51 protein-coding genes (1 of these 51 cut by a window edge) are annotated in these 56,623 nt (G+C 60.3%); 25 read left to right on the forward strand and 26 right to left on the reverse strand.

Annotated features, from left to right (window positions below):
* Positions 1 to 151: 151 nt before the first annotated feature.
* Positions 152 to 1,015, reverse strand: a complete 864-nt coding sequence (locus ABAC402_RS27605; RefSeq protein ID WP_023448949.1) for an NlpC/P60 family protein — start codon at positions 1,013 to 1,015, stop codon at positions 152 to 154.
* Between the two features lie 111 nt (positions 1,016 to 1,126).
* The gene (locus ABAC402_RS27610) at positions 1,127 to 2,551 is read right to left on the reverse strand and encodes a M17 family metallopeptidase (protein WP_031235392.1); all 1,425 of its coding nucleotides are present in this window, start codon (positions 2,549 to 2,551) and stop codon (positions 1,127 to 1,129) included.
* 116 nt (positions 2,552 to 2,667) lie between these two features.
* Between ABAC402_RS27610 and ABAC402_RS27615 the strand changes: the two genes are divergently transcribed.
* On the forward strand, positions 2,668 to 3,525 hold the full coding sequence (locus ABAC402_RS27615) for a tetratricopeptide repeat protein (RefSeq protein ID WP_023448951.1): 858 nt from the start codon (positions 2,668 to 2,670) through the stop codon (positions 3,523 to 3,525).
* On the opposite strand, the gene ABAC402_RS27620 is transcribed toward ABAC402_RS27615, so the two are convergent.
* From ABAC402_RS27620 to ABAC402_RS27630, 3 genes are all read right to left on the reverse strand, one after another.
* On the reverse strand, positions 3,522 to 5,060 hold the full coding sequence (locus ABAC402_RS27620) for a tryptophan halogenase family protein (protein WP_023448952.1): 1,539 nt from the start codon (positions 5,058 to 5,060) through the stop codon (positions 3,522 to 3,524). The genes ABAC402_RS27615 and ABAC402_RS27620 overlap by 4 nt on opposite strands.
* A gap of 208 nt (positions 5,061 to 5,268) precedes the next feature.
* Positions 5,269 to 6,426, reverse strand: coding sequence for an ABC transporter ATP-binding protein (locus tag ABAC402_RS27625; protein WP_023448953.1), 1,158 nt, complete (start codon positions 6,424 to 6,426; stop codon positions 5,269 to 5,271).
* An 81-nt stretch (positions 6,427 to 6,507) separates the two neighbouring features.
* Complete coding sequence (locus tag ABAC402_RS27630) at positions 6,508 to 7,917, reverse strand: short-chain fatty acyl-CoA regulator family protein (RefSeq protein WP_023448954.1); 1,410 nt, start codon at positions 7,915 to 7,917, stop codon at positions 6,508 to 6,510.
* Positions 7,918 to 8,242: 325 nt separating this feature from the next.
* On the opposite strand from ABAC402_RS27630, the gene aceA reads away from it, so the two are divergent.
* The gene (gene aceA / locus ABAC402_RS27635) at positions 8,243 to 9,523 is read left to right on the forward strand and encodes an isocitrate lyase (protein ID WP_023448956.1); all 1,281 of its coding nucleotides are present in this window, start codon (positions 8,243 to 8,245) and stop codon (positions 9,521 to 9,523) included.
* Positions 9,524 to 9,544: 21 nt separating this feature from the next.
* Positions 9,545 to 9,754 carry a hypothetical protein gene (locus ABAC402_RS27640; RefSeq protein ID WP_023448957.1) on the forward strand — a complete coding sequence of 70 codons (210 nt, stop codon included), beginning with the start codon at positions 9,545 to 9,547 and terminating at the stop codon, positions 9,752 to 9,754.
* 122 nt (positions 9,755 to 9,876) lie between these two features.
* Here the strand turns inward: ABAC402_RS27640 and ABAC402_RS27645 are convergent, their stop codons facing one another.
* From ABAC402_RS27645 to ccmA, 5 genes are all read right to left on the reverse strand, one after another.
* Positions 9,877 to 10,404, reverse strand: a complete 528-nt coding sequence (locus tag ABAC402_RS27645; protein ID WP_023448958.1) for a DsbE family thiol:disulfide interchange protein — start codon at positions 10,402 to 10,404, stop codon at positions 9,877 to 9,879.
* Positions 10,401 to 10,577 carry a heme exporter protein CcmD gene (ccmD, locus tag ABAC402_RS27650; protein ID WP_023448959.1) on the reverse strand — a complete coding sequence of 59 codons (177 nt, stop codon included), beginning with the start codon at positions 10,575 to 10,577 and terminating at the stop codon, positions 10,401 to 10,403. Before ccmD ends, ABAC402_RS27645 begins: the two co-directional genes overlap by 4 nt.
* A 13-nt stretch (positions 10,578 to 10,590) precedes the next feature.
* On the reverse strand, positions 10,591 to 11,310 hold the full coding sequence (locus ABAC402_RS27655; RefSeq protein WP_023448960.1) for a heme ABC transporter permease: 720 nt from the start codon (positions 11,308 to 11,310) through the stop codon (positions 10,591 to 10,593).
* 40 nt (positions 11,311 to 11,350) lie between these two features.
* The gene (gene ccmB, locus ABAC402_RS27660; RefSeq protein WP_023448961.1) at positions 11,351 to 12,034 is read right to left on the reverse strand and encodes a heme exporter protein CcmB; all 684 of its coding nucleotides are present in this window, start codon (positions 12,032 to 12,034) and stop codon (positions 11,351 to 11,353) included.
* Between the two features lie 186 nt (positions 12,035 to 12,220).
* A complete protein-coding gene (ccmA, locus tag ABAC402_RS27665; RefSeq protein WP_023448962.1) occupies positions 12,221 to 12,847 on the reverse strand; it encodes a heme ABC exporter ATP-binding protein CcmA in 627 nt (208 codons plus the stop codon).
* 194 nt (positions 12,848 to 13,041) lie between these two features.
* Between ccmA and acnA the strand changes: the two genes are divergently transcribed.
* From acnA to ABAC402_RS27680, 3 genes are all read left to right on the forward strand, one after another.
* A complete protein-coding gene (gene acnA, locus ABAC402_RS27670; protein WP_023448963.1) occupies positions 13,042 to 15,762 on the forward strand; it encodes an aconitate hydratase AcnA in 2,721 nt (906 codons plus the stop codon).
* A gap of 175 nt (positions 15,763 to 15,937) precedes the next feature.
* Positions 15,938 to 16,198, forward strand: a complete 261-nt coding sequence (locus ABAC402_RS27675) for a hypothetical protein (RefSeq protein WP_023448964.1) — start codon at positions 15,938 to 15,940, stop codon at positions 16,196 to 16,198.
* Positions 16,199 to 16,522: 324 nt separating this feature from the next.
* Positions 16,523 to 16,864 (forward strand): DUF2794 domain-containing protein, encoded by a 342-nt coding sequence (locus ABAC402_RS27680; RefSeq protein WP_023448965.1) that lies wholly within the window; start codon positions 16,523 to 16,525, stop codon positions 16,862 to 16,864.
* 171 nt (positions 16,865 to 17,035) lie between these two features.
* Here ABAC402_RS27680 and ABAC402_RS27685 read toward each other — a convergent pair whose 3' ends face one another.
* Positions 17,036 to 17,788 carry a Bax inhibitor-1/YccA family protein gene (locus ABAC402_RS27685; protein ID WP_023448966.1) on the reverse strand — a complete coding sequence of 251 codons (753 nt, stop codon included), beginning with the start codon at positions 17,786 to 17,788 and terminating at the stop codon, positions 17,036 to 17,038.
* A gap of 131 nt (positions 17,789 to 17,919) precedes the next feature.
* Here ABAC402_RS27685 and ABAC402_RS27690 point away from each other — a divergent pair, with 131 nt between their 5' ends.
* From ABAC402_RS27690 to pelA, 3 genes are all read left to right on the forward strand, one after another.
* A complete protein-coding gene (locus tag ABAC402_RS27690; protein WP_023448967.1) occupies positions 17,920 to 18,954 on the forward strand; it encodes an aldo/keto reductase in 1,035 nt (344 codons plus the stop codon).
* A gap of 183 nt (positions 18,955 to 19,137) precedes the next feature.
* Positions 19,138 to 19,932: a CoA ester lyase gene (locus ABAC402_RS27695; RefSeq protein ID WP_023448968.1), complete on the forward strand. Its 795-nt coding sequence runs from the start codon at positions 19,138 to 19,140 to the stop codon at positions 19,930 to 19,932.
* Positions 19,929 to 21,014 carry a pectate lyase gene (pelA, locus tag ABAC402_RS27700; protein WP_023448969.1) on the forward strand — a complete coding sequence of 362 codons (1,086 nt, stop codon included), beginning with the start codon at positions 19,929 to 19,931 and terminating at the stop codon, positions 21,012 to 21,014. The genes ABAC402_RS27695 and pelA overlap by 4 nt, the downstream gene beginning before the upstream one ends.
* On the opposite strand, the gene zapE is transcribed toward pelA, so the two are convergent.
* Together zapE and ABAC402_RS27710 are read right to left on the reverse strand one after the other, a co-directional pair.
* On the reverse strand, positions 20,981 to 22,102 hold the full coding sequence (gene zapE, locus ABAC402_RS27705) for a cell division protein ZapE (RefSeq protein WP_031235396.1): 1,122 nt from the start codon (positions 22,100 to 22,102) through the stop codon (positions 20,981 to 20,983). The genes pelA and zapE overlap by 34 nt on opposite strands.
* A gap of 304 nt (positions 22,103 to 22,406) precedes the next feature.
* Positions 22,407 to 23,258, reverse strand: coding sequence for an NAD(P)/FAD-dependent oxidoreductase (locus tag ABAC402_RS27710; protein ID WP_023448972.1), 852 nt, complete (start codon positions 23,256 to 23,258; stop codon positions 22,407 to 22,409).
* Between the two features lie 240 nt (positions 23,259 to 23,498).
* Here ABAC402_RS27710 and ABAC402_RS27715 point away from each other — a divergent pair, with 240 nt between their 5' ends.
* The 4 genes from ABAC402_RS27715 to ABAC402_RS40150 all read left to right on the forward strand — a co-directional run bounded on the left by ABAC402_RS27715 (position 23,499) and on the right by ABAC402_RS40150 (position 26,366).
* Positions 23,499 to 23,912 carry a response regulator gene (locus ABAC402_RS27715; protein ID WP_040409872.1) on the forward strand — a complete coding sequence of 138 codons (414 nt, stop codon included), beginning with the start codon at positions 23,499 to 23,501 and terminating at the stop codon, positions 23,910 to 23,912.
* A 183-nt stretch (positions 23,913 to 24,095) separates the two neighbouring features.
* Entirely contained in the window at positions 24,096 to 25,124 is a 1,029-nt protein-coding gene (locus ABAC402_RS27720; protein ID WP_023448974.1) for an aspartate-semialdehyde dehydrogenase, read from the forward strand.
* A 72-nt stretch (positions 25,125 to 25,196) separates the two neighbouring features.
* Positions 25,197 to 26,099 carry an EamA family transporter RarD gene (gene rarD / locus ABAC402_RS27725; protein WP_031235398.1) on the forward strand — a complete coding sequence of 301 codons (903 nt, stop codon included), beginning with the start codon at positions 25,197 to 25,199 and terminating at the stop codon, positions 26,097 to 26,099.
* Between the two features lie 12 nt (positions 26,100 to 26,111).
* Positions 26,112 to 26,366, forward strand: a complete 255-nt coding sequence (locus ABAC402_RS40150) for a hypothetical protein (protein WP_155847346.1) — start codon at positions 26,112 to 26,114, stop codon at positions 26,364 to 26,366.
* Here the strand turns inward: ABAC402_RS40150 and ABAC402_RS27730 are convergent.
* Both ABAC402_RS27730 and ABAC402_RS27735 read right to left on the reverse strand, forming a co-directional pair.
* Entirely contained in the window at positions 26,333 to 26,881 is a 549-nt protein-coding gene (locus tag ABAC402_RS27730) for an ActR/PrrA/RegA family redox response regulator transcription factor (RefSeq protein WP_369751394.1), read from the reverse strand. The genes ABAC402_RS40150 and ABAC402_RS27730 overlap by 34 nt on opposite strands.
* Before the next feature lie 32 nt (positions 26,882 to 26,913).
* A complete protein-coding gene (locus tag ABAC402_RS27735) occupies positions 26,914 to 28,440 on the reverse strand; it encodes an ActS/PrrB/RegB family redox-sensitive histidine kinase (protein ID WP_369751378.1) in 1,527 nt (508 codons plus the stop codon).
* Here ABAC402_RS27735 and ABAC402_RS27740 point away from each other — a divergent pair.
* A complete protein-coding gene (locus tag ABAC402_RS27740; RefSeq protein WP_023448978.1) occupies positions 28,415 to 29,029 on the forward strand; it encodes an SCO family protein in 615 nt (204 codons plus the stop codon). The genes ABAC402_RS27735 and ABAC402_RS27740 overlap by 26 nt on opposite strands.
* A 244-nt stretch (positions 29,030 to 29,273) precedes the next feature.
* Here ABAC402_RS27740 and ABAC402_RS27745 read toward each other — a convergent pair whose 3' ends face one another.
* Positions 29,274 to 30,587 (reverse strand): OmpA family protein, encoded by a 1,314-nt coding sequence (locus ABAC402_RS27745; RefSeq protein WP_023448979.1) that lies wholly within the window; start codon positions 30,585 to 30,587, stop codon positions 29,274 to 29,276.
* Between the two features lie 849 nt (positions 30,588 to 31,436).
* On the opposite strand from ABAC402_RS27745, the gene ABAC402_RS39180 reads away from it, so the two are divergent.
* Both ABAC402_RS39180 and ABAC402_RS40430 read left to right on the forward strand, forming a co-directional pair.
* On the forward strand, positions 31,437 to 31,955 hold the full coding sequence (locus ABAC402_RS39180) for a PadR family transcriptional regulator (RefSeq protein WP_023448980.1): 519 nt from the start codon (positions 31,437 to 31,439) through the stop codon (positions 31,953 to 31,955).
* Between the two features lie 35 nt (positions 31,956 to 31,990).
* Positions 31,991 to 32,146 (forward strand): hypothetical protein, encoded by a 156-nt coding sequence (locus ABAC402_RS40430; RefSeq protein WP_023448981.1) that lies wholly within the window; start codon positions 31,991 to 31,993, stop codon positions 32,144 to 32,146.
* Positions 32,147 to 32,228: 82 nt separating this feature from the next.
* On the opposite strand, the gene ABAC402_RS27755 is transcribed toward ABAC402_RS40430, so the two are convergent.
* Positions 32,229 to 33,092, reverse strand: coding sequence for a LysR family transcriptional regulator (locus tag ABAC402_RS27755; RefSeq protein WP_023448982.1), 864 nt, complete (start codon positions 33,090 to 33,092; stop codon positions 32,229 to 32,231).
* Positions 33,093 to 33,285: 193 nt separating this feature from the next.
* On the opposite strand from ABAC402_RS27755, the gene ABAC402_RS27760 reads away from it, so the two are divergent.
* Genes ABAC402_RS27760 through ABAC402_RS27780 form a run of 5 tightly spaced genes read left to right on the forward strand, consistent with a single transcriptional unit; the run spans position 33,286 to position 39,500 of the window.
* Positions 33,286 to 34,893, forward strand: coding sequence for a carboxyl transferase domain-containing protein (locus ABAC402_RS27760; RefSeq protein ID WP_023448983.1), 1,608 nt, complete (start codon positions 33,286 to 33,288; stop codon positions 34,891 to 34,893).
* A gap of 9 nt (positions 34,894 to 34,902) precedes the next feature.
* Positions 34,903 to 35,670, forward strand: coding sequence for an enoyl-CoA hydratase-related protein (locus ABAC402_RS27765; RefSeq protein WP_023448984.1), 768 nt, complete (start codon positions 34,903 to 34,905; stop codon positions 35,668 to 35,670).
* Between the two features lie 16 nt (positions 35,671 to 35,686).
* Positions 35,687 to 37,405, forward strand: a complete 1,719-nt coding sequence (locus tag ABAC402_RS27770) for an acetyl/propionyl/methylcrotonyl-CoA carboxylase subunit alpha (protein ID WP_023448985.1) — start codon at positions 35,687 to 35,689, stop codon at positions 37,403 to 37,405.
* A gap of 8 nt (positions 37,406 to 37,413) precedes the next feature.
* On the forward strand, positions 37,414 to 38,580 hold the full coding sequence (locus tag ABAC402_RS27775; RefSeq protein ID WP_023448986.1) for an isovaleryl-CoA dehydrogenase: 1,167 nt from the start codon (positions 37,414 to 37,416) through the stop codon (positions 38,578 to 38,580).
* On the forward strand, positions 38,580 to 39,500 hold the full coding sequence (locus ABAC402_RS27780; RefSeq protein WP_023448987.1) for a hydroxymethylglutaryl-CoA lyase: 921 nt from the start codon (positions 38,580 to 38,582) through the stop codon (positions 39,498 to 39,500). The genes ABAC402_RS27775 and ABAC402_RS27780 overlap by 1 nt, the downstream gene beginning before the upstream one ends.
* Here ABAC402_RS27780 and ABAC402_RS27785 read toward each other — a convergent pair.
* From ABAC402_RS27785 to ABAC402_RS27795, 3 genes are read right to left on the reverse strand one after another with little or no spacing between them, the layout of a single operon-like run.
* Positions 39,469 to 39,888, reverse strand: coding sequence for a DUF2177 family protein (locus tag ABAC402_RS27785; RefSeq protein WP_023448988.1), 420 nt, complete (start codon positions 39,886 to 39,888; stop codon positions 39,469 to 39,471). The two genes, ABAC402_RS27780 and ABAC402_RS27785, sit on opposite strands and share 32 nt — an antisense overlap.
* A gap of 3 nt (positions 39,889 to 39,891) precedes the next feature.
* The gene (locus ABAC402_RS27790) at positions 39,892 to 40,551 is read right to left on the reverse strand and encodes a ChrR family anti-sigma-E factor (RefSeq protein WP_023448989.1); all 660 of its coding nucleotides are present in this window, start codon (positions 40,549 to 40,551) and stop codon (positions 39,892 to 39,894) included.
* Positions 40,548 to 41,171 (reverse strand): sigma-70 family RNA polymerase sigma factor, encoded by a 624-nt coding sequence (locus ABAC402_RS27795; protein WP_023448990.1) that lies wholly within the window; start codon positions 41,169 to 41,171, stop codon positions 40,548 to 40,550. The genes ABAC402_RS27790 and ABAC402_RS27795 overlap by 4 nt, the downstream gene beginning before the upstream one ends.
* Positions 41,172 to 41,349: 178 nt before the next feature.
* On the opposite strand from ABAC402_RS27795, the gene ABAC402_RS27800 reads away from it, so the two are divergent.
* The 3 genes from ABAC402_RS27800 to ABAC402_RS27810 are packed head-to-tail and all read left to right on the forward strand — an operon-like array spanning position 41,350 to position 44,341.
* Positions 41,350 to 42,732, forward strand: coding sequence for an NAD(P)/FAD-dependent oxidoreductase (locus ABAC402_RS27800; protein ID WP_023448991.1), 1,383 nt, complete (start codon positions 41,350 to 41,352; stop codon positions 42,730 to 42,732).
* Entirely contained in the window at positions 42,729 to 43,493 is a 765-nt protein-coding gene (locus ABAC402_RS27805; protein WP_023448992.1) for a DUF1365 domain-containing protein, read from the forward strand. The genes ABAC402_RS27800 and ABAC402_RS27805 overlap by 4 nt, the downstream gene beginning before the upstream one ends.
* Positions 43,490 to 44,341: an alpha/beta hydrolase gene (locus ABAC402_RS27810; RefSeq protein ID WP_023448993.1), complete on the forward strand. Its 852-nt coding sequence runs from the start codon at positions 43,490 to 43,492 to the stop codon at positions 44,339 to 44,341. Before ABAC402_RS27805 ends, ABAC402_RS27810 begins: the two co-directional genes overlap by 4 nt.
* A 335-nt stretch (positions 44,342 to 44,676) precedes the next feature.
* Here the strand turns inward: ABAC402_RS27810 and ABAC402_RS27815 are convergent, their stop codons facing one another.
* The 4 genes from ABAC402_RS27815 to ABAC402_RS27830 all read right to left on the reverse strand — a co-directional run bounded on the left by ABAC402_RS27815 (position 44,677) and on the right by ABAC402_RS27830 (position 51,664).
* The gene (locus ABAC402_RS27815; RefSeq protein ID WP_023448994.1) at positions 44,677 to 46,182 is read right to left on the reverse strand and encodes a tryptophan halogenase family protein; all 1,506 of its coding nucleotides are present in this window, start codon (positions 46,180 to 46,182) and stop codon (positions 44,677 to 44,679) included.
* 83 nt (positions 46,183 to 46,265) lie between these two features.
* Positions 46,266 to 49,055 carry a TonB-dependent receptor gene (locus ABAC402_RS27820; RefSeq protein ID WP_023448995.1) on the reverse strand — a complete coding sequence of 930 codons (2,790 nt, stop codon included), beginning with the start codon at positions 49,053 to 49,055 and terminating at the stop codon, positions 46,266 to 46,268.
* A gap of 602 nt (positions 49,056 to 49,657) precedes the next feature.
* On the reverse strand, positions 49,658 to 50,677 hold the full coding sequence (locus ABAC402_RS27825) for a LacI family DNA-binding transcriptional regulator (RefSeq protein WP_023448996.1): 1,020 nt from the start codon (positions 50,675 to 50,677) through the stop codon (positions 49,658 to 49,660).
* Between the two features lie 81 nt (positions 50,678 to 50,758).
* Positions 50,759 to 51,664 carry an alpha/beta hydrolase gene (locus ABAC402_RS27830; RefSeq protein ID WP_162148512.1) on the reverse strand — a complete coding sequence of 302 codons (906 nt, stop codon included), beginning with the start codon at positions 51,662 to 51,664 and terminating at the stop codon, positions 50,759 to 50,761.
* A gap of 697 nt (positions 51,665 to 52,361) precedes the next feature.
* Between ABAC402_RS27830 and ABAC402_RS27835 the strand changes: the two genes are divergently transcribed.
* Entirely contained in the window at positions 52,362 to 54,821 is a 2,460-nt protein-coding gene (locus ABAC402_RS27835) for a glucan 1,4-alpha-glucosidase (protein ID WP_031235402.1), read from the forward strand.
* Positions 54,822 to 55,079: 258 nt separating this feature from the next.
* Here the strand turns inward: ABAC402_RS27835 and ABAC402_RS27840 are convergent, their stop codons facing one another.
* Positions 55,080 to 55,679, reverse strand: coding sequence for a response regulator transcription factor (locus tag ABAC402_RS27840; protein WP_023448999.1), 600 nt, complete (start codon positions 55,677 to 55,679; stop codon positions 55,080 to 55,082).
* Positions 55,676 to 56,623, reverse strand: partial view of a sensor histidine kinase gene (locus ABAC402_RS39185; RefSeq protein ID WP_023449000.1) — the 3' portion only. 135 nt of this gene lie beyond the right edge of the window; the window shows 948 of its 1,083 coding nt (coding positions 136-1,083); the start codon falls outside the window, past its right edge; the stop codon is at positions 55,676 to 55,678. Before ABAC402_RS39185 ends, ABAC402_RS27840 begins: the two co-directional genes overlap by 4 nt.

Raw genomic sequence — 56,623 nt, forward strand, 5'->3', positions numbered from 1 at the left:
CGGCGGCTCCGGCAACCGCGGAAGCGACTGCGCCGGCACCGGCACCGGCCCCTGCTGCGGCGCCCGCCGCCGGCCGCTAAAATCGACACACTACAACAAAAAGCCCCGCCGGTTTTGCCGGCGGGGCTTTTTGTTTGGGATTTCAGCGACTTTACAGCCGGCGGAATGCCGTCGGCCTGCCGGAACCGCATGAGTCGATGCGGGTGACCGCCGCATTGAGGGGTTCGACAGCCACCTTCATATGATGGGCGTTGGCGTGGATCATGTGCTCGGCATCGACCATGATGGCGACATGGCCCTTCCAGAACACCAGATCACCGCGGACCAGGCCTTTCAGATCGGAACCGACCTCCAGCGCAATGCCAAGGCGGGCCTGCATGTCGGAATCGCGCGGACAACCATAGCCCGCAGCATAAAGCGCCTGTTGCAACAGGCCGGAACAGTCGAGCCCGATGCTTTCACGTCCACCCCATTGGTAGGGCGCATTGATATAGCTTTCGGCCACGGCGACGAAATCATCGGCAAAGCGTTCGAAATCCGACAAGTGGTTGGAGAACACCCATCCCATTTCATTGATGTAGGCAAAGCCGTTCTCGAACTTGGTGACATTGACCAGCGAATTCAGGCTGAGCGCGCACAGAATCGACGACTTCAGGTTCGGACCAGCAAAGACATAGGTGCGCAAGGTCGCAACATAGTGGGTCGGCAGGTACCAGTCGCTGCGGAAAGCCGCCACGGGCACATAACCAACATAGCCGTCGCGCAGGGCCTGGCCCCAGTAAAAGTCGTGCTTGCGCTCGATGACTTTGAAACGTTCGCCCAGCAGAAGCTGGTCCCACTGTTCGGCGCCGTGCTCGGGCTGGGACAGGATAGGGGCGGTGGCATCGTAGCAGCTCAGGATCTCGCCCGCCACATAGGACCGCGCGCGGATCACGCCTTCAAAGGCCTGATCGGTCACGCCGTCCTTGAACGGCACGATGCGCTTGTCGAAGTTGTCGTCGCTATTTTGCGTCATGGGGCGGGAAGCCTTACAGGTGGATTTCTATCTCCTCATCACGCTACACCACGGACGTAAAGGTCACGTTACCCTGCACAGATAACAGGAGGTTAGCGGCAAGCTACAGCCTTAATACGCCCTTATCAGCTGATAAACTGCCCTTAACGCCTGGGCTTCGCCGCCGACGGGCGCACCTGCCTTTGATCGCGGGTTCCAGGCATAGATGTCGAGGTGAATCCATGCGCCGGTCTTGGGCGCAAAGCGCTTCAGGAACAGGGCTGCGGTGACCGAGCCGGCCTGGGCCCAGGCCGAAGGGTCGTTCTTGAGATCGGCGATGTCAGAGTCGAGTGCATCATTATAGCCGGCCCAAAGCGGCATACGCCACAGCGGATCGAACTGGGCTATCGAGGCGATTTCGAGCTGTCGCACCACTTCTTCGTCGTCACAGTAGAACGGGACGACGTCGGGACCGAGGGCGACACGCGCCGCGCCGGTCAAGGTGGCGAAGTCAACCGTCAGAGCCGGTTCTAACTCGCCAGCCCTTGTCAGGGCGTCGGCCAGGATCAGCCGGCCTTCCGCGTCGGTATTGCCGACTTCCACTGTCAGGCCGGCACGGGTTCGCAGCACATCGCCAGGGCGCATGGCGTTGCCGGAAATGGCGTTTTCGACGGCCGGGATCAGGACGTGAAGTTTGACATTCAACTGGCTGGCCATGATCCATTCCGCCAGAGCCAGGACGTGGGCGCCTCCCCCCATATCCTTTTTCATCAGCCCCATGCCACTGGTCTTGATGTTCAGCCCGCCGGTGTCAAAGGCGACGCCTTTGCCGACCAGACAAATGTGCGGCAAAACGCCGCGCGGCTTGGCTGGCTGCCACGCCATTTCGATAAAGCGCGGCGCATTCTCCGCGGCGGCCGCCTTGCCAACGGCGTAAACCGCCGGATAGCTCTGTTTCAGCAGCTCGCCGGTGATCACACCGATTTCGGCGCCGTGGGCTTTGGCAATACTGCGGGCGCAGGCTTCAATCTGGGCCGGTCCCATGTCGTTGGCGGGCGTATTGACCAGGTCGCGCACACGGTCGTGGGCCTGGACTTCCAGCGCAATCGCCTCACGTTCAGTACCGATCAGGTCGGCATCGTCCAGCCGCGCCTCGACTGGCTTGCTGGAGGCCTTGTAGGTTCCAAAGCTGTAGGACCCGAGGCCCCAGGCAACATGGACCGAATGCAGGTCGAGGTCAGCCCCATCTTTCAGCTTCCCCGATTTGAGCTTCCAGGTCCCCTTCGGCAATTGCGTCGGCAGGGCGCGGAAGATGAGCGGCGTGAAATCTTTGCGCGTGCCGAGGCCGAACCAGGCCCACATACCGCCCATTTCGTTGGACCCCAGGCCCGACGGCAGGACGACCAGGCTGCCGGCCTTGCCGGTAAAGCCTCGCGCCGCCAGGAAGCCGGCGTGGGCAGGTTTCAGCGCTGCAATCATATCGGCGACATCGTCCTCGAAAACGGCGAAGATAAAGTGCTCGGTTTTTTGCGGCTTGGTCGGTAGCGGTGTCGGCATCTCGGCCCCCGTCAAATTAGTTAATAAAGCGGTAACACCTTTAACTGTATCTTTATCCCGGTCACCGAAGTCTTAACCAGGGGCCATTGGGGCGAGAAATCTTGCGAGTTGACGCCATGAAGCCGTATCTGATCTCCATTGTCGCGATTGCCGCCGTGCTATCGGCCGGGTCCGCCCAGGCCGGACTGTTCGGCAAGAACAAAGACGACAAGGCACAGCCGCGCAAATCGCAGACGGCGGTACCGGAAGCCCGCTCCGAGCGCTTCAAGCCGGCCACCCAGGCCGAGGTCGAAACCGCCCTGCGCTCCGATCCGCTGGCGCAGTCGGTCTTCTTCACCCGGGAATTCAACTACGATCCAACCAATGCGAAGATGGGTATCCATCTGTCCGATGCCTTGCGGAGCATGGGGAGGTACAAGGAAGCCGCCGACATGGCACATCGCGTCCTGCTGTTCGCGCCGGACAATGTCGATGCGCTGCTGGCCGCGGGCCGCGCCCACATCGGCGGCAACGACGCCTTCCAGGGCATCGCGTCGCTGCAGCACGCCACCGAACTAAAGCCCAAGGATTGGCAGGCCTGGTCGCTGCTGGGCGTGGCCTACGATCATGTCCGCCGGCCAGCCGATGCCCAGGGGGCCTGGACGACGGCGCTGCAACTGTCGCCGAATAACCCCAACGTCCTGACCAATATGGCCATGTCGCGCGTACAGGCCGGTGATTTCGCCACGGCCGAACCGCTGCTGCGCACGGCGGCGGCGCAAAAGGGCGCGACAATGCAGGTCCGTCAGAACCTGGCCCTTGTACTGGGCATGCAGGGCAAGATGGCTGAGGCCGAACAGCTGTTGCGCGTGGACCTGCCGCCGGCCCAGGCCGATGCCAACCTGAAGTGGCTGCAGCAGGCGGCGCAAGCCCGTGTCGCCGCCACCGCCCCGACCGAACGGTCGTGGGATTCTGTCAGGGCGTCGGGGGGTTAAGCCATTTCCATCAGCGGCGGCGCCTTGCAGTTCTGCTCTATGTAGTCGCCATGGGTCGGCAGGGCATTGGCATAGTCCTCGATGACCTCCTCAATGTCCTTGAGGTAGCCGCGGATCTGCTCTTCGGGAATCATGTCGACCATCGGATCGTAGCGCGCCCGGATGCCTTGACCCAGCAACACCTGGACCCAGCTTTCCTCATGGAACAGTTCAGCCGCGGAATGCTTGAAGAAACGCGCTGACGACCGGCACAGGTCGAGCCGCTGGGTCAGCGAGTCGGGTACGGACATGTGTTTCACATAGGCCCAATACGGCGTGTCTTCGCGGTCAGTGACCTTGTAATGGGCGATGATGAAGTCGCGCACATCGCGATATTCGAAATCGGTCTGGTCGTTGTATTCGCGGATATCGCGGGCGTCGAAGGATTGTCCCGGGAACAGGGCCAGCAGCCGCAGGATACCGGTCTGGATCAGGTGGATGCTGGTCGATTCCAGCGGTTCCAGGAAGCCACCGGCCAAACCGATGGCGACACAGTTCTTCTCGAACGCCCGATGCCGCTTGCCAGGCCGGAATTTGACCAGGCGCGGATCGGCCAGGGCCTTGCCATCCAGATTGGCGAGCAGGATCGCGGCTGCCTCGTCGTCGCCAATATGTGAACTGGAGAAAACGTGGCCGTTGCCGGTCCGGTGCTGCAAAGGGATGCGCCATTGCCAGCCTGAGCCCTGCGCCGTAGAGCGCGTATAAGGCGTCAGCACGGGGGCGCTTTCGCAAGGTACCGCCCAGGCGCGGTCGTTGAGCAACCAGTGGCTCCAGTCCTCGTAACCGACGCTGAGGGCATCGCCGATCAGCAGACCGCGCATACCCGAGCAGTCGATGAACAGGTCGCCGCCGACCGCTTGTCCGCTCTCCAACACCACCTTCTCGATATAGCCGTCCTCGGGGCGCAGAACCACGTTCGTGATCCGCCCTTCGATGCGTTTGACGCCGCGACCCTCAGCCTGTTTGCGCAGGAAGCGGGCATAGAGCGAGGCGTCGAAATGGTAGGCATAGTCTAGATCGGCCATGGGCGGGCCTTCGTTCGGCTGGCGCGGACGGAAGCGGTTCTTGCGCGCCGCCAGGGTGTTGAGCGCATAGTGGTCGAAGTCCTTGACCTCGCCCTTTTCATGCATCTTCAACCAGAATTGATGGGTGTGCAGCCACATCAGGTCGGAGCCGATCTTGCCGAAGCCATGGATGTAGGAATGGCCGCCATTTTTAGAAGGCGCTTCGCGCCAGTTAACGAATTCGATCCCCAGTTTGAAGGTGCCCTGAGTCGCCTGGATGAACTCGGTTTCGTTGAGGTCGAGGAACTGGTTGAACACCTTGATGGCGGGTATGGTCGCCTCTCCAACGCCGATGGTGCCGATCTCCTCGGACTCGATCAGAGTGATGTCGAACCGGCCTAGCAGCAGCTTGGACAGCAGCGCCGCCGTCATCCATCCCGCTGTGCCACCGCCGACAATTGTGACGGACTTGATCAGCGAGTTGGTGTGCATGGCGATCCCCGGATGTCGTGGTTATGGAGCATTCATAGCGCGGAGTCAGGCGCGCTGCAAACGCTTACACGGGGAAACGAAGAAACGCCTAATGCGCTGGAGAATCCCCTCTCCCCGTTCTTCACGGGGAGAGGTTAGGCGCGGGGCGGCGAGCCTGAGGGGCTTCTTTCTGTAAAGAGTCGCTGCACCTGAACTATCAGAAAGCCCCTCACCCGATCGCGCTCACTTCGTTCCGCTCTCGTCCTCTCCCCGCAGGCGGGGAGAGGTAAGATTTGGTGCTTTCCCGCGCAAACGCCTCACCGCCGGCATCAAACAGATACGCCTGAGCCGGATCGAAATGCAGTCGCACGACATCGCCATGACGGATGGGTTGAGCTGTCGGCAGAATTGCGCATACGGGCTGATCGGCGCGCGGCATCATGGCGTAGATAGCTCGCGTGCTGCCCAGGGTCTCGACGACATCGACCGTAGCGGTCAGCGTATTGCCAACTCCGTCAGCCGACAGACTTTCCGGACGCACGCCCAGAGTCACCTTATCGCCGGGCACAGCCTTGCCCGGGGCCACGAAGGCTGTAACCTCGTCTCCGGTGACCAGTTTGATGCGGATGCCATCGGCCTTGACGGCTGCAACTTCACCCGCGATCAGGTTCATGCGCGGCGAACCCAGAAAACCAGCGACGAACAGGTTGCGCGGGGCGTCGTAGATCTCCTGCGGTGTGCCGATCTGTTCGATCCCACCGGCATTGAGCACAACGATGCGGTCGGCCAGGGTCATGGCCTCTACCTGGTCGTGGGTGACATAGATCAGGGTCGTGGCCAACTCGCGATGCAGCCGGGCGAATTCGTGACGCATATGAACGCGCAAGCCCGCATCGAGATTGGACAGCGGTTCATCCAGCAGAAACAGGCGCGGCTGGCGGACAATAGCCCGGCCGATGGCGACGCGCTGCCTCTGGCCGCCGGAGAGCTCGCGCGGACGCCGGTCCAGCAAATCCTCTATCCCCAGAAGCAGCGCCGCCTTGGCGACCGCCGCGGCAATGTCACGCTCGGTCATTTTGGCCATGCGCAGACCAAACGCCATGTTGTCGAAGACATTCAGGTGTGGATACAGGGCGTAGGACTGGAACACCATGGCGACGCCGCGCTGGGCGGGGGCGTCGTTCAGGGCTGACTTGCCCTCGATCAGGATGTCGCCCTCGGTCGGAGGCTCCAACCCTGCGATGAGCCGCAGAAGAGTAGACTTGCCGCATCCGGACGGGCCGACAATGACCACAAATTCGCCGTCGCGGATAGAGAGATCGACGCCCTTCAGTACGGTGTTCGTACCGAACGTCTTCTCAAGTCCGCGCAACTCGACATTGGCCATAGCTTATCCTTCTGGCCCGGACCATAACGGCGGCAAGGGGTTATCTCAAGCCGGTCGGGCGATGTAAATCGTGTAATCCGGTCAGAAGGGAAACGCCGTCACCGCCTTGATCCATTCGTCTACGATCAGGGTTTTGACCGCCGGCGGGGCGGCACGCTCGCGGCAGTTGGCGCGCTCGCACAGCCGGCACATAGGCCCGGTCTCGACGGCATTCGGATTATTCAGGTCGATGCCGCGGGCATAGATCAGCTTGTCTGCATGTTTCAGCTCGCATCCCAACCCCACGGCCTGTTCCGAAAAGGCGCCGTCGCCATAACCACGCAAACCGCGGTCGAGCGTCCGTGACAGGGTGAAGTAGCGCACGCCGTCCGGGGTCTGGATGACCTGGGTGATGATTTTTCCCGGAGTCTGGAAGGCCTGATGCAGGTTCCACCGAGGACACGCTCCGCCATAGCGCGAGAAAGGGAAATGGCCAGCCGCAAAGCGCTTCGAAACATTGCCGGCGGAATCGATCCGCATCAGGAAAAACGGCACGCCACGGTGGCCTGGCCGCGACAGGGTGGTCAGGCGTTGCGCCGCCTGCTCGAACGAGGTTTCGAATGGCGCCCGAAGCAGTTCGATATCATAGCCATTGATTTCGGCAGATTCGAGGAATCGGCCATAAGGCATGAGGGTTGCGGCCGTCAGGTAGTTGATCAGGGCGATCTTGTAGAGCCGCGAGGTCGCCAGGTCCGGGGCACGGGCCTTCTCGACCATGGTCTTGAGGTCGGCATTATAGTCGGCCAACGCCAGTTGATAGACCACGGCAAAGCGCCGTGATGACGCGCCAAGGGTTTCCGAAATCATCAGCCGGCGGCGGTGCGGATCGAAGCGGCGCTGATACATCATCATCACCTGGGCCGGCATCAGGCGGATCTCGGTCGCGTGCAGAGCCGACAGCCGGCGGGTGGCCGACTCTTCCAGGGTATGGGGATCGTTGCCCAGAGTCTCGAACAGCCTTTCACCCAGGTCGTCCAGTTCCGGAAAAAAGTTGTGATGGCCCTGGATCTGGTCGCGCACCCAGTCAGTGGGCGATTGATCCATGGAATCTTCTTCGGCGATCGCGACGACATCACGCTTCTTGCGTTCAGTATAGGCGCGGTAAAGCCGCGTCACCGCTTCGGCGGCCATGGGCGAGGACGCCACCAACTCGGAAATCTCCCGCCGTGGCAGTCGCAGGTCCTTGAACAGCGGGTCGGCGAAGATCTCGACCAGGTCGGCTTCGCCCGAAGGCTCCGAGTCGTCGGTGAAGGTGCGCAGGTCCAGGTCGTAGGTGGCGGCCAGCTTCAGCAGCACCTGGGCCGTCACCGGACGTTGGTTGCGTTCCAGGTGATTGAGATAGGAAGGCGACACGCCGAGATCCTCAGCCATCTGGGTCTGGCTGCGGTTCAGGTCGTAGCGTAGCCGCTTCAGCCGGCCGCCCAGGAAAAGTTTACGTTCGAAGTTTGCCATGGCCTGTCAATTTTCTACAAAACATAGTCTGTCATAATTTGCCAAATGACGCAAATGGTCAGATCGTTGGCCTTCTAATCCTTTTAAATATGGAGCTTAGTGCTGTCATAGACACGGCGGCGTGCCTGCCATGAAATGAGACAAACTATGACACCTGTGCCCTCACCCTTGCCCAACCCTTACGAAGTGGCTGCCGTGTTCGCTGCCTCCTTCGGGCTGTTCGCTTCCGGCACCTTGATGGCCGCGCGCCTCAGGGCGCAAACGCCATCTATGGCCGCTCCATCCCCCCTCCAGACTTTCTTCCCCACCACAAAGGACTGAGACCATGACTACCTTTGCCGATCTGGTTCCCAATGCCCCGGCAGGCCGCTTCGACGGCATAGAGCGCCCCTATACCCCGGAGGAAGTGCTCCGCCTGCGCGGGTCCTTCCCCGTAGCCTGTACCCTGGCTGAACGCGGCGCCAACCGCCTGTGGGACCTGCTGCATACCGAACCCTTCATCAACTCGCTGGGCGCCATGACCGGCAACCAGGCCATGCAGATGGTCCGCGCCGGCCTGAAGGCCATCTATCTTTCGGGCTGGCAGGTCGCCGCCGACAGCAATACGGCGTCCAGCATGTACCCGGACCAGTCGCTGTATCCGGCCAATGCGGCGCCGGAACTGTGCCGTCGTATCAACCGCACGCTCCAGCGCGCCGACCAGATCGAGCATTCTGAAGGCGGCGCCAAACGCGACTGGTTCGCTCCGATCGTTGCCGATGCCGAGGCCGGTTTCGGCGGGCCACTCAACAGTTTCGAGATCATGAAGGCCTTTATCGAGGCAGGCGCCGCCGGTGTCCACTTCGAAGACCAGCTGGCGTCGGAGAAGAAGTGCGGCCACCTCGGCGGCAAGGTGCTGATCCCGACCCAGGCCCATGAGCGCAACCTGACGGCCGCGCGTCTTGCAGCAGACGTCATGGGCGTTCCGACACTTACCGTCGCCCGCACCGATGCCGAGTCGGCGCAGCTGATCACGTCGGACGTCGATGAACGCGACCATCCCTTCATCGATCGCGATGATCGCACGGTCGAAGGCTTCTATCGCCTGAAGCCGGGCTCCGGTCTCGACCACTGCATAGCCCGCGGCCTTTCCTATGCCAAGTATGCCGACCTGCTGTGGTGGGAGACCTCGCATCCGGATCTCGACGACGCGCGCCGCTTTGCCGAGGCCGTTCACAAGGAACATCCGGGCAAGTTGCTGGCCTACAACTGCTCGCCCTCCTTCAACTGGAAAGCCAAGCTCGATGACGCCACCATCGCCCGCTTCCAGCGCGAGCTCGGCGCCATGGGCTACAAGTACCAGTTCGTCACCCTGGCCGGGTTCCATGCCTTGAACAACTCGATGTTCGAACTGGCCGACGGTTACCGTGACCACGGCATGGCGGCCTATTCGGAGCTGCAACAGCGCGAATTTGCCAACGAATCGCGCGGCTATACGGCCACCCGCCACCAGCGCGAGGTCGGAACCGGCTACTTCGATCGCGTGGCTGAGACCATCACCAGCGGCCGTTCCTCGACCACGGCCATGAAGGAATCGACTGAGACGGCGCAGTTCGCCGCTGAGTAAACTCACTCAAGGAGCACCAATATGGAACCCATAATCCGGCCTCAGGCCATTATCGACTACTGCCTGGCCCCGCTGGACCTCAACCCGATGCATGCGGCGACCGAGGAAACCCGCCGGCGTCTGGAACACGTCATCAAGACCTTCCAGATGCGGGTGCCGCAGCCCGTCGCGGTCGACTTTTCTGCCATGCCGACCCTGGTGATCAACGAGGCGGCCCACGGCTACGAATAGGCGTTCACAACAAGAAAAAGGGCCAGAAAACGAATGCCTGTGAACCCTCTCCGCAATCCCCCCGCGGAGAGGGTATTTATTACAGGTGTTCGTGCCTGTTCGTGGGGCTCTCGGTTCAACCCCTATTTCACGCCCAGAGCCGCTTCGACGTCGCCGACGGTCTGCGGCAGGATGGCATCGGCGATCTTGTAGGTAATCATACCGTCCGGCTGAACGACATAGGTCTCCGGCACACCCGAAATGCCGAGCTCCATCCCAAGGCGTCCGTCGGGATCGCTGAGCGTCCGGACATAGGGGTTGTCATGTTCAGCCAGGAACTTGAGCGTGTTTTGCGGCTCGTCCTTCCAGGCAACGCCGATAATCACTACGCCCTTTTGTTTCAAGGCGATCAGGGTCGGGTTCTCGGCGACGCACGGCGTGCACCACGAGGCAAAGACGTTGACCAGGACCGGCTTGTCATAGCCCGAGACCAGGGTTTTCAGGTCGGCCTCGCCGCCCGTGTCAAGATCGGTAATGGCCAGCGCCGGCACCGACTTGCCAACCAGGGCATCAGGTATATAGCGCTGTTTTTTATGAAAATTGTAATAGCCGAGCACGGCCAGCAGACCGGCGAACACCACCAGGGGAATCAGGGCCAGGGCGCGTTTCATGTGTCGAGTCCCGTCGTGTCATGCCCCGAACCGTCCTGTAACGCCTTCAGTGCGGCCTTGTGTTTGGCGTTGGCGCGCAGCGTGACCACGATCAGGCCAGCCAGGCCCAGCACGACCGCGCTATAGGACGTCCAGACGAAAAAGCCGTATTTTCCCATGTCGAGATCAAGCATCAGGTGGGCCTGTTTAATTGTAGCTCAGCCGAGCCCGCAGAGCGCGGTATTTGCGAGCCAGGATTTCGGAATCGATCCGCACCAGGATCAGCCACGCCGTCAGGATGTGGGTGGCGGCGATCATGACGAACAGCGGCCACAACATGGCGGGCGCTATGGTCGGGCCATCGGCGCGGAAGACCGAAGCCCCCTGGTGCAGGGTATTCCACCATTCGACCGAGAACTTGATGATCGGCAGGTTGATCAGGCCGACCAGGGCCAGGATGGCGGCCGACCTGGCGGCGCGCTGTTCGTCTTCGATGGCGTTGTGGATCGCGATGTAGCCGATATAGAAGAGCAGCAGCACAAGCACCGAGGTCATGCGCCCATCCCACTCCCACCAGGTGCCCCACATCGGCTTGCCCCACAGTGAACCGGTCAAAAGGGCTATGACGGTAAAGACAGCGCCGACAGGGGCGATGGCCTTGGCGGCGGCATCGGCCAGGGCGTGGCGGAAGATCAGGCCGAAGAAGCTGGCGATACCAATGGCGGCGTAAAGTGCCATGCTGAGATAGGCGAAGGGCACATGGATGTACATGATGCGAACGGTGTCGCCTTGCTGATAGTCTTCGGGAGAGGCAAAACAGAGGTAAAGCCCCCAGGCCATCAGCGCCAGACCAAGCCCGACCAGCCACGGCCGCAGCGGCGCTGTGACGCGCGTGAACCGTTCGGGATTGGCCAGGAAGTTGATCATAGTTCCGCAGATAAGGCTTTTGACGGGCGTGGGCAAGGCGTCAGTTTAGCGCACTGCGCAGCGCAGCACCCATGGCAATCGGCGCCAGGGCCAGGGCGAACAGGGCGTAGGCGGCTAGGAAGGACAGGGCCTGCAAGGGTGAGGCAGAAATTTGCGCCGCCTGCATCAGGCCGGCACCGAAAATCACCGGCGGCACATAAAACGGCAGGACCAGCAGCGCCATCAGCACCCCCCCCTTGCGCGCACCCAGGGCCAGGGAGGCGCCGATGCCGCCGATCAGGGCGAAGCTGAGGCTGCCCAGAAGAGCGGCGACCAGGCTGATCAGGGCGAGAGACGGTTCTGCCCCCAGGATGATCATGATCAGCGGCGTCAGGAGGGACAAGATCAAGCCGGTGCCCAGCCATTGGCTAAGGCATTTTAGCAGGGCGACCAGTTCCAGCGGCAGCGGGCCAAGGCGCAGGACGTCGAAGACGGCATCGTCATAGTCGCGCTCGAACAGACGTTCCAGCGAAAGCAGCGTGGATAGCGCCAGGCACAGCCAGGTCACGCCCGGCGCGATGCGGCTGAGCAGGCTGGAGTCGGGGCCCAGCGACAGCGGGATCATGGCCATCAGGGTGATGAAGAAGCCAACGGCCAGCAGCGGTCCGCCACCGCGGGTGAGTGTCATGCTCAGGTCGCGCTTTAGCAAGGCGAGGGAGGCGGAAAGGAGGGAGGGATGACTCATCGCTTCTCCTCCCCATCTTGATGGGGAGGTGGCGAGCAAGTGAGCCCCCTTATGGGGCGAATGCGTCGAGACGGAGAGGTCCATTCCACGGCCAATAGGCCCCCTCCGTCTCGACGCGCTAAGCCTGCGGCTTCGCTTGCTAGCCACCTCCCCACCTCCGGTAGGGAGGAGAAGAAAGGATTTGTTCTATACACCCGCCACCTCCCGTGCCGGGCGTTCAAGGCGCAGGCCCGTGGTTGCGAACGGAAGCGCATCGTGCACTGCCGCGATGATCATCCCGCCCTCTTCCAAGTGGTTCTGCATCAGCTCGGCCACGAGCGCACGGTGCGCTGAATCCAAAGGCGCCATTGGCTCATCCAGCAGCCATAGCAGTCTTGGCGCCATCAACAGCCGCGCACACGACAGGCGGCGCTTCTGACCCGCCGAAAGGTACCGCGTCTCCAGATCGAGCAAAGGCTTCAAGTTCAACGGCGCCACCTTGCCTAAGTCGCCACCAAGATAGGCTGCCTGGAATTCCAGCTCCTGCGATACCGTCCGCGCCGGGCTCAGAGCATCCTGATGACCCAGAAAATGGACATGCTCTGACCACCAGATCTCCGATTCAATTTGCACATCATTCTCAGTCGCGCAAATCGCACCGGAATCCGGTGTCTGAAAACCCGCCAGGGTGCGCATAAGCGTCGTTTTTCCCACCCCGTTTTCACCGGTCAGGCCGATGGCTTCGCCGCTCGACAAAGTAAAATTCAGCTTATGGATCAAGAGATTGTAGCCTTTTCTCAGACTCAAATCCGTGACCATCAATATATGCGGCATAAAATAACCTTGCGGTGCGAAAGGCTTTACATAGACGAAAACCGAAAGTGAGTTTAGAAGGCCAGATGCCCGCCTTCAAGGGCTTGCAGCGCGGCCGGGAACGCTGTGTGTCCCCGTGCCATCCGCGCAAGCGTTGAATTGACGGTCAGCCATGGTGGCGGCCGGGCGGCGAACTTGAGAGGATCAAGTCCATTATGTCTTCCGTTGACAGCTTTAAATCCAAGTCGACCCTGACGGTCGGCGACAAAACCTATACCTTTTATGACCTCAAGGCCGCCGAGGCCAACGGACTGAAGGGCATATCTGCCCTCCCCGCCTCGCTCAAAGTGCTCCTCGAAAACCTCCTGCGTAACGAAGACGGCGTCAATGTCGACAAGGACGATATCCAGGCGATCGCAAACTGGGTGGTCAATAAGGGTACGGTCGAGCACGAGATCAGCTTCCGCCCGGCACGCGTCCTGATGCAGGACTTTACCGGCGTTCCGGCCGTTGTCGACCTGGCCGCCATGCGCGACGCCATGGTCAAGCTGGGCGCCGACCCGGCCAAGATCAACCCGCTGAGCCCCGTTGACCTGGTCATCGACCACTCGGTCATGGTCGATTATTTCGGTCAGAAATCATCCTTCAAGGCGAATGTTGATCGCGAATATGAGCGCAATATCGAGCGCTACAACTTCCTGCGCTGGGGCAGTTCAGCCTTCAACAACTTCCGCGTCGTGCCTCCCGGCACCGGCATCTGCCACCAGGTGAACCTGGAATATCTGGCCCAGACCGTGTGGACCAACGTCGCAGATGGCGGCGAAGTCGCCTATCCCGACACCGTGGTCGGCACCGATTCGCACACCACCATGATTAACGGCCTGGCCGTTCTGGGCTGGGGCGTCGGCGGTATCGAAGCCGAAGCCGCCATGCTGGGCCAGCCGATCCCGATGCTGATCCCCGAAGTCATTGGCTTCAAGCTGACCGGCAAGCTGCCCGAAGGCGCCACCGCCACCGACCTGGTGCTGACCGTCACCCAGATGCTGCGCAAGAAGGGCGTCGTCGGCAAGTTCGTCGAATATTACGGCGACGGCCTGGAGACCCTGACCCTGGAAGACCAGGCGACCATCGCCAACATGGCGCCGGAGTACGGCGCCACCTGCGGCTTCTTCCCGGTCAGCCAGGCGACGATCAACTATCTGGCCGAAACCGGCCGCGCTCCGGAACGCGTCGCCCTGGTCGAGGCCTATGCCAAGGCGCAAGGCCTGTGGCTGGACGCCTCGGTCGAGCCGGTCTTCACCGATAACCTGGAACTGGATCTGGCCGGCGTCCTGCCATCCCTGGCCGGTCCCAAGCGCCCACAGGACCGCGTCGTCCTGTCTGAGTCCAAGACCGAGTTCAACAATGCCCTCGCCAACGATTTCGGCAAGGCGGGCAAGGAAGACGAACGCGTGGCTATCGAGGGTAGCGACTTTACGGTCGGCCACGGCGACGTGGTCATAGCCGCCATTACCTCGTGTACCAATACTTCAAACCCGTCGGTACTGATTGCTGCCGGCCTGGTCGCCCGCAAGGCGCGCGCCTTGGGTCTCACGGTCAAGCCGTGGGTCAAGACCTCTCTGGCGCCCGGATCGCAGGTGGTCACCGACTATCTCGACTCGGCCGGTCTCAGCGAGGATCTGGACGCGCTGGGCTTCAACCTGGTCGGTTACGGCTGCACCACCTGTATTGGCAATTCGGGTCCGCTGCCGGAAGCCATCTCGGCCGCCATCACCGCCGGTGATCTGGTCGCCGCGTCGGTTTTGTCGGGTAACCGCAACTTTGAAGGTCGTGTCAACCAGGACGTCCGCGCCAACTACCTGGCCTCGCCGCCACTGGTCGTCGCCTATGCCCTGGCCGGCAGCCTGCGCATTGACCTGACGACAGAGCCGCTGGGCAACGGTTCGAACGGTGAGCCGGTGTATCTGAAAGACATCTGGCCGACCAATGAAGAGGTCTCGACCTTGCAGCGCCAGCACGTCACCAACACCATGTTCAAGGGCCGTTATTCCGACGTCTTCAAAGGCGACGAAAATTGGCAGGCCATTCAGATTTCGGGCGGTCAGACCTATCAGTGGGATCCCAATTCGACCTACGTGGCCAACCCGCCCTATTTCGACGGCATGACCATGACACCGGACAAGGTGACGGACATTGTCGAGGCCCGTGTTTTGGGTATTTTCGGCGACTCGATCACCACCGACCACATTTCGCCAGCCGGCAATATCAAGACTTCGGGTCCCGCCGGCAAATATCTGTCGGCCCATGATGTGCCGGTGTCAGAGTTCAACTCGTATGGCGCCCGCCGCGGCCACCACGAAGTGATGATGCGCGGCACGTTTGCCAATATCCGCATCCGCAACAAGGTGACGCCAGAAATCGAAGGCGGCGTCACCAAGCACTTCCCGTCGGGTGAGGTGATGTCGATCTATGACGCTTCGATGCGCTATCAGGCGGAAGGACGTAACCTGGTCATCTTCGCCGGCAAGGAATACGGCACCGGTTCGTCGCGCGACTGGGCGGCCAAGGGCACCAAGCTGCTGGGCGTGCGCGCGGTCATCGCCGAGTCGTTCGAGCGTATTCACCGCTCCAACCTGGTCGGCATGGGCGTTCTGCCGTTGCAGTTCAAGGTCGAGGGCTGGTCGAAGCTGGGCCTCACCGGAGAAGAGATCGTCACCATCCGTGGTCTCGAGAATGTCCAGCCGCGTCAGGAACTGATTGTCGAGATGTTCCGTGCGTCGGACGGCAAGGTGGCGCGCTTCCCGGTCCGCTGCCGGATCGATACGCCGACCGAGCTGGAATACTATAAGAATGGCGGCGTGATGCCGTATGTGCTTAGGAACCTGGCGCGTGGCGTGGTAGTGGTTGAGGAGATCGTGGCCGAGCCCGCCGAGTAATGGGGTCGAGGGGTCGTGACCCCTCGCCTTAAAACAATAAAAAGGACCGGCCCTTTTGAGGGGCCGGTCCTTTTTATTGTATCAAAGAGAAGGGGCCTGGGGCCCCTTCACCCCAATACGCGACAGAGTCGACCTCGGGGCTTGCCTGCAACAACACCCATGCTACACCGGCGTCATGAATCCCAAGATCATCGCCATCGCCGGCGGCGTGGCCGCCTTTCTCGCCGTTGTGTTCAACCTGGCGCCACCCACCGATCCCGCCGGTGCCCGCACTATGGCCATCGCCAGCGTTGTCGCCGGTGTAATCGCCATCGCCAGCGCCGTCTATTGCGTCCGCAAAGGTGGCACCTGGCGCTGGATCGGCATTGGCATCGGCGGTCCTGCTCTGTTTGCCATGGCCGACGCCTCGGTTCGACTCATCCTTTATGTGCGATAAAAAAGAGCCGCTGCGTTAAGGCAGCGGCTCTATAGGTTTTTTCTCAGGGGAAGAAACGTCTGCCGGCCGAGGTGATGCCCGATTCCAGGGGCTGGGGGGGCTGTTCAGGGAGGAACCGGAGCGCCCCGGCCGACATCCACACAATGACGGTGCAACACGGCGCAGAAAGGGCGGGAATAAGGTCATTCTACGGCCAATTAATCTCTTGCCTGTTGCCGCGGAGCCTCACTTTGTAAGGATATCAACAACGCCGAATTTACTTGCCAAACCTGGCCATGCGGGCGTTAATTCTTGTCTCAAAGCTGGATGAGACCGTAAGACCGCATGAGTATCCAGGATATCGGCGCTGGTGGCGCCATCCCCGCCAAGGGGCCTGTCTTCTTCGACCGCCGCGAGCTGGAGCTGATCTTGCGCCTCTATGGTCGAAATGTGGCATCAGGCGACTGGCGCGATTACGCCATCGACAGCTTTTCCGATGCCGTGTCGTTCAATATCTTCCGCCGTACCAATGAATCACCCCTCTACCGCATCGAAAAGCGGCCAGCACTGTCCCGCCGCCAGGGCGCGTTCGCCATATTCAATCAGGCGGGGATGATCCTGAAACGGGGCCGGGAGCTCGGGCCGGTGTTAAGTGTGTTGGATAAAACCAGGTTCGATGTGATTTGAAAAAACCCCGGAGGTTGCCCTCCGGGGTTTACTTTCGGGGTCTGAGGCGCTGTTTAGAGCGGGATGCGTTTTGATGAAATCAAAATCCCGCTCTAGGTTTTTGCTTTATCGCGCAATTTTTCCGAAAACTGGAGCGCCCGTGCGGTGGCGTCCACTTTATCGGATTGCGCTCTAGCGACGGCCGCCGAACAGGCTGAGCAGACTCATGAACAGGTTGATGAAGCTGACGTACAGTGTCAGCGCGCCAATGTAGGTCAAGGCCGCACGATGGTTTTGCGATGCTTGGCCGACGGAATAATACATGTGCTTCAGAGATTGCGTCTGATAAGCGATCAGCGCCGAGAACAGAAGCACGCCGATTGCGGAAATCGCCATTTGCATGATTCCGCTCTTGAACAGGAAGGCATTGGCCAGCGACGCAATGATGATACCCAGCACAGCTGTGTACATGAAGCCGCCCCAGCCGGTCATGTTGACCTTGGTGGTATAGCCGATGATGCTGACGACGCCGAAGGTGGCTGCGGTGATGAAGAAGATGTTGGCGATCGAAATGCCCGTGTAAAGCAGGAAGATCGACGACAAAGAGACGCCCAGGATGGCAACAAAGACCCAGTAAAACGCGCCGGATATGGCTGCGTTGAGCCGGTTCATAAACATGCCGGAAGCGAAGCTCAAGCCCAGTGGGGCAAAGGCAAAGACGTAGCCCAGCACCGTGTAACCGGCAATGCGGCCGTCCGCCGTAACATTGTAAAGGAGCCGAACGAGCGGCTCGGTATTTGCCACAGCCCAAGACGTAGCGCCCGTAAGCACCAGGCCCAGAGCCATTTTTTGATAGATGCCGAGCAGGAAGTTACGCAGGCCCATATCCCTGGCCTGGGCTTCCGCTGAGGGCATCGATACGTAATCGGTGTCCAAATCGTTCATAGGTGTAACCCTGTATTCCTTTGTGACGGCCGGCAGATGTGCCAATGCCGATTACGAATAATATGGGGCTGGATTACCTGTGTGGCAAGGGGTATTCGAACACATGAACGGTACGCGACAAGAGGTATTTCATGAACTATTCGTCACTTGGCCGCACTGGCCTCCAGGTATCGCGGGTTTGCCTGGGTACCATGATGTACGGCAGCCAGAACACACAAGCCGAAGCTTTCGCCCAGATGGACTATGCGCTGGAGCGCGGGATAAATTTCTTCGATACCGCTGAGGTCTATGCCATTCCGCCCCAGCCGGACACGCAGGGCGAGACTGAGCGCATCATCGGCAACTGGTTCCAGGCGCGTGGCAACCGCGACAAAGTCATCCTGGCCTCCAAGATCGCCGGCCGCGCCGACACTATGACCTGGATTCGCAACGGTCCACGCCATACCCGCGATCATATCGACGCCGCTGTAGACGCGTCACTGACTCGGCTCCAAAGCGAATACATCGACCTGTATCAGCTACACTGGCCCGACCGGCGCTATTCAGGATTCGGCTTTCACGAATATCACGACTATGACGGCAACTATGAGACCTTTCAGGCCATCCTCGAAAACCTCGATCGTCATGTAAAGGCGGGCCGCATCCGTCATATCGGAGTATCGAACGAAAGCCCGTGGGGCGTGATGAGGTTTCTGGCTCTGGCGGAACAGCAGGGTTTGCCGCGCATCGCTTCGATCCAGAACTGCTACAATCTGGTCTCGCGAACTTTCGAGTATGGGTTGGCCGAAGTGGCGTTACGCGAGCAGGTCGGCTTGCTGGCCTATTCCCCGCTGGCACAGGGGTATCTGACCGGCAAGTATCGCCATGGCGCTTTGCCAGCCGGCGCGCGCAAGACCCTGTTTCAGCGGCTGAACCGTTATGAAGGTCCGGGCGGTGATGAGATGGTGCACCGCTATGTTGACCTGGCGGCTCTGGTAGGGATTACGCCGCTGCAACTGGCGCTGAAATTCATCGACAGCCGGGCGTTTACGACCTCGACCATTATAGGCGCCAGCACCAAGGCCCAATTGAAGGACAATATCGACGCCTTCGAGATCGACTGGACGAAGGAGATGGATCGGGCGGTTTCGGCTCTGCACGCCAGCCATCCCAACCCTTGCCCTTGATTTTCTTCTCCCCGCGTGCGGGGAGATGGTGGTCTGAGCGAAGCGAAGACCGGATGAGGGGCATACGGACGGTTCCGTTTTTGCTCAATGTTTGGAGAAGCCCCTCACCCGATCGCCTTCACTTCGTTCGGCTCTCGTCCTCTCCCCGTAAACGGGGAGAGGGAAATCGTTAGGTGAAACACCATGCGTTTTCGCTCTGTTCTGTTCGTTCCCTGCGGCAATCCACGCGCCATGGCCAAGGCGCCCAGTCTGCGCTGCGACGCCCTGATCTTCGACCTGGAAGACGCCGTGGGTGAACAGGCACGCGATGGTGCGCTGACGGCTTTGGCGGAGATCCTGAAGGAGACGTTCACCGCGCCCACCATCCTGGTCCGCGTCCACTCCCAGTATCTCAACGCCATCCACCGTGCGCTAAAGGAGGCGACCTTCGACGGTATTGTCGTCCCAAAGGTCAAGAGCACGGAGGACATCCGTGGCGTCATGATGGCCTGGCCAAAAATGCCGCTGTGGGCAATGATCGAAACCGCCGAAGGCGTCGGCAATCTGTGGGAAATCGCCGGGTTGCCTTTGAAGGGATTAATCGCGGGGCCGAACGACCTGCGCAAGGATTTGCGCACACGACCGTTGCCCGGCCGCCAGGACATCGCGTTCGCCCTGTCGCAGATCGTGCTGTTCGGCCGCGCCAACGGCAAGGTCGTGCTGGATGGAGTCCATAATCAGTTCCGCGACATTGAAGGTTTCGCCGCCGAATGCGAACAGGGCCGCAGCCTGGGATTCGACGGCAAGACGCTGATCCATCCGGATCAGATCGCGCCGTGCGAACAGGCTTTCGGGCCGTCGGCGGACGAGATCGCCTGGGCGAAATCGGTGGTGGCGGCGTTTGAAGGTAGCGATGCCGGCTTGCTGGCCGTCAATGGCGAGATGGTCGAACGCCTGCATCTCGATCAGGCCAAAAAGATCCTGGAGGACGCATCGTGATCCTGTTGATCGCCGCCCTGGCCGCGCCGGACTTGTCACTGTTCGACGACGCCATCCACCATTGGCAGAATCGTCACGGGACGAACTATGCCCGCTACGCGCCGCAGCAGGTCAATGAGATCGCCGGTAACATCCTGCTGTATCAGCGCGACAATGGCGGCTGGATCGAGAACCAGGACCCGCAACGCATCCTGACCGATGGCGAAAAGGCCGCCTTCGCGAGCCAGAAAACAAAACCTGGGGCCAGCTTCGACAATCGCAACATCTACAGTCAGGTCGAATATCTGATGGCGGCCCATGACGTCACCGGCCATGCGGCCTATCGCGAGGCAGCGATAAAAGGGCTCGACTTTACCCTTAGCCAGCAGATGCCGGCCTGCGGCGGCTGGCCTCACACCCTGCCGCCGACCCAGTCCTATCACCAAAAGCTGACCATTGCCGATGAGGTGACGTCGGGCAATCTGCGCCTGCTGCGCAAGATCGCCCTGGGCTTGGCGCCGTTTACATCTTTGCATGGTGTGGTACGGGAACGTGCAGCCGAAGCCCTGAAACGCGGCGACGACTGTGTGCTGAGACTGCAAATCCGGCAGAAGGGCGTGCTGAGCGGATGGGCTGGGCAGTATGATCCGGTGACCTTGGCGCCGTCGCAGGGGAGGACGTTCGAGCTGCCGGCCATTGTGTCGCAAGAAACGGTCGCCATGGTCGACTATCTGATGAGTATCGACAACCCGCCCCCCGAGGTCGTGGCCTCAGTCGAGGCCGCGGTGGCCTGGCTGAAACGGTCGCGAATCGAAGGGTATCGCCTTATTGACGTGGTCCTGGCCGAGCCGGTCACGTATGACTACCACACCGCCACTTTCGACCGGGAACTGGTCGCCGATCCGGCCGCGCCACCGCTATGGGCGCGGTTTTACGATCTTAACGACAATTCGGTGGTGCTGGCCAATCGCGACAGCCGGCGGGTCGCGACCTATGGTGACATCCACCCAGAACGGCGGTCGGGCTATGGCTGGTACGGCACGTGGCCACAAAAGCTGATCGAGGTCGATTATCCGGCGTGGGAACTGGCGCGGGCCAAATAGTCTTCCGAGCGCATTTCTTCCAGGCGTGAGACGGTCCGTTCGAATTCGAAGGCGCCGTCGCCCGACGGATACAGTTGCGACGGTTCGGCCGCAGCCAGCAGCACCGTCTTGGTCGAAGCCTCGTACAGGGCGTCGATCAGGCTGACGAAGCGGCGGGCTTCGTTGCGGTTGGCCGGCGACATGATCGGCACGTCCTCGATGAACACCGTGGTGAAGCGCTCAGCGATGGCAAGATAGTCGGCCGCGCCGTTATTGGCAGCGCACAGTTCGGCAAAGGTGGCGCGCAGCAGCGGCCCGGCGGCGCGTTTGAAGGTCAGCTTGCGCTCATTGACGGTCAGGACGCATTCCATCTCGGTGTTCAGCCGCGTCATGTCGGCCCATAGCGTCTCGAAGCCGGCGCGGCTTTGCGGATCGGTCGACGGGAAGAAATAGGTCTTGGCCCCGCGAAGCCGGTCTAGGCGGAAATCGCGCGGCCCGGCGACGTGAACCACCTGGAGGCGGTCCTTGATCATCTCGATAAATGGAACAAACAGATCGCGGTTGAGACCATTCTTGTAAAGGTCTTCCGGCGGACGGTTGGACGTGATGACCAGCGCCACCTTGTTGGCGAACAGGGCCTCGAACAGCCGGCCCAGGATCACGGCGTCGGCGATGTCGGTGACCTGAAGCTCATCGAAACACAGGAGTTGCGAGCGCTTGGCGATCAGTTTCGCAGTCGGCGCGATGGGGTCGTCGCCCTTATGGGTGCCAAAGACGGCCTTGCGCGTGGCGGCATCGCTTTCGCGCCATTGGCGGATCAGATGGTGGACCTCCGCCATGAAGGCGTGGAAGTGCACCCGACGCTTCGACTGGATATTCGCATTGTGGTAAAAAATGTCCATCATCATGGACTTGCCACGGCCGGGCGGTCCCCACAGATACATGCCGTAGCATTTCGGCCGGATACCGAGCAGGTCGCGCAACCACGATCGGCTGTGCCGAATGCGCCGCTCCAGCTTGAACAGGGCATTGATCGCCGCCTTCTGCGCCGGATCAGCCTTCAATTCGCCTGTTTTAAGCAGGCGTTTGTACTCTCTGCGAATACCCATCTACGCTCTTTGTACTGTTTCGCCCGGGCTCTATGGATTTGTGTATAGACCCGCGCCCCACCATTTGTGAGCCGGACTATAGCAACCCCGCCTCAAGATGGCGTTAAAAAACCTTCGGGTGCGTCAAGATTGGAGCAGAATGTGGGAAACAGGGTACAGGGGAAGACCAGCGGCGTCGAAGAAAAGATAATCGCCTTAAGCAACATCCAAGCCGGCACGGTCTTTCACGGTTTCCGTCACCGTTTCGAAAACGTCAAGCTGGCCAAGAGACTTCTTGTAGGCAAAAACTGCGTTTTCCATTTTCCTAATCAGCCAGTTTCTTCGATATCTGTTTAGCCACCTGTACACCATGCGCGGCCGCTGTCGTTACGCACGGATGCCAGAAGTCCGTCACCTCACCACAGGCATAGACCTTGGGGAGACTGGTCTCACCCAACCGGTTGACCGCGACATAACCATTCTCAAGTTCAGGCGCCAAACCCGGTGGCAGGACGGCTTCGAAGCCGTACAACACACCGAATGCATCAAACGCTTCGCCATTGATCGTCATGGCGTTCTGGTCGGCAGTATAGTCACCCGTCACCACCTTCACGTCGGGGATCATCTCCTGAAGCAGCTTCTGCGCCCGCGGTGCCGACCGCGAAAAAATCACCGGCATGCCGCCGCGTTCGGCGACGAACCGCGCCTGGTCGAAGCCATTGTCGCCGCCGCCCAGTATGGCGATCCGCTTACCCTTGACGGCGAGAGATTCCATCGGAGTCCCCGGCCCAATGGCTACGCGGGCAGTGGGCGTGAAGCCACCGGCCCGCGGCCGGGTCCCCGTCGCGATGACCAGATACGGCGCACACAAACTTCCGGCCGGAATATCGACCGTGTAGTCGCCCGATACCGTCAAGGCCGGACAGGTCGTGCGGACCTCGGCGCCAATCGCGGTGGCATGGTCGCAGAGGCTCTGCGCGACTTGCTGCCCGGTCTTGCCCTGAACGCCGGGGATCCACAGGTTCTCGTATGGCGACCAGGTCTGCAGCCCGCCCAGTCGCGGCGCCGCCTCCAGCAGTAGCGCCCTCACACCCAGTTTCTTGAGCCAGATGGCGCAGCTGACCCCCGCCGGACCGCCGCCGATAATGATGACCTGGAGCGACATGTTTTCCGACATTTGACGACCATTAACCCTGTAGTAACTCGCAACTTTTCGTGATCGATGCCGTGCCTAGGTTTTGTCAGGCACGGAATATGCAACGATTTCAAGGCCCAGCGACCATTTTTCGCAATATGGAAAACAAAAAAGCAATGTGGTTGTTCAGACTTGGCTAAGGGCGCGCCTATATAACATAATTACGACGGCGCGATTCCAAGGGACTAAGTGCAGCGCCGCGTAACAGTGAGGAATTATAAAGTGAGACTTTTGTGCGTTGAAGACAACTCGACCCTGCGCAAGATGATAGATCTGATGCTGGCATCGACCGGCATTGACGTAGATTTCGCGCAAAATGGCCAGGAGGCCGTCGAGGCCTATCAGGTCAACGAATATGATGCCGTCGTCATGGACATGGAAATGCCTGTGATGTCTGGTCTGCGCGCGGCGCGTGAGATCCGTCAGATGGAAGACGGTTTCCACCTCGGTTACACGCCGATCCTGTTTCTGACGGGCCATGAGGGTGACGATCATGTCGACCTGGGCTTTGAGGCCGGCGGCGACGGTCATTTGACCAAGCCGTTCACGTCGGAAGCCCTTATCGGCGCCATCGACAGCGTACTAAAGACCCGCCACCACGACGGCTTGGGTCAGATGCTGCGCGCGATGCGCTGACTGGGCAAACGCGCCCGACTAGCCTGCAAATGGCCACTTTTTGCGGCACGCGAACAACCCGGTTTCGTAAGAATCGCGCCAAAACCCGGGCTGTGATCCTGTTGGCTCTTGTCAAGGCGAACCAAAAGGTTCACATGCCCGCGTGCGCGTTTGCGCGCAGTTTGTCCGCAACAGGAGTCTAGTATGGGTTATCGGGTCGCCGTCGTCGGCGCCACCGGCGCCGTGGGTCGCGAGATGCTCGCCATCCTCGAAGAGGTCAATTTCCCCATTTCGGAAATCTACGCCGTCGCATCGCGTAAATCTCTCGGCCTCGAAATCGCTTTTGGCAACAAAACCCTGAAATGCCTGAACCTGGAAACCTTCGACTTTACAAAAGTCGACATTGTCTTGATGAGCGCCGGCGGTGCGGTTTCCAAGGAATGGTCGCCCAAGATCGGCGCCCTGGGGCCGATGGTGATCGACAACTCCTCAACCTGGCGCATGGACCCCGAGGTGCCGCTGATCGTGCCGGAAGTGAACCCGGACGATATCTGGCTGGCGCGCAAGAAGAACATTATCGCCAATCCAAACTGCTCGACCGCCCAGCTGGTTCTGGTCTTAAAGCCGCTGCACGATGTCGCCCGCATCAAACGCGTGGTCGTTTCGACCTATCAGTCGACGTCGGGCGCCGGCAAGGAAGGCATGGACGAATTGTGGAACCAGACAAAGGCACTCTACGGCATGGGTGACAAGTCGCCCAAGAAATTCGTCAAGCAGATCGCCTTCAACCTGATTCCGCAGATCGACGTCTTCATGGAGGACGGCTACACCAAGGAAGAGTGGAAGATGACCGCGGAAACGCACAAGATCATCGACCCGACTATCGACCTCGTAGCCACCTGCGTCCGCGTTCCGGTGTTTGTGGGGCATTCGGAATCGGTCAATATCGAGTTTGAAGAACCGATGGATGAAGGCCAGGCGCGCGAAATCCTGCGCGACGCTCCGGGCATTGCCGTCGTCGACAAGCGCGAACCGGGCGGCTACGTCACGCCGATCGAGTGCGTCGGCGAGTTTGCTACTTTTGTATCGCGCATTCGCAACGACCCGACGGTCCCGTATGGAATCAATCTGTGGTGTGTATCGGACAACCTGCGCAAGGGTGCGGCGCTAAACGCGGTGCAGATTGCACAACTTCTCGACGAACGCGGTGTTCTCACCCCCGTTAGCGCTTAGGATTGTCTCGTTTTGAGATTTCGAGCCGGCGGAGGGTCACCTCCGCCGGTTTTCTTTTTGTGGTCCGTTGTCATGCTACCCGAAAAATCGACACTTTTTGCCTCCCCCGTCATGCTGGCCGTTATGTGCTACGGCGTATGGGGCTTCGCTCCCCTGGCCTACATGCCGATCACCGCCTTCGGCGGCGGTTCGGTCGAGATCATTGGTCACCGTGCCCTGTGGGCGATGATCTGGGCAACTGGCCTGGTTCTGGCAACGCGTCAGTTCCCCGAGGTATGGACCATTTTCAAACAGCCCAAGCTTCTGGGTATCCTGCTGATTTCGTCGCTGATGGTGGCAATCAACTGGGGAGTCTTCGTCTGGGCGGTGACCAACGGCCACACCATCGAATCGTCGCTCGGATATTACCTCAACCCCCTGATCAATATGGCGGCCGGAGCTATGCTGTTTAAGGAACGGTTGGACGGCTACGGTAAGGCGGCCATTGGCGCCGCGGTGGTTGGTGTGCTGATCCAGGCGTTTGCCATCGGCCATATCCCGTGGGTGGCCTTGATCCTGGCGGTCAGTTTCGCCACCTACGGAATCATTCGCAAGCAGGTGGCGGTCAATGCCTTGCCGGGTTTGTTGGTGGAGTGCATGTACCTGTTTCCGGTAGCTCTGGTCTTTCTGGTCTGGTTCGAGCAATCCGGCCGGGGGCACTTTTTTGACTCGCCGTGGAACGCATTCTGGTTCGCCTTTACTGGGCCAATCACGGTTTTGCCTTTGGCACTGTTCAGCTTTGTGGCGCGGCGTTTACCGCTGTCGACCATGGGCTTTATCCAGTTCATCGCGCCGACGATCGCGTTTTGCATCGGATTGTTCCAGGGTGAGACCTTCACCTTCCTGCGCGGGGTGTCGTTCGCCTTTATATGGGGTGGAGCCATGGTGTTCGCCTTTGGCGCCTGGCAGAGGTTGCGGGCGGTGACGACGACGTAGAGGGTTTTGACCGTGAACTACCAGAGCGCAATCCGACAAAGTGTGCAGCACTTTTCGGTAAAATTGCGCGACAAAACAAAAAACTGGAGCGAGGTTTTGATTCCTTCAAAAACCCGCCCTAGACGCAATCCGACAAAGTGTGCAGCACTTTTCGATAAAATTGCGCGACAAGACAAAAAACTGGAGCAAGGTTTTGGTTCTTTCAGAACACATCCCGCACTCGCGACAAAACCTTATTTCGGTGCCCGCTTCGCCAAAATCCTCTGAAGTGTCCTTCGATGCATGTTGAGCCTGCGTGCCGTTTCCGACACATTCTGGCCGCACAGGGCATAGACGCGCTGGATATGTTCCCACCGCACCCGATCGGCCGACATCGGATTTTCCGGCGGGACCGGCGCCGAATCCTCTACCACCAGCAGGGCCTTGACCACATCATCGGCATCAGCGGGCTTCGACAGATAGTCGATTGCGCCGGACTTTACCGCCGCCACTGCCGTCGCGATATTTCCATAACCCGTCAACATGATCGCACGGGCTTCCGGCCGCGCCTTGTGCAAGGCCTCTATCGCCCTCAGTCCCGAACCGTCATCCAGTCGCATATCCATGACTGCAAAGGCCGGCGGATTTTTCGCGATGATCTCCAGCGCCTCATGGACACTCTCGGCCATGGTGACGACAAAACCGCGCGTCTCCAAGGCCCGGCCCAGGCGGTTACGGAACGGCGCATCGTCGTCCACGACCAGCAACGACTTATCGCTAAGGGCGTCCAACCTGGCGGCAATCTCCGCCTTCACATCGCTGACAACTTCCTCGGTCAAGACACGTCTCCTTCATCCGCCCAAAAAATATCCATCTGGTCGCGCCGCCACAAGGCCCGCACATAGGCCCCGCCGCCCTCGCGGTTGCCGAAACTGACCCGTGCCCCGGTATGCTCACACAGGGTCTTGGCGATGAAGAACCCAAGCCCCATACCAGAATACGACCGTCCCTCAGCCTTCGGAGCATCCTCACCGAACACCCTAGAGGAGATATAGGGGTCCCCCAGCCGCGACAATATGTCCGGCGCAAACCCTGCGCCGTTGTCCTCCACATTCAGCGCGACAAAGCCGTGCGAGACCTCGAAACGCACCCAGACGGCGCTATTGGCGAAATCTACGGCGTTTTCGACGAAGGCCGCCCAGGCATGCAGCCATTCCGGCCGCCGCAGGATCATGAGTCCGGCTTCCTTTTCAGGATCGATGCCATGTCCTTCGCTCAACACCTCGATGACGATATCCTTGCGATCCTTGCGATAGGGTGCGGCAATGCTTTCCAGAAAGGCCCGCACCGGCATCTGGTCATAAACGGAGTCGCGCGTCTCGGGTTTTTGTGACAACTGCCTCAGTATGTCGCGGCAGCGCTGGCTCTGCGACACCAACAGTTCGGCGTCTTCGTACAGAGGATCGGATTTTTTCAGACTGTGCAACATCTCCTTGGCTACCACCTGGATGGTGCCCAGAGGCGTACCCAACTCATGCGCCGCCGCCGCCGCCAGGCCGCCGAGCGCTGACAACCGCTGTTCACGCTCCAGAACCGCTCGGGTTGCCGCCAGGGCGTGCTCCATGCGGTTCGACTCCAGCGCCGCCTGCCAGGCGTAACCGGCCGTAAACACGATGCCGAGGAGGATGGCGGTCAGGAAGCCGAATCGATAGATGTCTGGCAGGACGAAACTCTCACCGGGCCGCCACGGCAAAGGCAGATGCCAGAAGGCGATGGCGATCGTGGCTAGCATCGCCGCTACGACCACCACCATGGCATGGCGTGCCGGCAGGTTGGCGGCAGCCACCGTCGCTGGCGCCACCAGCATCAGACAGAAGGGATTGTTCAAGCCGCCGGTCACGCCCAGCAGCAGCGCCAGTTGCACGGCGTCGAAGCTAAGCTGCAGCGCCGCCTCCCAGCCGCGCATACGCTGGACAAAACGGCGGCCAACGGTCAGGATGATGTTCAGCCAGACGCTGGCCATGATGATACTGAGCGTCAGCCACAGCCGGATCTCGTATTCGAAGACGAAGGCGATCAGCAGCACCATGGCCGTCTGTCCCAGGATCGCCAGCCAGCGCAGCATGACCAGGGTGCGCAAACGCAGGTGGTCCTTTTCGCGGCCGAAAGGACCAAGACCCGGCCAGAGACCTGTATTTGGGCCAGAACTTAGGCCAGGACTTCGCCCCGTACCTGGTCCCCGACTTGGGCCTGCGTCATCGGCTCCATTGAAAAAGGTGCCCAAGCTCTCTAAAGCGGACGTCATCATGGCTCCGTTCATTCTGGGTGAGGAATAGATGACAAAGTTCCGGCTGGCAATCATCGCTACGGCCTTCGTGGCCCTGATCGGCCTGGCCGGTCTCAACTACTACATCAGTTTCAAGGATTCTCAGCGCAGCAGCACCACTGACCTTGATCCGTCTATGTTACCCGGTGGCGCGTTCACCCTCACCGATCAGAACGGCCAGGTGGTGACGGAAGGTGCGCTGAAGGGCAAATGGACAGCGGTCTTTTTCGGGTACACCTATTGCCCTGATTTCTGTCCCCTGACCCTGCAGACCCTGGCAGCCACACAAAAGCAATTGGGTGGCAAGGCGAAGGACTTCCAGGTTATCTTTATCAGCGTTGATCCGGCGCGCGACACCCCGGCCAGCCTGAAGGCCTATCTCAATAGCGGCGGAATGCCCAAGGCGACAATCGGCCTGACCGGAACGCAAGACCAGATCGATGCAGCAGTTAAGGCCTATCGCACCACCGCCACCAAGGTCGGTGCCGGCGACCTCTATACCTATCAGCACACCACAGCGGTGTTCCTCATGGACCCCAAAGGCCGCTACAACAGCGCCTACGGCTACGGTATCCAGCCTGACGAGATGGCGGACATGATCAAGGACGCCATGGCTGGCAGATAGCCTGTGCACCGCCGTCCGGGCCAGCTCTGCGGCCGCTTGATTTCGTCGTGAGCGTTGCCAGAGGTGTCGGCATGGCTGGTGGCAACGCCGAATGACCAGCCCAGGCCAAAACAGCGGCAAGCTTCAAACGCATGACGCCCCCTGATACACAGAAAACCTCCCCGTCGTTGGACGGAGAGGTCTTTGAGGCGGTTTGAAGGGCTTCTCTGGGCCTGGCTTTTAGACCAAGTCGTTTTGGGCAGCCTTACTGGCCGACAGTGATGGTGGCGCGGCGGTTTTCCGCATTCTTGATACCGTTTCCGGTCGGAACGGCCGGTTGGGTTTCGCCCTTCCAGTCGGTATTGACCACCGAAGCCGGCACGCCCAACTGGATGAGACCTTCAGCGACCATGCGGGCCCGGTTCTGCGACAACTTGATATTGTAGGGAGCGCCGCCTGAGGTATCGGCGTGGCCGGTGACCGTAACCGGCGTACCTGGCTGGCTGCGGGCCTGCGAGGCGGCGGCGGAGATGACCGCCTGGCCATCGGCGGACGGCGTGGCGCTGTCAAAGGGGAAGTAGACTGTAAAGTCGCGGCGGGCAGGCGGGGCGACGGGAGCGACGACCGGCGACGGCGAACTGTAGGTATCGCCCGCCGATGCCATCTCCTGCTCCGGCGGCGGACCGACATCTGCAGCGGGACCACGCGGCGCGCCAAACGACCACCGCAGGCCCAGCGTCAGGCTGTGATCGCGGATCTTGCCGGACATGCGGCCTTCATAGACTTCCTCGACCAGGGTCGGGCCGTAGGCCGCATTCGCAGTGAAACCGTCGCAATAGGGGTAGCAATCGTCTTCGCCATTGTATTCCGTGTAGGCGACGTCGGCACGGACATCATAGTTCGCCTTGCCCACTTCGAGGTAACGGTAGGTCAGATCGATATTGAGACGATCGGACGCGGCCCAGGCCAAGCCGGCGATCACCTGGCCAGCGGCGGCGGTTTTGCGCGAGCGGATGGTATAGGTGGATGAATAATCGGGATCTGAGGTCGTGCCGGTATAGTCGGTTTCAACCTTGACAGCGCCAAGGCCAATCCCGACAAACGGATGCAGACGGCGGTCAGGCGCGATATCGTAGATGACATTGACCATTAGCGAGGTCAGATCCAGCGTGCCACGACCGGCCGCTTCACCGTCATAACCTGTAACGATGCTGTTGCGGATATCGCCCGGACGCTCGCCATATTCCAGTTCAGCGCGCCAGTGCGGCGACAACTGGTTACCGGCGCGGACGAAGACGGCGGTCTTCGCCTTGGTGTCCAGGGAAAAAGCATCGCTCTCTTCGAGATCTTCATTGATGATGGTTGCGGCAATTGCCCCTTCGCCTGAGGACCACGACTCTTCATCGCTTTCGGTCCGTGAGACCAGGGTTACATCACGAAGCACCAGCTTCTGCTCGTCCATGTCGTGCACGCCGGCATCGGCGGCGACATACCATCCAAGGGTGGTATCGGCGGAGGCGGTGGAGGCGACCATCATCGACAGGGCGCAAGCCAGAACAGCAACGATCTTGAGGCGCATAGCGGAGTTCACCAAAGGCTGAATATTAATAAGATCTTAAGCCTATCAGAAAGCCGGCGCCGCTGAAATTCGGTTATCTCAATTGGGGCAAGATCGTGGCGTCATGCGTCATTTGGGCCGCAGTCAGGCGCTGGTTTTGCAAAAAAACGCCCCGACTTCGTGTGAGCGACGAGTCCAAATCTTAACAGCGCGCCTATCACGGGTATTCAAAACGGGTCGCGACCTTGTGAATGGCGCCGGAACGGCCTTTTTGCTAAGATAGTTCCACGGGCTGAGCTCGTAAACATCCTCCGGATTTTTATCGCGGAGCCGACACAGGCTAATGTGCCTAACAGAAGGCCTCTCACCTCAGGTGAGAGGCCTTCGTTGTTAAAGATTGCCGTTGCTAAGGCGTGCTGTAGGGCCGTCTACCGCTTGACGCCACCCAGGCAGTGGCTTCTTGTGCTTTGATTTGGCATTGACGCGCCGAGCGGTTCGAGAGCGGATGTGGTTTGATGGAATCAAAACACATCCCGCTCGACGTTTTTATTTTGTCGCGCAATTTTTCCGAAAACGGGGACGCCCGTGCGGTGGCGTCACGCTTTATCGGATTGCGCTTTATACCAAGCCTCATAAAGAATGACGCTTGGTGTTCGCATTTTTTCAGCTCAAGCGCCGGACTAGGCGCCCCCCATGGCGCCTCGCAAAAGCTCGGGCGCCCGAAGTACGTTCTCTGGCGCGCTTGCCAACCCACGATGAGTCAAGGTCATCGAAGGTTGGCATTAGCGTCCATAAACCGCTCGAACAGTACGCGCCTTGCCATTTGGTACGATCCGTATTATCCATATCTCATAATACAGATCGTACCAAATGACGCCGCTTGCCTTCGCCTTGTTGGGACTGATCCGCGACGAACCCCGCAGCGGCTATGCTTTGCGTAAGGTGTTCGAGACGACGCCGATGGGAAATTATTCCAGCAGCCCGGGCAGCATCTACCCCGCCTTGAAAAACCTGCAGACGGCAGGACTGATCGCAAGCCAGTCTGCCGGGCCACGCAAAAGCGTCTTTGCCATCACGCCAGGAGGTCTTGAAGCGTTTGTCACCTGGCTGGCCCAACCGGTTACCGCAAAGGAAGATCCGAACATCGCGCTTCTGCGTTTTGCTTTTCTCCAGGATGACCGCAGGCAGTCACTAGACTTCCTGTTGTCCTTTGCCCGCTGCGCCCACGGCAAGATCGTCGCTTTGAAGGGTTTCCTGGGCAGCGAACCGGGCCGCAGCATGCCTTTGCAGGCCCAACTGGCCGTTCAACATGGACTCCGAACCACGGAAGCCGCCGCAGAATGGGCGGCCGATGCCTATCGCCAACTCAAAGAAGAGACCAAACCATGAAGTTTGCTGCAAAATGCCTGGCCCTCTGTTGAGCCATGCTGGCCGTCACCATCGTGTCTGGACTTTTCGCTCCGGCCATCCCCCCGGCGGCTGCCGGAGAGCCCCTGACTGCCATTCAGGCCATGGCCATCGTCTATGCCGTCCAGTCCGTAGTCGTAGCCATTCTGGCGGCTAGAGCGGAATGGCTTTAGGTAGAGTCGCCATCTCGCTCTAACTTTCTGTTTTGTCGCGTAATTTTTCCGAAAAGTGCTGCACACCTTATCGGATTGCGCTTTAGCCGGCATAACCAGTCGCAAAGGCCTGGAAAGCCCGGGCCGCCGCTTCCAGGCGGTCGGGCAAGGCGTAGCGCGGCTTGAACAAGGCCACCGTCCGCCGAGGATTGAACCCGGCCATGGCGATGCGAACGACATTCTGCGCCTGATAGGATTGCGGCATGACGGTAATGCCGATTCCAGCCCCGACCATCGCCAGAGCCCGTTCGTCTTGGGCGGTCCGGTAGACCAGCGGCGGCCGTACATTGCGATCGGTAAAGTGCCGCGACGTCTCCGACAGCACTTCGCACCGTGACCGGACGATCATGCAATCGTTGGCCAGATCCTCGCCCTGAATCTCGGCCCTCTCCGCCAGGCGGTGCGTCCGCGGCAGGGCCAGTTGATACCCCTCCTCGAACAGCGCAATAGAGGTGTCGTCCTCGACCCGGCGCAGCGACAGGGCGAAATCGACCCCCCGTTCGTCCAGCCGATTCAGCAACTCCTGTTCAGTGCCATCGACCAGGTCAAAGCGGATATCGGGTCGTTCTCTCAGAAATCCCTCCAACAATCCTGCGACCCATGCCGCCGGCAGGGTTTGAAGCACGCCCAGCCGCAGGACATTGCTACTCTCGGTTTGCGACAGTTCGGCCGCGGCCATATTGACCTCGTGAAGGATCGCCTTGGCACGTGGCAGGAAGCGCGTTCCGGCCGTAGTCAGGAACACCCGCTTGTTGCTGCGGACGAACAGGTCAACGCCGACTTGCTCCTCCAGGCGCTTGATGCCCGCCGAGAGTGTCGGTTGGGTCACCAGGCAGGCGCTGGCGGCTTTGGTGAAGCTGCCGGTCTCAACCAGGCTGAGGAAGTAGCGAAAGAGATAGAGTTCCATAGATCACATCTATAATCACAATAGGTTTAATTCATTTCCGCAATACACGTAAATGGGATAGGATCGCTATGATCCATCTGCTTGTAAGAGGACCATCCGTCAGCGCCGCGACAGTGGCCGTCGGCTCTGCCTGTCGGCGAGGCGCGAGACAGAGGGGTCTTCTTTCGCCATCCCCTGTGCCAAAAGGTCCACTATGCCTGTGCTGAAAAGCGACATCGACCCTGCGGATGCCGACTTCATCACCAATGCCGCGCGCATGCAGGCCCTGGTCGACGACCTGCGCGGGCTGACGGCCAAGATTGCTCTGGGCGGCACCGCAGCGGCGCGCCAGAAACACACCGATCGCGGCAAGCTGCTGCCGCGCGACCGCATTGCCGGCCTGATCGATCCCGGCTCGCCTTTCCTCGAGTTTTCCGCCCTGGCCGCCCTCGACGTCTATGACGACGAGGTCGCCGCCGCCGGCATCATCACTGGTATCGGCCGCATCAATGGCACCGAATGCGTCGTCGTCTGCAATGATGCCACGGTCAAGGGCGGCACCTACTACCCCCTGACGGTCAAGAAGCACCTGCGCGCTCAAGAGATAGCCCAGCAAAACCATTTGCCCTGCGTCTACCTGGTCGATTCCGGCGGCGCCAACCTGCCCAACCAGGACGAGGTCTTTCCGGACAAGGACGATTTCGGTCGCATCTTCTTCAACCAGGCGCGGATGTCGGCCGCGGGCATCCCGCAGATCGCCGTCGTCATGGGCTCCTGTACCGCCGGCGGCGCCTACGTCCCCGCCATGTCAGACGAATCCATCATCGTCCAGAAGCAGGGCACCATCTTCCTGGCTGGCCCCCCCCTGGTCAAGGCCGCGACCGGCGAGGTGGTGTCGTCTGAAGACCTCGGCGGCGGCGATGTCCATGCCCGCATCTCCGGCGTCGCCGACCATCTGGCCGCCGATGACGCCGATGCGCTGCGTACCGCGCGCCGTATTGTCGGCAATCTCAACCGCAGCAAGACGGTCACCCTGGCCACGCGCCCGGTCGCCGAACCGCTCTATCCCATCGAAGACATCTACGGTATCGTGCCGGCCGACTCCCGCCAGCCCTTCGATATCCGTGACATCATCGCTCGTCTGGTCGATGGCTCTCAGTTCGACCCGTTCAAGGCGCTGTATGGCGAAACCCTGGTGACCGGCTTTGCCCATCTCTATGGTTATCCGGTCGGCATTGTCGCCAACAATGGCGTACTCTTCTCCGAAAGCGCGCTGAAAGGGGCCCACTTTATTGAACTCTGTGCCCAGCGCGGGATCCCGCTGATCTTCCTGCAAAACATCACCGGCTTCATGGTCGGGCGCAAATACGAGAACGAAGGCATTGCGCGCCACGGCGCCAAGATGGTCACGGCCGTCGCCTGCGCGGACGTGCCTAAGCTGACCGTCATTATCGGCGGCTCCTACGGCGCCGGAAACTATGGCATGTGCGGCCGCGCCTACGAACCGCGCTTTTTGTGGATGTGGCCCAATGCGCGAATCTCGGTCATGGGCGGCGAACAGGCCGCCAATGTTCTGGCAACCGTCCGCCGCGATGGCGTCGAAGCCAAGGGCGGTACCTGGTCCTTCGAGGACGAGGCCGCCTTCAAGGCGCCGATCCGCGACACCTATGACGCCCAGGGCCATCCCTATTACGCCTCCGCCCGGCTGTGGGACGACGGCGTCATCGACCCGGCCGATACCCGTCGCGTGCTGGGTCTTGGCTTGTCCGCCGCTTTGAACGCCCCCATTAAACCGACCCGGTTCGGCATTTTCCGGATGTAGGAGGCTACCATGTCTGTACTCATCGAAAGCGACCGCGAGGGCATCACCCGCGTCACCCTGAACCGCCCCGAAGTCCACAACGCCTTCAACGAGGGCATGATCGGCGATCTGAAAGATGCCTTTTCCGATCTGGGCAAGCAAGACGGCATCCGTGTCATTGTGCTGAACGGCGCGGGGCGCAGCTTCTCGGCCGGCGCCGACCTCAACTGGATGCGACGCGCCGCCGAACAGGACGAGGAGATGAACCGCGATGACGCCCGAGGTCTGGCCGAGATGTTCGAAACGATCAATGCCTGCCCCAAGCCGGTCATCGGTCTGGTCCACGGCGGCGTCTTCGGCGGCGGGGTCGGCCTCGCGGCCTGCTGCGACGTCGTTATCGCCGCCCCGGATACGCAGTTTGGCCTGACGGAAGTGCGCCTGGGTGTGATCCCCGCGGTGATTTCGCCATTCGTGCTGAGCAAGACCGGCATGTCGGCCTCGCGCCGCTACATGCTGAGTGGCGAGCGTTTCGATGCCGCCGAGGCCCTCCGCATCGGCCTGATCCATCAGATCGCCGATGACCTCGAAGCTGCTTCCAAGCCCCTCATCGCTGCCTTCTGCGAAGCTGCCCCGGGTGCCATTGCCGATATCAAGGACCTGCTAGCTGATATCGCCCACAAGGGGACCGACCTAGGCGGCAAGACCTCATCACGTATCGCCCACCGCCGCGCCAGCGACGAAGGCCGCGAGGGTATCGCGGCATTCCTGGAAAAACGCAAACCGCATTGGGACATTTAGGGGTGGGAGACCTGTGATGTTCGCCAAGATTCTGATCGCCAATCGGGGCGAAATCGCTCGCCGCATCATCCGTACCTGCAAGCGGATGGGCGTGCGCACGGTGGCGGTCTATTCCGAGGCCGACAAGGACGCCGCCTTTGTCCGTGAAGCCGACGAGGCGGCGCTGATCGGTCCGGCGGCCGCCAGCGACTCCTACCTGCGCGGTGACCGCATCGTCGCCGTGGCGGTTGAGCATGGCGCCCAGGCGATCCATCCGGGCTATGGCTTCCTGTCGGAAAATGTCGAGTTTGCCCGTGCGTGCGACGCCGCGGGTGTGATGTTTATCGGCCCAACGCCCGAGGCCATCTCGGCCATGGCGCTGAAAGGTGCTGCCAAGGCCCTGATGACGCAGGCGGGCGTTCCGGTTACGCCAGGCTATCACGGCGAGGATCAGTCCACGGAACAGCTGTTGGCTGAGGCCGAAGCCATCGGCTGGCCAGTGTTGATCAAGGCGGTCGCCGGCGGTGGCGGCAAGGGGATGCGCCGGGTCGACCGGGCAAAGGATTTCGCCGATGCCCTGACCTCGGCCCAGCGCGAAGGCCAAAACGCCTTCGGAGACCCCAGGGTCCTTATCGAGAAGTATATCGAGGTGCCGCGCCACATCGAAATCCAGGTGTTTGGTGACAAGAACGGCCAAGTCGTACATTTGTTCGAACGCGACTGTTCGCTGCAACGCCGTCATCAGAAGGTTATCGAGGAAGCGCCTGCACCCAACCTGCCGGAAAGCCTGCGCATCGCTATGGGCCATGCCGCAGTCCGGGCCGCCCAGGCGATCGGATACCATGGTGCCGGTACGGTCGAGTTCATCGTCGATGTTTCCAAGGGTATCGATAGTGCGCCCTTCTATTTCATGGAGATGAATACGCGTTTACAGGTTGAACATCCTGTAACTGAAGAGATCACTGGTCTGGATCTGGTCGAGTGGCAATTACGCGTGGCGGCGGGCGAACCCCTGCCAAAGGACCAGTCCGCGCTGAGCATCACTGGCCACGCCTTCGAAGCGCGGCTCTACGCCGAAGATCCGCAGAACGACTTCCTGCCGGCAACCGGCCGGCTGACAACCCTAAGCTTTCCGGCCTGGGCGCGGATCGAAAGCGCCGTCGAACAGGGTGACGAAGTCAGCGTCCATTACGACCCAATGATCGCCAAGCTCATCGTCCATGGTCGCAACCGCGCGCAAGCCCTGGCACGGATGCGCCAGGCCCTGGTCGAAACCCGCCTGAGCGGCCTGGCGACCAATCTGGCTTTCCTGCGCCGCGTCGTCAGCGATCCGGACTTCGCCGCCGCCGATATCGACACCGGCTTTATCGCCCGCCATATCGACAGCCTGACGCAGCCCTGGCCGGATGCCGCGGCTCCGGCGTATGCAGTTACCGCCGATCCCGGTTCGCCGTGGAACGACATAACCGGCTGGTGGCTGAACCTGGCGCCGCGGCCGCACCTGCATCTCGACATCGGCGACGACCATGAAGCGGCAGCAGCGACGGGCGAGGTTCACGCCCCCATGCCGGGTAAGGTCATCGACGTCTTCGTCAAGGCGGGTGACACCGTCGACAAGGGCCACAAGCTGCTGATCCTGGGCGCCATGAAGATTGAACACACCATGAAGGCCGCCCGTGCCGGCGTGGTAAAAGCCGTCCACGTCCGAAGGGACGATCAGGTCGGCGACAAGGCCCTGCTGGTTGAGATTGAATAGGACAAGCCATGAGTCACTTCCCCCACCTGCAATTCGGCCACGGCGATGACATCGACGCCCTGCGTGAAGGCGTGCGCCGCTTTGCCGAGGTCGAGATCGCGCCCCTGGCCGACGCCACTGACCGCGATGATCAATTCCCCATGCACCTGTGGAAGGCCATGGGCGAAATGGGTGTTATGGGCCTGACCGTTTCGGAGGAATACGGCGGTGCTGGCATGGGCTACCTGGCCCACGTCATCGCTCTTGAGGAGATTTCCCGCGCCTCCGCCAGTATCGGTTTGTCGTATGGCGCCCACTCCAATCTCTGCGTCAACCAGATCAACCGCAACGGCTCGCCGCAGCAGAAGGCCAGGTACTTGCCGAAACTGATCTCCGGTGATCATGTCGGCGCTCTGGCTATGTCGGAAACCGGCGCCGGCTCGGACGTGGTGTCAATGCGCCTGCGGGCCGAGCGCAAGAACGACCGCTACATCCTGAACGGTTCCAAGATGTGGATCACCAACGGCCCCGATGCCGATGTCCTGGTCGTTTATGCCAAGACCGACATGGATGCCGGCTCGAAAGGCATAACCGCCTTCTTGATCGAGAAGGGATTCACCGGCTTCTCGGTGGCGCAGAAACTCGACAAGCTGGGCATGCGCGGCTCGCATACCGGCGAGTTGGTCTTCGCGGATTGCGAAGTGCCGTATGAGAATATTCTGGGTACGGAAGGTCGCGGCGCATCGGTCCTGATGTCAGGCCTCGACTACGAGCGTGTTGTATTGTCAGGCGGGCCTCTGGGGATTATGCGCGCATGTCTCGATACCGTGATTCCTTATATCCACGACCGCGAGCAGTTCGGCCAGCCGATCGGAAACTTCCAGCTGATGCAAGGCAAGATCGCCGACATGTATTCGACCTGGGCCGCCTGCCGCGCCTATGTCTATGCGGTGGCCCAGGCCTGCGACCGCGGCGAGACCACACGCAAGGACGCTGCCGGCTGCATTCTCTACGCCGCCGAAAAAGCTACCTGGATGGCCGGTGAGGCCATCCAGTGCCTGGGTGGCAACGGCTATACCAACGATTACCCGGTCGGCCGGCTGTGGCGCGACGCCAAACTGTACGAGATCGGTGCCGGCACCTCGGAAATCCGCCGTATGCTGATCGGCCGTGAGCTTTTCCAGGAAACCCGGTGATGCGTTCTATTGGGAGACCCGAACGCGTCACCCTCTACGAAGTCGGCCCGCGCGACGGGCTTCAGGCGGAGACAGCGATGGTGTCGACAGCAGACAAGATCGCCCTGATCGACCGCCTGTCCCAAACCGGGCTGGAATTTATCGAGGCGGCCAGTTTCGTGTCGCCGAAATGGGTACCCCAGATGGGCGACGCCGCCGAGGTCATGGCCGGCATCACCCGATCCGTGCAATATCCCGTTCTGACACCCAATCTTAAGGGCTACGAGGCTGCCCGCTCTGCCGGGGCCGAGGTCGTTGCCATTTTCGGCGCGGCGTCGGAAACCTTCAGCCAGAAAAATATCAACTGCTCCGTAGCCGAGAGCCTGGACCGGTTCGTGCCGGTATGCCAACAAGCCCGCCAGGATGGCGTCAAGGTTCGCGGCTATGTCTCCTGCGTCGTTGGCTGCCCCTATGAAGGTGCGATTGAACCGGTTGCCGTCGGCGATGTCGCCGAAAAGCTACTGGCAATGGGTTGCTATGAGGTCAGCCTGGGCGACACGATTGGGGTCGGCACGCCGGCCGATGTCGAACGGCTTCTGGACGCTGTCGTTCGTCGTGTTTCGCGCAACCATCTGGCGGTCCATTTTCACGACACCTACGGTCAGGCCCTGGCCAATATTCTGACCTCTCTGGACTATGGGATTGCGACGATTGATTCCTCGGTTGGCGGGCTGGGTGGGTGTCCCTATGCGCCGGGCGCCAGCGGTAATGTCGCTACGGAGGATGTCGTGTATATGCTGAACGGCCTGGGCATTGACACGGGCGTCGACCTCAACCGGGTTATCGACGCTGCCTGGTTTATTTCGGATGTTCTGGTCCGTCCGCCCCGGTCGAAAGTGGCGCAGGCACTCAGGCCGATTTCGCCTGACCCATTACCTTGAGCAGGAACACCGTACACAAACCGGTGGTCATGGTCAGAAACGTCCCCCAGATCATGTCGATAACCGTCAGCTTCCACGACCAGCCAACAATGACCGCCTGAGCTGTCAGATCGTAGGTGCCGTAGGCCACCAGACCAAACAGGCCGGAGGCCATGGCCACCGAACCCCAGCGTACACCGTGAACCAGCGCCGGGCGGATCACCAGCCATACCAGGCCAAATATGTAGAGCACATAAAAAGCGACCGCGGCGACCATGTCGGGCTTGGGGCGCATGAGGTCACCCATGATCGGAGCGTACAGCATTCCCACCATGGTCGTCAGCCAGACGACGTCCAGCGCCAGCATGACCAGCGCGGCGATCCCATAGGCCAAAAGAATGCGAAGCATCGGCTATATCCCTGCAAAAGGCTGAAGCAGCCAGGCAATAACGCTCTTTGGTACAATCGGCGCCTCTTGTACCACCAGACACAGGCAGTCGTCATCGCCTTCCATCGCCGGCGAATGGCAGATGTCGTCATCGTCGCACAAGGCAAAATCTCCGGCGCAGTAGGCCCCCTTGTGGTCGCGATACCGACCATGCAGCATGACGGTGATTTCGCGACCGCGGTGGTTGTGTTCCGGCATTTGCAGGCCCGACCGGACCGACATCAGATAGGTCTTAGAACCCTTGGGCGCGCCGTCCAGTATGATGGGTGCCATCCAAACCCCAGGTGCTGCCCAGTAACGGTCTTTGATCACCACCGCCTTTAACGATTCCGGCAGGTCGAAACCCTCCAGGAAGGCGGGCCGGCGGCCGGCCGGCGGCACCTCCTCCGACTCCGGACGTTCGATCCGCGCCAGGGCAAGGTCGAGGGCATTGTCTGACACCGCCACCCCCTCCAGTACGCTCATCATCGCGCCGCCGATCTGGTCGAACAGCGCCAGGTCACCGCGGCAATGCACACAGGCCTCGGCGTGGGTGCGAACAGCCAGGGCCATTCCGGGCGCCAACGCGCCACGATGATAGTCCCACAGCAGGTCTTCGTCGGGATGGTGATTAGGGGTACTCATACTGGGTCTCCGGGTAAGGTCGCGGACATAGCGGTCTTCAGCCGCGTCATGGCCAGGCGCAGGCGCGACTTGACAGTGCCGAGCGGCAGGGCCAGCGCCTTGGCGATATCGCCGTGCGACAAATCTTCATAGAATGACATGCGTAGGATAGTCTTTTGCTCTGGCGGCAGTATCTCCAGCATGCCGGAGAGGCTGCGCGCTGACTGGCTGTCGCTTAGCACCACATCGGCAGGACGTGGCGGTTCGGATTGCCACAGGTCCTCTGGCAACTCGCGCACACGCTTGGCCTTGCGGGCGGCATCGATGCGCAGATTGCGGGCAATTGAATAGATCCAGGTCACGGCTGTTGCCTTGGTCGGGTCGAACATCTCGGCTTTGCGCCAAACTTTCAACATCACATCCTGAGCAAGGTCCTCGGCTTCCTGCGGTGTCATGCCCTGGCCCATGACAAAAGCTTTCAGCTTGGGCGCAAACCGTGCGAAAAGCTGGGCATAGGCTTGCCGGTCACGCGACTGCGCTATCCGCATAACCAGCGTTTCGGGAGTCTGCACCACCGGGCCTGGACCGTCGTCATTCATGGCCACCAGCGTAACAAGGTTGTAGGTACTATCAAGGCGCATTTTCGTTTAAAAACCTGTCCGGCCATTGAGGACATTCAGCCGGAATTATGCCTAGTGTACGGCGGCTGCAATCGCGTGGATCATTGCGTCTGCGAATTATTTGCCCGCCTGCCAGTGATCCGCCTGACCCGCCCCCGCGTAAGCTTTTTTTGCAATCGTTAACCCGGACTAACCAACCATGCATGATTTGATCGACAGCACCTCCGCCCGCCGCCACCCGGCCAGCCGCCGAGTCGCTGTGGTCGGATCGGGTATTGCCGGCCTTTCCGCTGCTTGGCACCTTCATCCGCACTGCGATGTGACGGTTTTCGAAAGTGGCGATGAACCCGGTGGCCACAGCCATTCGGTCAATGTCGGCAGCGCATCCGAGCCCCTGTGGATCGACATGGGTTTCATCGTGTTCAACGAAAACTGCTACCCCAACCTGGTCGCCCTGTTCAAACATATCGACGTCGAGCATCAACTGACCGACATGTCGTTTGGTGTCAGTGTCGACGCCGGAGCGCTGGAGTACGGCTCCATCGGTCTAAAGGGGCTCTTCGCGCAACGCCGCAACCTGTTCCGCCCGCGCTTTTTGAGCCTGCTGCTCGACATCGTCCGCTTTTACCGCGAAGCGCCGAGAGACCTGGCGGCGTTGAAGCTGGAAGGCTATCGGCTGGGCGACTATCTGCGCGACCGCAACTACGGCCGCGCCTTTATCGATGACCACCTTCTTCCCCAGGCGGCCGCTATCTGGTCGACTTCGGCGCGCCAGATTATGGACTATCCCTTCCGAGCCTTCATCGCCTTTTTCGAAAACCATGGTTTGCTCAAGATCGCTGATCGCATACTTTGGCGCAGCGTTGTTGGCGGTGCCCAGGCCTATCTAAAAAAGCTGATCGCGCCCTTTCGCGACTGTATACGCACGAACAGCGCGATCGTCGCCGCCCGGCGCGGCGGGCAAGGCGTCGTTCTGACCGATGTCCACGGCACCGCCCATGCCTTTGATGATGTGATCTTCGCAACCCATGCTGATGTCACACTGAAGATTTTGAGCGACGCCAACAGCGAGGAAGCGCGGGTTCTTGGCGCCTTTCCCTATACAAAGAACGAAGTCGTGCTCCACACCGATCCCGGTTTCATGCCTAACCGCAAGGGTGCATGGTCGGCCTGGAACTATCGCGGCGAGCGCGATGCCGGCAACGAACAGCAGTTGTGCGTCACCTACTGGATGAACCTGCTGCAGGTTCTGAAAAGTGAACGCAACTACTTCGTGACGCTGAACCCGACCCATAGCGTCGATCCTGCCCAGGTCATCAAACGCGTCGAATTCGAACATCCGCTGTTCAATGCCCAGGCCATGGCGGCGCAGGCTGAGTTGCCCGCGCTGCAAGGGGTCAACCGCACCTGGTTCTGCGGTGCCTATTTCGGATCGGGCTTTCACGAAGACGGCCTGCAATCGGGCCTGGCCGTGGCAGAGGCCATGACCGGCATCAGGCGCCCTTGGGACTTTGACTGGAGCAAGAGCCGCATCGGCTATAATCCCTGGGCGGCGCCGGAGGTCCGGGAGGCCGCCGAATGAAGTCCAGCCTTTATGCCGGCGAGGTCGTGCACCAACGCTTTGCGCCGAAACGCCACCGCCTCAGCTATCACATTTTTCAAGTGCTGCTCGACCTCGACCGGCTGCACGATTTACCGCGGCTAATGTCGCGCAATCGCTTCAATCTGTTCGGCTTTTACGATCGCGACCATGGCCCGGACCAGGCGGAAAGTCGCAGTGCTCCGCTGAATGTCCGCATGCGGACCATGTTGTCAGAACGCGGCCTGTATCAGACCGATGACAGGCTCTTCTTGATGGCGATGCCGCGGGTTCTGGGGTTTGTTTTCAATCCGATCAGCCTTTACTTCGTCGTGCGCGAAGAGCGCGTTACGGCCGTTATCTATGAGGTCAACAATACCTTCGGCGACCGCCATTCCTATGTGCTGCCGGTCCATGACGATGCGCGGCATATTCGCCAGCACAGTGACAAGCGCCTGCACGTATCGCCCTTTATGGACAGCAAGGACATGACCTATGACTTCGACCTGAACGCGCCGGAGGAAAGGTTTGCCTTGAGCATTCACCTGCGCCAGGGCGACCGCGACATGCTTTTTGCCGGCTTCACGGCGAAACGTCAAAGCTTGAGCGACCGCAATCTGCTGCAGCTGTTCCTGGCCATGCCGCTGATGACGCTGAAGGTGGTTGTGGGAATCCATTGGGAGGCGTTGCTGATTGCACTGAAGGGCATCACATTGAAGCCCAAACCGCCGACGGCGCGCTCCAGCATAAGTGTCCAGAGATGACCTTGACCAAACGCAGTTTCTTCGCACTGAGCCTTGGCAGCCTGGGTAGTCTGTTGGCTGGCTGCAATACGCTCAGTCTGTTCAACCGTTTTACGCCCAAGGACAGTGGCGTCCGCAAGGTAGCGCACGACATTGCCTTTGGCGACGATCCGCGCCAGCGCTACGATATCTACGCTCCGTTTGGCAAGACCGGTTTGCCAATGCTGGTCTTCTTCTATGGCGGCGGCTGGAACAGCGGTTCAAAGAACGACTATGCCTGGATGGGCCACGCCCTGGCGTCTATGGGCTTTGTCGTCGCCATTGCGGACTATCGTCTGGTGCCACAGGTTTTGTATCCTGCCTTCCTGGAAGACAATGCCGCGGCGGTTAAGCACGTTCTGGCGCATGCGGCGGACTATGGCGGTGACCCGACACGGCTGGGGACAATCGGCCAGTCGGCCGGCGGCTATGCCGCGGTGATGATGGCGCTGGATCCGCGTTACTTGCCGCAGGGGACGCTCAAGGCCTGCGTCGGCATTGCCGGACCGTATGACTTTTATCCTTTCGACGTGCCGGCTTCCATTGATACCTTTAGCTATTGGCCGACGCCGGAAGAAACCCAGCCGATAACCTACGCCCGCAAGCTGGCGACGAAGTTTCTGCTGTTGCAAAGCCGCGCCGATACCGTGGTGGGCCTACACAATGCCGTCAATCTGGAGAAGAAGCTGCGCGAAGCCGGAACCGATGTGACCTTGAAGCTGTATGACGGCCTCAGTCATCAGGACACAGCCGCAGTCTATGCCGTGCCGTTCCGCAACAAGGACACGCTGTTTACCGATACGAAGGCGTTTCTGGCGCGTGCACTTTAAGTGATCTGCGCCTGCGGTTTCGACAGCAAAGTGTGATCCACAGATAATACCAATCCTCGATGACATTGACTCATCGCGGTTTGGCAAGCGCGACGGCGCGCCCGAGCTTTTGCGAGGAGCCATGCGGCGTTTGAGCTGAAGAAAATGCGAACACCAAGCGTCATTCAACACCCTCTGGGCTGAAATCGGCGGGCGGGCGGGCTGACGAGCGAAGCTCGTCGAAAGACACAAGGCCACGGGACGGTTATGCACGTTTTGCGCTATCCATCTTGTTTAACTGGCCTATCTGTGGACACCCCTTATTGCTATGCCTGCCCCCACGGGCACGTCAACGCCTAAACCACCGCCGGGCAATTCTGCTTCACAAACGCCGCATGGTCTGGAATGCCAGACACGGTCCGATCCAAGATGATCCTCAGATTCTTCATGAAATCCGTCAGGTCGTCCTCGCTGATCGTAGCGGTTAACGGCGCCGAAGCACCCGGCATAACCCCCTGGCCGATCAGCACCTGAGCCCAGTTGGTTTCCTTGAACAGGTCCTCGTCCTCGATCAGCAAGCGACCATGCAAGCGGAAATAGTCGATCTTGTGTGCCAGGGTGTCGGGAATATCCATCGTCCGGCAATAGTCCCAGAACGGCGTGTCGTTGCGTTTTGTCGACTTGTAATGCAGGACCAGAAAATCGCGGATCAGTTCGTATTCATGCGCGGTCTGACGGTTGTATTCGGCGATTTCCAACGGATTGAACCGCTTGTCGGGGAACAGCCGCAAGAAACGTGTCATGCCCGACTGCACGAGATGAATGCTGGTCGATTCCAGAGGTTCCATAAAGCCCGACGCCAGACCCAGGGCGACGCAGTTCTTGACCCAGGAGTTCTTGCGGCGGCCAGTGACGAACTTCAGTATCCGCGGCTCGGCCAGAGGTTCTCCGTCGACATGGTCGCGCAGGGTTTTGACCGCATCGTCTTCACTCAGGAAGGTGCTGCAGAAGACATGGCCGTTTCCGGTACGGTGCTGAAGCGGGATGCGCCATTGCCAGCCGCAGCCATGGGCGCGCGCCCGGGTGTAGGGTTTAAGCGGTCCGTAGGACGTCGTCGGCATGGCGGCGGCTCTGTCACACGGTAACCAGTGCTGCCAGTTAACGTACCCCGCCTTCATCGCGTCCTCAATCAGCACGCCACGAAAACCCGAACAGTCGATGAACATTTCGCCTTCGACAACCTGGCCGTTTTCCAGAGTGAGTGATTCGATAAAGCCGTCGGAACTGCGCAAATTGGCGCCCGCGACCTTGCCCTCGATGCGCCTGACGCCAGAATTCTCGCAGCCGATACGCATGAACTGGGCCATCAGTCCGGCATCGAATTGGAAGGCGTAGTCGATGCCCTCCATCGACGTGTTGGGCACCTGTTTGATGCGGGCGAAGCGGTTTTGCCGGGCCGCCAGGGTGTTGAGACTGAAGTCCCACAAATTGATATCGTGACCACGCAAGCGTTGGGCCAGCCAGTACTGGTAAAATGGCAATATGCCCAGCGCCTGACCCGGCGCGCCAAAGGCATGCATATAGCTCTGACCCTTTTCGTACCAGTCGACGAACTCGATCCCCAGCTTGAAGGTACCCTGGACCCGCGACAGGAACTGGTTCTCGTCGATTCCCAGATAAATCAGCAGCTTGGTCAGGGGCGGAATGGTGGCTTCGCCCACCCCGACCGTGCCGATGTCGTCGGATTCGACGACGGTAATTTTGATCGACCGGCCCCAGGTCTTGGCCAGCATGGCGGCACTCAGCCAACCGGCGGTGCCGCCACCCAGGACAACAACGTTCTTGATCAGATGTTCGCTCATTGCTCGCTCTTAGCCGATTTCGCCCATAAAAAACACCTGCCGGTCGCAAAACCGGCAGGTGTCGTTTTCCGTACCGGACTGGCTTAGAACTTGTAGTTCACGCCGAACAGGTAGGTCGAGCCATAGATTTCATGGCGCATGATGTTAGCCGGGTTGCCCTGGGTGTACAGGACGAACGGCTCGTTGGTCAGGTTGGTGCCCGAGAACGACAGGGTCAGACCCTGTAAGGTGCCGTCCTGGAACTCGTAGCTGACCTGGGCGTCGATGAGCGACTCTTCTGCCACATAACGGCTTTGCAGGCTGTTGGTGTAGTCCGGCACTTCGCCGAGGAACTCGCCGCGGTAGCGGTTGGAGATCCGGGCCGAGAAACCGTGGTTTTCGTAGTAGACGGTGGTGTTGATAACCTTTTCCGACAGACCCGGCAGTTGGATAGGGTTGGTACCCGACGGGTTGATTTCGCTGTCGTTGGAAGCGGCCGACATGACGAGCCCGAAACCGTCGAGCGCATCCCAGATCATTTCACCCGGGATCGAAGCACTCAGTTCGATACCCTTGATCCAACCGCCTGAACCGTTTTGCATCACCGAGACAGTGCCAGTCCGCTTGGTATTGGCCTGGGTACAGACAAACACGGTGTTGTTGAAGCAGTTGGAGTTTGTCAGCGGCACGCCCGAGTAGTCGCGCAGGATGGTCTGGTTGAAGATGTAAGAGGTCAGGTCCTTGTGGAAGATCGCGGCCGAGACGTATCCCTTACGGCCGAAATATTTTTCCAGCGACATGTCGAACGCGTTGGCCTTCCAAGGCTTCAGACCGGGGTTACCGCCGCCGCCCGACCAGTAGTATTGCTGACCGTTGAAGATAACCGGTTGGGCACTGTCAGAGACCGGGCCGTAGCCGATGCCCGCGGCCATATCATCCATCCGCGGACGGACGAGTGTGGTGCCGGCGCCGATACGCAGTGTCATGTCTTCGGCAACCGCGAAGTTGAGCGAGACGGACGGCAGAAGGTCATCATATTCTGCGCTTTCTGAACGTATTTTCGTTCCCGTGGCGGTGCCATCGGTGAAAGCCGAGGTCGAAGTCTGTTCCGCCTTTTGATGCATCAGACCGATATTGCCGGTCAGGGGCACGCCGAACAGTTCGCTGTCAATGTCGGCCTTGACGAAGAGGGTGGTAACGGTTTCGTCGACGTTCCACGTCTTCTTGACCGCGTCCTGGCTGACATCCTGGGTGAAGTTGAAGAAGCCGTCCTTCCACATGGCCAGACCGTCATAGGAGATCATGCCCGAGACTCCGCCAAGGAAGGCAGCGTCGGTTACGCCCATGCGATACTTAGTCGGCACGACGACAGCCGGGCCGGTCTTCAGGGAGATAAAGCCTTCGACGCCCTTCTTGTCCTTGGTGCGGTTCGTCTGGTTAGCGCCGAACGACACCGAGGAGAAGAAACCGTCATCGAAGCGGCGTGTGGCCGCGGCCTTGATGGTCGTCAGTTCGTCTTCGATATGCGGCGCCTTGACGTAACCAGCACGGTTGGCCGGGCCACCCCACCCACCCGGGTCGGTCAGGAAGATGGTGTCGAAGTTGGAATAGTCGATCACGCCCTTGAGTGTCGACAGGCCATAGTTATCCGGCGTGCTAAAGGTGATGGTGTCGGTGGCACCCGAACCCGAGGGGCCGGTACCAGCGGTCGATTCCAGAATCAGGTCATCACGCACGACCTTGGACATGGCCACATCGGCCACCAGGGTCCACTTGTCGTTAAGTTCGTAGTCGACATTGAAACCCACCGAGTCGAGCTTGGCTTCACGCTCATTGGTATAGTTTTCGACCACGGCCTTGACGCCGGTGAAGACACCCTTCGTGATGAAATTGTTGCCGGCCGTATAGCCGGGCTGCAGAGTCGCACCGCTCCAGCGCAGCGGGTATTCCAGACGGGCGATCTTTTGCAATTCACGGAAGTCGGAGTGGTAGGCGTCGATGGTGATGTGCAGTTGGTCGTTCGGCTTGAATTCCAGAACACCCATAAAGCCGTCACGCGTCAGGTTGGACGAGATAATACCGTCCTTTTCGCCACCGAGGATCAGCTTGTTCGCATCAGCCGGCAGACAGGGCGGCGCACCGCAGGTCGGATAGCCGCCGTCACCCCAGGGTTCCTTCTTCTGGACCTGATAGGGCGAATCGGTGTGGGCGAAGCCCAGGGCCAGGCCGACCTTGCCGTCCATAAACTGGTCGATATACATGGCCGAGAAGCGGTTGCCGCTATTCGACATGCCGCCGATGGCGGCCTCTTCGCTGTTCAGTTCACCGCGCAGATTGATAGCGGCGGCCTGGCGGCCATAGGCCAGCGGACGAACGGTCAAAAGGTCGGCGGTTCCGGCCAGACCCTGGCTGACCATGCCAGCGTTCGGAGTCTTATAGACCAGAACCTGGGAGATCAGTTCCGACGGATACTGGTCGAACTCGACCGAACGGTTGTCCGAGGTCGAAACTTGTTCACGGCCGTTCAGGGTCGTGACCGTGTAGTCGGGACCAAGGCCACGGATCGAAAGCGACTGGGCGCGGCCGTTGGTGCGCTGAGCGGCAATGCCAGGCAGACGGGCGATCGATTCGGCGATCGAGGCGTCGGGCAGCTTGCCGATGTCTTCGGCCGAAACGGCTTCGACGATCTGGGACGACCGCTTCTTGACCGAGATGGCGTCCTGGATACCGCGACGGATGCCGGTGACGACAACGGTCGTCGTGTCATCGGCAGCGGGCGCGTCCTGGGCCATGGCCGGCGCGGTGAAGGCGCAGGCGGTCAGAATAGCCGCCGCGGCGCCGCAGGTCAGAAGGCGTGCACGCAGCGCCCCGGAATGACCCTTAGAAACTTTCATTTGAACTTCCTCCTGGTGTCGTTTCGACGATATCGGCGGCCGGCAGCTGTCATGCCGCGGCGTTACGCCATGTATCTCAACCCTTAAAAGCACTCTTCCGGCGCCGTGGGGTGACTATCACTACACCGCGATCCTTTTTGCAAGGCTTTGCAAAATTTTGCAGTCGTTTGTGTAAACAAATCGTAGTGTTGTGACTTTCAGGTGACGCTTTTGGGGCAGGAGCAGGCTTTTTTCGGCAGTTATCCGGGATAACCGCAAGTTTCGCTCGCCCTTTGCGGGAAAAGGAAAGGTTCGGAGTTTTTGACAGAAAATGTAAAAAATTGCAAATTCATGCAAACTTGGCCAAAATAGCCCGTGTTTCGACACTGACAGCGCTTACCAGAGCGGTTTTTGCCTCATGTTAGCGCTACCGATCGGAGGGTTCGCCGGCAGCATGGAAACATCTGCGCAGTAACCTACAGAGCGGGGTTTTGATGGACTCAAAACCAAAACCCCTTATGCGTTTTTGTTTTGCCGCGCCGTTGTTCCTGAAACGCGGCAGCCCGTGCGGTGCTGCACATTCTTCCGGATTGCGCTATAGTTGCCTCGCCGCAACAGGGCGGTCAGCCGCCGCAGGATTCGCGCACCACCAGTTCGGTGGCGACAATTTCGGAATGGGTTTCGTCGTTGGAGATCGATCCGATCAACTTGGACACCATCAGCTTGCCGGCGCGCGCCAGGTCCTGGGAAATGGTGGTCAGGGACGGATGGGTCAGGCTGGCCAACTGGATATTGTCATAACCGACCACTGAAACATCGCGCGGCACCTTCATCCCCGCCCGCATGAGGCCGCGAATGGCGCCGAACGCGATAATGTCGGAACAGGCGAACAGCCCGTCGAATGCGATGCCCTTGTTCAGCAGGTTGAGGACGGCAGCTTCGGCCGACGCCATTTCGAAATGGGTCGGCACCACCAGGCGCGGATCGTAGTCGAGACCCGACTCCGCCAGAACATTGAGATAGCCCTGGAATCGCAGCTTCATTTCGATGCCTTCTGTCTCACCCAGATAGGCAATGCGCGTACGCCCCAGTCGCGCCAAGTGCGCCGTCGCCCGGGTGCCGCCCTGCAGGTTGTTGGAGCCGACCGTGCAGTACTTCTGGCCCGGCAGCTCCTGGCCCCAGACGATGAACTTGTTGGTCGAGTTTGCCAGGTGATTGAAGCGGTCGTGGAGATAACTCTGGCCAAGGAAAATCACGCCGTCGGCCTTTATACTCTGCATCAGGGTGACGAGATCGTTCTGCGACCGCGGTGTCAGGTGCGACAGCAAGAGATCGCAGCCCATATCGCGCGCGGCCTCACCGACACCAGAGATCATTTCGAGATAGAAGGGATCAGAAAACCGACCTTCGCGGCCGTGCGGCGGCGGAATGACGATGGCGATCGTGGCCTGGGAGCCAGACATCGACATCGGCATGTCCTGGTTAAGAACGTAATTGTGGTCGCGGGCTATCTTCCAGACGCGGCGCTTGGTGACGCGGTTGACCGCCGGCGAGTCGTTGAGGGCGCGCGACACCGTGGCCACTGACACGCCGGCAATACGCGCCAGGTCTTCCAGCCTGATCTTGCCCTTGATTGGATCCATCCACCACACCCTAACCCAGATAACCGGAGGGAGCCTGATTTACCCTTCAAAAGCAAGTGCTTTCCTGTTTATGAAAAACTTTCATCGCGCCAGTACAAAGACCAGCGGGATGTCGATGCGCTTGCGCCAGTCCTTCTCGCTGTGCTCGGTACCGGAAAAAACCCGGCTCTGGAACACGGCCGCATCCCAGCCATTGTTCAGGAACATGGTCGTCACGCTTTCCATATAGGGCGTGAATTCTTCGTCCAGCCCCACGGTACCCTGGTCACTGTAGATTCGGTTGGCGCCGGGCCGAAGTTGCGTGGTCCTGAGCCAAGCCCGCCAGCCTTCGGTGACGACCAGCCTGTCGGCGGCGGTCCCGGCCGGATCCCTGGCCCAGCTGGCCATCAGCCATGGCATCGACAGGGAGGCCGAGGCGCCGAAAACCTGCGGATACTCACCCTGGGCGTAAAGGGCGATATGGCCGCCCATCGACGACCCCATGATCGCCGTGCCTTGCGGGCCAGCCAAGGTTGGATAGGTCCGGTCGATAAACGGTTTCAGCTCGGCGACCAGGAATTTGAGGAAGTTGTCGGACTCAGGCGGCTGATTGTCTGCGAAGGCACGAATGCGCGCCTGATAGGCCGGCGGCATCAGCGCATAGATGCGTTGCGGCATGTATTCACGCGTCCGCGCTTCGATAGCGTTGACAGCGACGATAATAGTCGGCGGAACCCGGCCCTGCGCCATCAGTTTCGGCAAGGCCTGAGCAACGCCCCAGTCAGCGCCGCTGTAGGGCGAAGGCGTAAAGACGTTCTGGCCGTCCATCATATACAACACCGAACACCGCAAAGCGCCGGTCTGACAGGCATCCGGCACCCAGACGGTGACGTCACGTGATTTGACGTACTGCGAAGGTATCTGTGGATGGCGGTCGAGACGCGGCTCGGCCTGGACGGTGCCCGCAGCAAGCAGCAAAAACGTGCTGATCGTCAGGGTCATTCGCATGGTGGTTATCCTCAGCCGCATCAGGTGATTAACCAAAGCGGCTAAGGCTTTGGCTGTCCAGCTGCATACGTATTCACGTCTGGAATTTTAAGAATCAGGACTCTTTGACGTTGCATTGCAAACTATTCCATGCGAATGTGGAGACGGATTTGTATGCTTTATATCCAAGTTGCCCTTTGGAAGCGCCGGTGAAAGCCAACAGAAGGCGCTTCTTTCCTTTCGGGGCTCGGATGTAAACGTTTACAGTAAGTTTTAGGTAGGGTTTTCGGATGCATAAGCGCTGATTACTGTACCTGTCCGAAATTCCGGCTGTTGTGACGCAGCCGGGATACGCCAATTACAGGGTGCAGACTTTGTAAGTGGTATCTTCTCAACACAAACTTCCCCTTGTCCGGTTTCGGGCGAGGGGATTTTTTTGAGCGTTTTTCACAGTTGTTTCCAGCGCGAGATAGACTTTTTCGTCACGCTACGGCGGCTCTGGCCTGCGCGAGGCGCCGAGTTGTCCGCCTGGTCTGCTGTTTGAGCGAAAAAATTTATCCGTGAATACGTATGCAGCGCGACTCCGCGACAAAATTTGCATAATGTCGCAAAAAATGAAGACGCCGGGGGAACACCGGTAGCTTAAAGTTCAATCCAATCAGACCGAAATAAGCTGACAGCCGGCAAGGCTGCGAAAAAAAGGGTGCAGGAGAAGATTATGTCTAAAGGGATTTCCAGCCGGTCGGCCTGGCGAGCGGTTGTCGTCAGCACGGTGGCGATGATTGCTGCAGGCGTTGCTTTGCCAGGGGTTGCGGCGGATGACGAGGTCATTCCCAATCACAATCCGACCCTGAATGCCGGCGGCAAGGCGACAGACGGCCCGGGAATGCCCTCGCCGTGGTCCTATTCGGCCAAGACCGGTATCGGCACGGCCTACGAGGCCTATGCCGATTTTCAGTTCAGTGACAAGGCGGTCACTGGCAAGGTATCCAAGGTGTGGTTTTCCCTCGCCAACGGGATCGTCACCGAGACCATGTACGGCCTGATCCACCACGCCCAGATCCGCGAAATGCAAATCGCGGTCACAGGCAACGGATGGACAGCCTTTGAAAAGACCGACACCACCTCACAGATATCTTATATCCATACCGACAAGGACGGCCGGCCGCTGTCGCCAGCCTATCGCCTGACCAATACCGACAAGCAAGGCCGCTTCGTCATCATCAAGGATATCTTCACCGACCCGGACCACCAGACCCTGGTAACCCGCGTGACGGTCAAGGCTCTCAAGGGTCCCGTTACGCCCTTTGTCATCCTGGACCCGTCGGCCGCCAACACTTCGGGTGACGATGAGGGCCGGGCTTCGACCTCGACGCTTACGGCCTGGCAGGGTGGTGTCGCCCTGGCGCTGAAGGCCAGCGTGCCATTCAAGGCGTTCAATGTCGGCTATGCTGGCGTCACCGATGGCCTGAAAGACCTGAGCGAGCATCAGCAGATCTTCGCCCAGCACGCGGCGACCAGCACGCGCGGCAATATCGTCCTGGTCGGTCAGCTTCCCACTGTTGCGAACAGCGCGACCTTCGATCTGGCCGTCGGTTTTGGCGCCAATCCCGATGCTGCATCGGCCGAGGCGAAGGCAACGCTTAAAACCGGCTACGCCAGGGTACTGGCGAACTATAATGGCGCCGGTGCGGCGGTCGGCTGGGAAGACTATCTCACCTCCCTGTCCGATCTGAGCAGCCTGGTGCCGGAGACCCAGGACAAGGGCAAGCTTCTGTATGCCTCGGCCCTGATGCTGAAAGTCCAGGAAGACAAGACCAAGGCCGGCGGCTTGATCGCCTCGCTCAGCAATCCGTGGGGCGACAGCGTCTATACCGATGTTTCGGCCACCGGCTACAAGGGCGTATGGCCGCGCGACTTCTACCAGGTCGCCATGGCCCTGGCCGCCATGGGCGACCGGGAAACGCCCGTCGCTGCCTATCGCTACCTTCCGACTGTCCAGGTGACCAAGGACACGCCGGGCAATACCGGCGCGACCGGCTGGTTCCTGCAAAAAGCCCATGTCGACGGCACGCCGGAATGGGTCGGCATCCAGCTCGACCAGACCGCCATGCCCATCCTACTGGGCGCCCGCCTGGCCGAGCTGAACCTGATCTCGAAAAATGAGCTGTTGTCGTCCTACAGTTCGATGCTGAAGCCGGCGGCGGAGTTCCTGTCGCGCGGCGGCACGATCGGGCTGGACTGGAACCACGCCACCATTACCCCGCCCTACGCCCAGCAGGAACGCTGGGAAGAGCAGGAAGGTCATTCGCCCTCAACCACCGCCGCGGTGATCGCTGGCCTGGCCGCTGCCGCCGATATCGCCACCGAAGCCGGCGACACGGCCGGCGCGGCGGAGTTCTCGGCCAAGGCAGCCGACTACTCGCAAAAACTGGAGCAGCGGTTGTTTACGACCTCGGGGAAGGTCCGCGGCGCCGACAAACCGGCCAGCTATTATTTGCGTATTTCGCGTTCGGACGATGCCAACAACCCGGGCGTCCAGGACGAGCGCAACGGCCGCGTCGGCCTGCCCTCGGACCTGATGGTCGATCAGGGCTTCATCGAACTGGTGCGCTATGGCGTGCGCAAGGCAGACGATCCGCACATCGTCCAGTCCCTGACCGTCATTGACGACCAGAGCCTGCCGGAAAACCTGCGCGTTCGTTACGATTTCAGGTTCGAAGGCTCTGATGTCACGGTGCCCGGCTTCCGGCGCTACGGCAACGACGGCTATGGCGACCGCACCGAAGGCGGGAATTACTCCGTAAACGGACAAATGCACCCCAGCCAGCGCGGCCGGGTGTGGCCAATCTTCACCGGTGAGCGCGGTCATTACGACCTGGCGGTCGCTGCGCAAAAGCCCGGCGGTGCCACGCAGGCTGATGTCGATGCCATCCGCCACGTTTACGTCAAGGGCATGGAGTTGTTCGCCAATGACGGCCTGATGATCCCCGAGCAGGTCTTTGACGGCATCGGCAGCAATCAGCCACATAACTACGTGCTGGGGGAAGGCACCGATGGCGCCACGCCGCTGGCCTGGTCGCACGCCGAGTATGTCAAGCTGCTGCGGTCGTTGCGTGACCGGCAGGTGTGGGACCGCAGTCCCTCGGCCTATGCCAGATTCGCCGGGCAGAACTGAGTCTTTTACAAGATCGGTCAAAGTTCCAAGTCTCAACCCTTTGACCCAAACTGGGCCTCCGGCGAGTGCAAGCGCCGGAGGCTTTCTTTTTTCTTATACCAAGCCTCATAAAGAATGACGCTTGGTATTCGCTTTTTTTTCAGCTCAAACGCCGGACTAGGCGTCCCCCATGGCTCCTCGCAAAAGCTCGGGCGCCCGAAGTACGTTCTCTGGCGCGCTTGCCAACCCACGATGAGTCAAGATTTTCGCGGGTTGGTATTACAGCCATCCCATCTGGCGGGCGATGCGGCAGGCATCGATGCGGTTGACGGCGTTCAGCTTCTGCAGGACCTCCGACAACTGGTTGCGGATCGTGCCTGGCGCCTTGTCAAGCATGCGGGCGATGGTCTTGTTGCTGTGGCCCTGCTCGGCCAGCCGCAGAAGTTCACGGTCGCGGTTATTGAGCGGGTCATCCGTTTGCGACAGGTCGCCAAGTTGCGGGTCGATGATCTTTTCCCCCGCCATCACCCGACGGATAATCTGCGCCAGTTCGCGCGACGGCGTGTCCTTGAGCAAGTAGCCGCGGACGCCTGCGGCTAAGGCGCGTTGCAGATAGCCCGGACGGGCAAAGGTGGTCACCATGACCATGGCGGTTCCCGGCGTCATCCGTTGCAGATGCAGGGCCAGGTCGATGCCGCCCATGTCGGCCATCTCGATATCGCTGACGACCAGGTCGGGGCGGCAGTCGGCCAGTATATCCAGCGCGGCACGACCGTTGGGCGCAGTGCCCACTACGGTGAAGTCATTCTCCAAAGCCAGCAGACTGGCGATCGCGCCCAGGACCAGGGCCTGATCCTCCACGACCAGTATACGGATCATGAGAGCGCCTCCAACGGAATACGGGCTGACACTGTCACACCTTGCACGGCTTCGATGGTGACTGTCCCGCCGAGATCGCCGACACGGCGGCGTATGCCGTCCAGGCCGTTGCCGAAGACGATGGTACCGCCACGGCCATCGTCACGGATTTCAAGGCAAAGAGTCGCGTGGTCGCGCCGGATATCGATGGTGCAGGCCGTGGCTTGGGCATGGCGGACGACATTGGTCACGGCCTCGCGCATGACCATAGTGACAGCATGCTCCAGCGGTGGTGGAAGGGGCCCGGCGGTGTTGGAAATCGAGAGCTCGATGTCGGCGGCTTCGAGCAGGGCGCGGACGTGGCCCGTAGCAGCGATCAGGGTCGACTGGTTCAGACCACGGATCGCTGCGCGGATCTCCTGCAAGGCTTCGCGGCCGACGGCGTTGATGGCCTCCAGCTCTGACCGGGCCCGTTCGGGTTCCTGATCGATGACGCGTGACGCAAGGTCGGATTTCAGAACAACCGTCGAAAAGGCATGGCCGACGATGTCGTGCAGTTCGCGCGAGATACGCTCGCGCTCACCCATGACGGCCAGGGCCTCGGCCTGGGCCCGGGCACGGATCAGCTCTTCGGTCTGGTCCTGGAGCAGGCTGTTGGCGGCGGTTGCGGCCGCGGCCAGCCCGCCGAAAAAGAGGACGCCGAAGCCAAAGATCCACGACACCCATCCGATGCCGACCGCCAGGATCGTAGCGGCTATCATCCCGCCCAGCCAAAGGTAGCGCAGCCGGCCACGCTGGCTCTGGACCGCAATCATGACCGCGAACAGCATAATGATACTGGCAGCGGCGGTCAGTTGCCCCAACCCCAGGGATATGGCGGCGATGACGGCGATGCCCGGCCAGGCTTTGCTCCCGCGCAGGTCGAAGGAACCGTAATAGGCAATCAGGAACACCGGCAACGCGGC

The organism is Asticcacaulis sp. AC402 (assembly GCF_000495835.1).
Lineage (GTDB): Bacteria > Pseudomonadota > Alphaproteobacteria > Caulobacterales > Caulobacteraceae > Asticcacaulis.

Excerpts from the sequence above, each read along its gene's own strand:
- ABAC402_RS27620 (WP_023448952.1), bottom strand. The coding sequence starts at position 5,060 with ATGCACACCAACTCGCTGATCAAGTCCGTCACAATTGTCGGCGGTGGC.
- ABAC402_RS27760 (WP_023448983.1), top strand. The coding sequence starts at position 33,286 with ATGCCTGTGCTGAAAAGCGACATCGACCCTGCGGATGCCGACTTCATC.
- ABAC402_RS27640 (WP_023448957.1), top strand. The coding sequence starts at position 9,545 with ATGGAACCCATAATCCGGCCTCAGGCCATTATCGACTACTGCCTGGCC.
- aceA (WP_023448956.1), top strand. The coding sequence starts at position 8,243 with ATGACTACCTTTGCCGATCTGGTTCCCAATGCCCCGGCAGGCCGCTTC.
- ABAC402_RS27800 (WP_023448991.1), top strand. The coding sequence starts at position 41,350 with ATGCATGATTTGATCGACAGCACCTCCGCCCGCCGCCACCCGGCCAGC.
- ABAC402_RS27755 (WP_023448982.1), bottom strand. The coding sequence starts at position 33,092 with ATGGAACTCTATCTCTTTCGCTACTTCCTCAGCCTGGTTGAGACCGGC.
- ABAC402_RS27625 (WP_023448953.1), bottom strand. The coding sequence starts at position 6,426 with ATGGCCAATGTCGAGTTGCGCGGACTTGAGAAGACGTTCGGTACGAAC.
- ABAC402_RS27770 (WP_023448985.1), top strand. The coding sequence starts at position 35,687 with ATGTTCGCCAAGATTCTGATCGCCAATCGGGGCGAAATCGCTCGCCGC.
- ABAC402_RS40430 (WP_023448981.1), top strand. The coding sequence starts at position 31,991 with ATGCTGGCCGTCACCATCGTGTCTGGACTTTTCGCTCCGGCCATCCCC.
- ABAC402_RS27740 (WP_023448978.1), top strand. The coding sequence starts at position 28,415 with ATGACAAAGTTCCGGCTGGCAATCATCGCTACGGCCTTCGTGGCCCTG.
- ABAC402_RS27790 (WP_023448989.1), bottom strand. The coding sequence starts at position 40,551 with ATGAGTACCCCTAATCACCATCCCGACGAAGACCTGCTGTGGGACTAT.
- ABAC402_RS27690 (WP_023448967.1), top strand. The coding sequence starts at position 17,920 with ATGAACTATTCGTCACTTGGCCGCACTGGCCTCCAGGTATCGCGGGTT.
- ABAC402_RS27685 (WP_023448966.1), bottom strand. The coding sequence starts at position 17,788 with ATGAACGATTTGGACACCGATTACGTATCGATGCCCTCAGCGGAAGCC.
- ccmB (WP_023448961.1), bottom strand. The coding sequence starts at position 12,034 with ATGAGTCATCCCTCCCTCCTTTCCGCCTCCCTCGCCTTGCTAAAGCGC.
- ABAC402_RS27825 (WP_023448996.1), bottom strand. The coding sequence starts at position 50,677 with ATGGATCCAATCAAGGGCAAGATCAGGCTGGAAGACCTGGCGCGTATT.
- ABAC402_RS27655 (WP_023448960.1), bottom strand. The coding sequence starts at position 11,310 with ATGATCAACTTCCTGGCCAATCCCGAACGGTTCACGCGCGTCACAGCG.
- ABAC402_RS39180 (WP_023448980.1), top strand. The coding sequence starts at position 31,437 with ATGACGCCGCTTGCCTTCGCCTTGTTGGGACTGATCCGCGACGAACCC.
- ABAC402_RS27835 (WP_031235402.1), top strand. The coding sequence starts at position 52,362 with ATGTCTAAAGGGATTTCCAGCCGGTCGGCCTGGCGAGCGGTTGTCGTC.
- zapE (WP_031235396.1), bottom strand. The coding sequence starts at position 22,102 with ATGGGTATTCGCAGAGAGTACAAACGCCTGCTTAAAACAGGCGAATTG.
- ABAC402_RS27735 (WP_369751378.1), bottom strand. The coding sequence starts at position 28,440 with ATGATTGCCAGCCGGAACTTTGTCATCTATTCCTCACCCAGAATGAAC.
- acnA (WP_023448963.1), top strand. The coding sequence starts at position 13,042 with ATGTCTTCCGTTGACAGCTTTAAATCCAAGTCGACCCTGACGGTCGGC.
- ABAC402_RS27820 (WP_023448995.1), bottom strand. The coding sequence starts at position 49,055 with ATGAAAGTTTCTAAGGGTCATTCCGGGGCGCTGCGTGCACGCCTTCTG.
- ABAC402_RS27810 (WP_023448993.1), top strand. The coding sequence starts at position 43,490 with ATGACCTTGACCAAACGCAGTTTCTTCGCACTGAGCCTTGGCAGCCTG.
- ABAC402_RS27780 (WP_023448987.1), top strand. The coding sequence starts at position 38,580 with ATGCGTTCTATTGGGAGACCCGAACGCGTCACCCTCTACGAAGTCGGC.
- ABAC402_RS27605 (WP_023448949.1), bottom strand. The coding sequence starts at position 1,015 with ATGACGCAAAATAGCGACGACAACTTCGACAAGCGCATCGTGCCGTTC.
- ABAC402_RS27710 (WP_023448972.1), bottom strand. The coding sequence starts at position 23,258 with ATGTCGGAAAACATGTCGCTCCAGGTCATCATTATCGGCGGCGGTCCG.
- ABAC402_RS27675 (WP_023448964.1), top strand. The coding sequence starts at position 15,938 with ATGAATCCCAAGATCATCGCCATCGCCGGCGGCGTGGCCGCCTTTCTC.
- ABAC402_RS27680 (WP_023448965.1), top strand. The coding sequence starts at position 16,523 with ATGAGTATCCAGGATATCGGCGCTGGTGGCGCCATCCCCGCCAAGGGG.
- ABAC402_RS27795 (WP_023448990.1), bottom strand. The coding sequence starts at position 41,171 with ATGCGCCTTGATAGTACCTACAACCTTGTTACGCTGGTGGCCATGAAT.
- ABAC402_RS27630 (WP_023448954.1), bottom strand. The coding sequence starts at position 7,917 with ATGGCAAACTTCGAACGTAAACTTTTCCTGGGCGGCCGGCTGAAGCGG.
- ABAC402_RS27840 (WP_023448999.1), bottom strand. The coding sequence starts at position 55,679 with ATGATCCGTATACTGGTCGTGGAGGATCAGGCCCTGGTCCTGGGCGCG.
- ccmD (WP_023448959.1), bottom strand. The coding sequence starts at position 10,577 with ATGCTTGATCTCGACATGGGAAAATACGGCTTTTTCGTCTGGACGTCC.
- ABAC402_RS27815 (WP_023448994.1), bottom strand. The coding sequence starts at position 46,182 with ATGAGCGAACATCTGATCAAGAACGTTGTTGTCCTGGGTGGCGGCACC.
- ABAC402_RS27775 (WP_023448986.1), top strand. The coding sequence starts at position 37,414 with ATGAGTCACTTCCCCCACCTGCAATTCGGCCACGGCGATGACATCGAC.
- ccmA (WP_023448962.1), bottom strand. The coding sequence starts at position 12,847 with ATGCCGCATATATTGATGGTCACGGATTTGAGTCTGAGAAAAGGCTAC.
- ABAC402_RS27610 (WP_031235392.1), bottom strand. The coding sequence starts at position 2,551 with ATGCCGACACCGCTACCGACCAAGCCGCAAAAAACCGAGCACTTTATC.
- ABAC402_RS27765 (WP_023448984.1), top strand. The coding sequence starts at position 34,903 with ATGTCTGTACTCATCGAAAGCGACCGCGAGGGCATCACCCGCGTCACC.
- rarD (WP_031235398.1), top strand. The coding sequence starts at position 25,197 with ATGCTACCCGAAAAATCGACACTTTTTGCCTCCCCCGTCATGCTGGCC.
- ABAC402_RS27645 (WP_023448958.1), bottom strand. The coding sequence starts at position 10,404 with ATGAAACGCGCCCTGGCCCTGATTCCCCTGGTGGTGTTCGCCGGTCTG.
- ABAC402_RS27785 (WP_023448988.1), bottom strand. The coding sequence starts at position 39,888 with ATGCTTCGCATTCTTTTGGCCTATGGGATCGCCGCGCTGGTCATGCTG.
- ABAC402_RS27745 (WP_023448979.1), bottom strand. The coding sequence starts at position 30,587 with ATGCGCCTCAAGATCGTTGCTGTTCTGGCTTGCGCCCTGTCGATGATG.
- ABAC402_RS27805 (WP_023448992.1), top strand. The coding sequence starts at position 42,729 with ATGAAGTCCAGCCTTTATGCCGGCGAGGTCGTGCACCAACGCTTTGCG.
- ABAC402_RS27720 (WP_023448974.1), top strand. The coding sequence starts at position 24,096 with ATGGGTTATCGGGTCGCCGTCGTCGGCGCCACCGGCGCCGTGGGTCGC.
- ABAC402_RS27830 (WP_162148512.1), bottom strand. The coding sequence starts at position 51,664 with ATGCGAATGACCCTGACGATCAGCACGTTTTTGCTGCTTGCTGCGGGC.
- ABAC402_RS27695 (WP_023448968.1), top strand. The coding sequence starts at position 19,138 with ATGCGTTTTCGCTCTGTTCTGTTCGTTCCCTGCGGCAATCCACGCGCC.
- ABAC402_RS27615 (WP_023448951.1), top strand. The coding sequence starts at position 2,668 with ATGAAGCCGTATCTGATCTCCATTGTCGCGATTGCCGCCGTGCTATCG.